Origin of the sequence: Paenibacillus salivarius (assembly GCF_051307165.1) — a bacterium.
Taxonomy (GTDB): Bacteria; Bacillota; Bacilli; order Paenibacillales; family Paenibacillaceae; genus Fontibacillus.
Genome location: NZ_CP195592.1, coordinates 4,997,672 through 5,055,342 on the forward strand (window position 1 = coordinate 4,997,672; position 57,671 = coordinate 5,055,342).

The window sequence follows — 57,671 nt, forward strand, 5'->3', positions numbered from 1 at the left end:
AATAATCGAAATATAGTAAAACGGCTGCAGAAACAGCTGCCCCACCGCTTCCATCACATTCCATAATCCTTCAAGCAACAGATCCAACAGAGTCCGCCCCCTCTAGCTTATTGTAATTCCTGTAATGAGTCCTTGATTTTACAGAGGCCCTCAAACAACTATCCTTAATAAATTTGCGGGAAAACCTCCCGCTAAATTCCCTAATACACCTCATAATTCAAAACTTACGGGAAAATCTCCGGCTATTTCACTCCACAATCATCCCAAACAGCGAATATCGTTAAAATAAAGGGAGAATTTCCTGCAATCTCTCGCTTATCATGCAAGTTATGCCAATTAGAGGGACAATTTCCCGCTATATCATGCAGCACTCCCCACATCCGCACAAAAAAAGAAAGAAGGCCGAAAATCAGCCTTCTTATTTGTTCGACGCCGGGGCCGCGATTTCCTTCCGGATTTCCTCGATGGCCCGTTTCATTTGGTTGTCATTTTTTGGATCGCGGATTTGCTCGACCAGGCTGGCTTCCAATGCTTCCGCGGTCTTGGCATCCAGCACGCCGTTTGCCGTAAGCTTCTTGTCGGCCTGGAATTTCTTCAGCGCATTCTCCGTAGACTTGCTGAAATACCCGTCCGTACGCCCAGGGTCATATCCCAATCCCTTCAGCATCGTTTGCGCGCTCTTGATATCATCGCCGAGCATATCGTACTTGAACGTTTTTTCCTTATTGATCGGCGCGACCGAGAAATAATCCGGCTGTGCCACCGCGATATCCGGCTCGATCCCTTTTTTATGGATCCATTCGCCGTCCGGCGTCAGCCATTTGGCGATCGTTACCTTCAGCAGGCTTCCGTCTCCGAATTCTCTTTCGAATGCCGTCTGCACCGTGCCCTTGCCGTACGTCGTTTCGCCGATCAGAAGGGCGTCCGCCGACTCCTGAAGCGCGCCGGCCAAAATTTCGGAGGCGCTGGCGCTTCCCTTATTGGTAATGACCGCAACCGGGTAATCCTTGCCCTTGCCTTGCGACAGCTGCTTCTCCCGCTGCTTGTTCTTGTCCTCGACCTGAACGATCGCCTTGCCCTTCGGCACAAACTGCTGGGAGATGTCGACCACTTTATCGAGCACGCCGCCCGGATTGTTCCGCACGTCAATGACCAGGCCCTTCATCCCTTGCTTCTCGAGATTGGCCAACTCCTGCTTAAACCGGTCAGCCGTGTTTTGGGAGAACTCGGTAATTTCAATGACGCCGACTTTCCCCTCCTCCATCCGTGCATAAATGGATTCCAAGGCAATATCGTCGCGGACGATCGTATACTCCAGCGTTGCAGCGGAGCCCGCGCGTTTCACCTTGATCTTGGCTTCGGTTCCTTTCGGCCCGCGGATTTTGGCGACCGCTTCGTTCAGGCTAAGTCCTTCGAACGACTCTCCGTTCACCGACAGCAAAATATCCTTCGGCTTGATCCCTGCCTTTTCCGCAGGCGATCCTTTGATCGGCGAGACGACGGTGACGTTGCCGTTCTCCATCGACACCTCGGCGCCGATCCCTGTAAACGACCCTTCAATTTGCTCCGAAAACTGTTGCGCCGTCTCCGGACCCATATACGAGGAGAACGGATCTCCCAAGGCATTCATCATCCCGTCGATCGCGCCGTCGACCAACTTCTGCTCATCCGCGCCCTCCACGTAATTTTCTTTGACCAGCTTCATCGCGGTTTCGATCTTCTTGATGCCTTCTTTGGAACTCGTTGATGCGGTATCGGCAAAAATCCCGCTCCTCAGCGGGCCCGTACCCGCAAAACTCCATTGGCCCGTCAAGGTCATGGTCAGCAAGCTGCTGACCAGCATGGCCGCTACGACAAGTAAAACCACATTGCTTTTCTTATTCATTCGAATGAATTCACCGCCTATGTTTGTCTTTTAAGTATATGTCCGGCTTGTACGGAATATTTATCTTTTTCAAACTCCGCATGAACGAAAAACGGATGCACCGTCATTTACGGACGGCGATCCGTTTCCATCGGTAACCTTATTTTATTATAAATATGGCATCGGGTCTACCGGACTGCCGTTAATCCGGACTTCAAAGTGGCAGTGCGGTCCGGTCGAGTTGCCCGTGCTTCCGACTTCGGCGATTTTCTCGCCTTTTTTGACCGTTTGCCCTTTTTCCACCTTGATCCCGCCGTTGCGGATATGACCGTACAGCGTCCAAACGTTGTCCCCGTGATCGATAATGACCGTGTTGCCGTAGCCGCTCCACCATTCCGCCACGATCACCACGCCGTCTTGGGCTGCGTGTATGTCCGTTCCTTGCGGAGCCGCGAAGTCGACGCCGGTATGCGTCTTGCGCTTACCCGTGATCGGGTGGATCCGGGAGCCGTAGCCCGAGGAAAGCCGAGCGCCGTCGACCGGAAGTCCCATCGATCCGCCGTTTCCTTTAAAGCCGCCGGAAGAAGATGACTTCCGCTTATACGTGTAAACCTGTGCCGCTTTCAGCTTGTTCTTTTCCTTTTCCAAAGCGGCGCGTTTTGTCGCAAGCTCGACGAGCAGCTGTTCCTGCTCCTCGCTGATATCGTCCGATTCTTCGATCTCGGCGTAATATTTCGAGATAAGCTGCTGCTTCTCTTCTTCTTTCTCTTCCAACACGCTTTTGCGGGATTCCGCATCGGCATAAAGCGTCTTCACCTTCGCATAATCCTGCTCCAGCTGCGCCTGCTGCTCCACGAGGAGCTGCTTGTCCTTTTTATGCTCTTCGAGCAGGACATGGTCCTGGTTCGCGATCGCTTGCAGGGAATCGGCACGCTCCAGGAAATCCGTAAAGCTCGTCGATGACAGGAGTACATCCAGGTAAGATACCGTTCCGTCGGTATACATCAGCCGGACGCGCGTATCCAGCAAACCGGAACGCTCCTCGATGCGGGCTTTCGTCTCATCCAGCTTGACCGCGGTATCCCGCAAGTTTTGCTCGGTGTTCTCGATATCGACCGCGATTCTGGCCAATTCATTGCTGACCGTTTCGATTTGCGCCAGGACTTGATTCAAATACTCTTTATTTTTGTTGACGTAATGCTGGGCCGTCTGTTTTTGATCGGCTGCTTTTTCCTGCTGCTTTTTGGCCTGCTTGGCCTGTTCCTGGAGCTGTTTCAACTCTTTGTCGATCTCGCTGATCGTTTTGGACTTGGCATATCCCTCAGTCGGCTGGAAGATCCCCACGGCTAAGGCAACAACGGCGACAACGGCTATCCATTTCTTCAACTTCGTTTCCCCATCCTTCATTTAAAGATAGATCGAAAGAAAAAGTCTTCCGTCAGCTACACTTTCAAAAACTTGCGTATGGACATGGTGCTGCCCCAGATTCCGATCAGAAGTCCGAGACCGATGAGCAGCCCCGCAAGCTGAAGGCCGATCTCTCCCATAGGGATCAGCTGAAAGGCCAGCGAGATGTCCGATTTTGCAGTAGCGACCAGTTCGTTGTATCCGAACAGTAAAATGCCGACCGTTATCGATGAACCGACCAACCCGATTACGGCGCCTTCAATAAAAAACGGCCACCGGATAAACCGGTTCGTTGCGCCGACCAATTTCATAATGCCGATTTCGCGGCGGCGGGCCAGAATCGTCACGCGGATCGTGTTCGAAATCAAGAACACCGCCATCAAAGCAAGTCCGGCGACAAAAGCAAATCCGATGTTGCGGACGAGCCGGGTGATTTTAAACAATTTCTCGGTCGTGCCTTGGCCGTATTTGACTTTATAGATCGGCTTCTGGTCGGTATATTTCTCGTTGAGCTCGGAAATTTTGCTAGCGACGTAAGGGACGGTCGTCGGCTCGATGACATCGACCTTGAGCGTGTCCGGAATCGGGTTCGTCGTTTCGTCATACCCCTCCAACAGCTCTTTGCCTTCCTCCCCCAGCTTTTCCTTGAAATCTTTCAAGCCTTCGGATTTCGGAATGAGCGTCACCTGGCTGACTTCTTCCATCGCGGCGATATCGGAGTGTAACTTTGTCCGCATCGCCTCATCGACGTTCGACTCAAGGTACACATTGATTTGGACCTGGCTGTCGGCATCGTCGGCAAAGGAATTGACATTCAGCACGAGCAAAATGAAAACCCCTAGAATAAACAGGGACACAATAATCGAAATAATGGATGCCACCGACATCCAGCCATTGCGGAAAACGCTTTTCGCGCCTTCGCGAAAATGTCTGAGAAGGGTGTTAAAAGTCATAACCATATTCCCCTCTCAGTTGGTCTCTCACAATGTTGCCATGCTCGATGGCGATAACGCGTTTGCGCATGGTGTTCACGATTTCTTTGTTGTGGGTAGCCATCACAATCGTCGTGCCGCGGAAATTAATTTCATCCAGCAGCTGCATAATGCCCCAGGACGTTTCCGGATCCAGATTCCCGGTAGGCTCGTCCGCAATGATGACCGACGGATTGTTCACGATCGCCCTGGCGATGGCGACACGCTGTTGTTCCCCCCCTGACAACTGGGAAGGGTCGCGGTTCGCTTTGTTTTTGAGGCCGACCAGTTCCAGCACTTCTAGCGTGCGTTTCTTGATCACCTTCTTGGGAGCCTCGATAACTTCCAGGGCGAAGGCTACATTTTCGTAGGCGGTGAGCTTGGGAAGCAGTCGGAAATCTTGAAAAATGACGCCGATATTCCGGCGCACATACGGAATTTTGCGAGGTTTGAGCTTGCCTATATTAAAACCGTTGACGGAAATTTGCCCCTTGGTAGGCACCTCCTCACGGTAGATCAGCTTCATAAAGGTCGATTTCCCCGCACCGGACGGGCCGACCAGGTATACGAATTCGTTGCGGTCGATTTTGACCGAGACGCCCTTCAAGGCGTGTGTTCCATTCGGGTAAGTCTTCCATATATCCTGCATTTCTATCACTTGATCACGTCCTAAACTTGATTCCTCACGCTGACTTTCAAAGACTTGCAGACTGTAGTAAACTATTCGACATGTTCCCGCCAAATCCTTTAAAACACGAGCAGATTCAGCAGTCCGATACTTATTGTAACAAATATGTTACCATTTGAGTACCGTAAAATCCCGAAAGTTTCCAAAAATTCTACATTTACATGCTTGCATGAGAGATTGGCAGGGCCATCGCCAAAGGAAGATCCCACGGTTTGACTGGCCTTCGTCCTACCAATTCCACCGTTTCTATCGGGCCCGGCAGGCCCACCAAACCTACCAAACCCACCAAGTCGGCCAAACCCATCAAACCCGCCGAATTCACCAAGTACATCAGTCCCACCAATCCCACCAATCCCACCAAACACATCAAACACATCAAACACATTAAACACATCAAACACATCAAACACATCAAACACATCAAACCCGCCGAATCCACCAAGTCCATCAAACTCATCAATCCCCATCAAGCTTGCCAAACCCATAAAAACCACCAAACCTCCCAAACCCAACAAACCCATCAAACCCGCCGAATTCACCAAGTCCGTCAAACTCATCAAACCTATCAAAACCCGTCAAACCCATCAAACCTATCAAAATCCGTCAAACCCAACAAACCCAACAAACCCGCCGAATTACCAAGTCCGTCAAACTCATCAATCCACATCAAGCTTGCCAAACCCATCAAAACCCGCCAAACACACCAAGCCCGCCAAGTCCATCAACCCCACCAAAAATAGCGACCAATTTAGTCCTTATTTCGATAAAATAAGGTGGGGTAAACAAAATAGAGACAAAAATGTCCCTTATTCTATCAAAATGGGGCGATACAGCAACAAAAATAGCTCTTCCCATTGAAATAAGGACCATAATGTCCTCTATTTTTTATGAAATGCTAGAAGATCCTAAAATAAGGCCTAAAAATGGTCTTATTCTGCCTACCCCTGCCTACCCCAAGCTACAAATCAAAATCCTTACCGTCCAGGTTCAACCGGTAGGCACGAATTCGCTTCTCACCGCTTTCCGGCAGCAGCCAACCTTTATCCGTCAAGCCGCGGAGCCACCTTCTTGCGGTTTTGGCCTCCACCTTCATCTCTTCACAAATGATTTTGGGCGTGACCGGACGACCTGATTTCATGATGATGCGGATGATCTCTTTTTCAGTCCAGGTTGCTTCCGACACTCGGCGCTCCTCCCCCAACCACCTGCCCATAAACTGATGCATTTTCTGCTGACAAAAACGCGGGGAGTCCTTAATGTCGTCATAGGTAAACCGCAGCACCTTCCATCCGTCGATGACCAGATCGTTCTGGCGCCGGTTATGATCGGTGAATTGGGAGCGGCTGATATTCCGCCAATGCGTCCCAAACCCGTCGATTTCAATAGCTAAACGAACATGCTTGCGAATATAGGCGAAGTCCAGGTACCTGTATCCGTCTTTGTAGTCACTCAACTCATATTCTGGATGAAGGTAATGAAAATTTCCGAACGCCGGCCACCATACCGCCTCCAGAAACAATTTTTCAGCATGCCCAAGTCCCGCTTCTTCAAGCCTCCTCCTGCTCTCCCCCTTTCTTGCAGCCATATGATCATTCAAAAAGAATGAATAAGCATCTTCGAATCTCAAATCACTCGGCACCTCCATAAAAAAATAAAAACGCCCCTGCCGACGAATCCGAAGATCCGGGCAAGAGGCGTGTACTTCACGTCTATAATATTGAGTTACCACAACAATTCTACCATATTACACCTATTTACGGAAACAAACCCCTCTGCAGATTGATAAACCCGACTTCCTATGATAAGGTAGAGCCGTCCTGAGTCAATACAGAACAACTTGGGCAACTTTTCCGGAAAGAAGAGGACACATTAGTTATGAAGGAAAAAGAAATCAAACATAAATCTGCCGTTGCGGTGGAGGATCATTTGGCGGTGGATGGTCAATTGGCGGTGGAGGATCATTTGGCGGTGGATGGTCAATTGGCGGTAGAGGATCACTTGACCGGGGATCGTTCGGCGGTGGAGAATCGTCCAGCGACTGAGGACTGTGCGCCGGAAGAACATTCGTCTGGCGATCTTTCGACTGGTGAACATTCGTCTGGCGATCATTCGTCTGGCGATCATTCGTCTGGCGATCATTCGTCTGGTGATCATTCGTCTGGTGATCATTCGTCTGGCGATCATTCGTCTGGTGATCATTCGCCCGGGGAACTTGCCTCACCTGCCATTCAACCGGCCCTTGGCGGATCAGCCCATGATATAGCGCAAGCTGAGCGGATTGCCGGCTTTCCGGCATCGGACCGTAAACCGGTCGGTAGGCCTAGCAAAAACGAAGCAGCCTCCCTCGCTCCCGATTCAAGCGGCAAGGCTATGATCTTGTTGATGATTGCGGTGCTGCTGACCGCTTCGACTTTACGTTCGCCGATCACCGGCGTCGGACCGCTGACCGGCGCGATTCAGGCCTCGACCGGACTGTCCCATACCATGGCGGGGATGCTGACTACGCTGCCCCTGATCGCTTTCGCGATCTTTGCTTTGACCGCTCCCAAGCTGGCGGGCAAATTCGGGTCGGACCGGACGTTATTTTACTGCATGGTCCTTATGACGGTCGGGATCGTCATCCGTTCCATGCCGGGCATCCCCGCACTGTTTGGGGGCATGGCGCTGATCGGCGTCGCCATCGCGATCGCCAACGTGCTTGTCCCGAGCCTGATTAAGCGGGACTTTTCGCTGAAACTTGGATTGATGACTTCATTATATGCATCCATGATGAATTTGTTTTCGGCGGTCGCCTCGGGCATCAGCCTGCCCCTTTCCCGCACCGGCCTCGGTTGGCGTGGGGCGCTCGGATGCTGGGTCATCTTGTCCGCCTGCGCCGCGGTCAATTGGTTCGCGGTGACCCGAGCCGGAAAACGCCGTGCCGGAACGGACCGTCCATCCGTTTCCGCGGCGGCCAAGCCAAAGGCGAAGAAGGTCGCCATCTGGCGCTCGCCGATCGCCTGGGCCGTAACCTTGTTCATGGCCTCCCAATCGATCATGTTCTATGTCGGCGTCGCCTGGCTTCCGGAAATCCTTAACGGAAAGGGGCTGAGTATGGATCAGGCCGGATGGATGTTATCCTTGATGCAGCTGGCCAGCATGACCGGATCCTTCCTCATGCCGCTGATCGCCTCCCGCAACGAATCGCAAAAATGGCTGGCTGCCGCCGCCTCGGCTCTGTTCCTGTTCGGGTTCGGAGGGATCTGGATCGGTCCCGCTTCGCTGGCTCTTCCGTCCATCCTGCTCATTGGGCTTGGTTGCGGTACGACCTTCAGCTTGGTCGTCCTTTTCTTCTCCTTGCGCACCCGGACGGCCGAACGTTCGGCGGAATTGTCGGGAATGGCACAATCCCTCGGCTACTTGCTCGCCGCTGCGGGACCGACAATGTTCGGCTTCATCCACGATCAAACCGGCGGTTGGTCCGTACCGCTTGCGGTCATCACCGCCTTATCCCTATTGACGATCGTCCTCGGCTACACGGCCGGACGCAAAGGGTACATTGGACCTGAACAACAGTAATTATATTGCCTACCGCATGCAAAAAGGCCTGCTTCGCTAAAAGATAGCCCCCGGCACTCATGCCGGGAGATACTATCGTTTACGCCAAGCAGGCCTTTTATTTTTTACCGCTACCTTACCGTCCGCTTCACGCTCTCCGTCACTTCCGAACGGTCATCTTGTTGATAATCCTTACTGTACTCCACCAACCGGATGCGGCAACCCGGCCCGATAAAGACCTCCCCGCCGCGAACGACATCCGCCGTCACGTTGTTCAGCCGGATCACATCGCCCTCGATGACCCCCGCCTCCAGCTCCGGAGTGCCGCTGCGCATCAACCATGGCACCCATTTGCCGGGTTTATGCGGTTCGATCTCGATATGCGATCCGGCGATTTCCCCGACGTTGCTCTTGCCGAGCATTCGCAGTTCCACCCGTTCCGCATTGAGCATCCCTTCCGTCTGTACGGCACCTTTTACTAAAAATCGTTCCGCCTGAATGCCGCCGTCGACCTTACATTCCCCGTAAATATGAATCTCTTCGCCGGCGACACTCTCCTTCACTTGAAGCTCTCCCGTCAAATTCATCTGCTTAACATTTAACCCGCCGGCAACCTTCATATTACCGGTCGTTTTCAAATCGTCGGCCCTGAGGCTTCCGTCCACCGTCACATTTCCGGTGCATTTGAAGGAACTGCAATCGACGCTTCCGTTGAATTCCGTATCTCCCGTCAATCTTACCTTCCCGAACGCCCCGCCGTTGGTCAAGCCGTCGCCGATCAGCCTCAAATCATGCCTTTCCGGCTCAGGATGATTGTGGTTCATTTTTTCGCCTCCCTAAAAATACCCCGTCTGTCTAAACTTGCGCCCAGCTGCCAACCGACGCATTGGGATCCACTTCATAGTGCTGCTTATATTCCACGCGCCCGATCTCGCATCCCGGGCCGATCCGGACCGAGTTCCCCCGCACGACACCGGCCTTGGTTTCCTCCAGCACGATATCGTCTCCCTCGATCACGTCCGCCGTCAAGCGAACAGCCAAAGAGGGCGAGAACAGAGCCAGCAGGTTGCGGGTACTCGGTATTCGGCGAACCCGAATCACTTCTCCACCGATTTCTTTAACCCGGCACGCCCCGGCCATGGCAATTTCCACCGTTCCCGCATTCAGCATGCCGCCAACCTGGAATCCGCCATGGACTTTAAAAGTCTCGAATTCCGCATTGCCTTCCAGCTTGATGCCTCCGTCCAGATCCATGCTCTCTCCGGATGCATTGCCGCCCAGCGTCAGCATTCCGTTTATATCGACCTGCTCGGCCCGCAAATTCCCTTCAATTTTCACCATACCGTCTACGCGAAGCTTTTCTCCGTCTAGGGACCCTTCTACCGCCCCTTTACCGTTCATTCGGAATTGTCCGCCTCGAATCGATCCTTTCATTTTCAACGTTCCGTTGGAGGTCAACGTATTGCAAACAATATCCCCGTTAAGCGTAGCGATCCCGTCCGTGCCGATTTTTCCGTAGGTACCGCCCGCAGCCTTCCCCATTCCGTTTATTCTTAAATCCCTGACCTGTTGTTCTGCCACTCAAGCCTCACTCCCGCCTATGAGTAATTTCATTTCTTCGGTGCACTGCGCCATGCTTAATTTCGCCACGGTCCGCACCTCGCTATCCAGAAAAACATCCCCGTCCCCGGGTACCAGGATGAACGCGGCGACGCCCATTTTTCTCGTCAATCTTACGCCGCATTCCCGCCCGGTATGCTCCGGAAAGTAATCCTCCAGCGTCCGGGTCAGCAGCCGGCCCTCCTCCAGCGAAATATCTCCGCTGCGCAGCAGTTTGTCGAGGACATAGATGATCAATATTTTTTCAAAACCGAAAACCGGCTTTTCCGGCAAACCAACCGTTTCAATATATAAATTCAACGAGATACTCGAAACAATATTCCGTTCCAGAATTTCGCCCGCGCTCAAGCTGATCTCACCCGGACTTGGGGAAAAGACATCGGCCAGCGCGTCCAGCGACAAATCGTCCTTCATATTGAGAATGCGGTCAATGCGCTGCAATATTTTCTCTCTCGGAAAAAAAGTTTCTTGTCCCGTAAAGGAAGACTTGCGGATAAACCAGGGTTCAGGAATCAAATTTTTTCTCTTCCAGCGGTACAACTGTCCATAGGAGATGCCCGTCATATCAAGCAGTTCTTTCTTTGAGATTAATTCCTCGTTCATTCACCTGCTCCTTTCTTGCATCGTTAATGTAACATAACATTGTTACGCTGTAAAGTCGACTCCATCATGAATGGAAAGATGCAGGCCAAAAACCGAATTATCGGACGGGAGTAAGAGCCCAACCACAAAAAAATATGCCGGCCGCGTACCCAAAGAAAGAATACGCAACCGGCATAGCCGTAAGTTATTCGGTTTTCTTATTCCGCATTACACTTTGAAATGTTCGATCTTTCCGTGCATATCCGTTGCCATGCGCGCCAATCCGTCCGAAGCTGAGGAGATTTCCTCCATGGATGCCAGTTGCTCCTGCGTCGCCGCGGTTACGCTTTGGAAGGAGTCGAGGCTCTGCGCGGAGGTTTCCGCGATTTGCGCTACCGATTCGGCGATTTCATCCGCGCTGGCCGACATTTGTTCCGTAATCGCCGACACCTCATGAATTTGTTCGGCAATTTGTTTTGTGGACGCTTCGATTTGCTTGAAGGCGTTCTGCGCTTCCTCCGTAACGGAAATGCCGCGCTCCACGCTCGCGGTGACGTCCCGGCTCATCACCGAGTAAGCTTTTTCCGTCAATTCGGCCATCTGCGCGATGCTCAGTTGAATATTTTCCGCCGTGACTCTCGACTGCTCGGCCAGTTTCCGGACCTCTCCGGCAACGACCGAGAAGCCCCGGCCTTCTTCGCCCGCTCTTGCCGCCTCGATTGCCGCATTGAGAGCCAGCAGGTTGGTCTGTACCGCGATATCCGTGATCGCGCTGCTCATTCCCGAAACCTGGGCGCTAAGATCATTCATTTGCTGCATCAGCCCCGCCGATTCCCGGGTAGAACGATGAATCTCCTCCATTTGCCGGCTTACAAGGCCCACCTTCTCGCTGCCGAATCTGACATCGCCGTCGGTTTGAACGGAAGACTCTACGATCGTTCCGGCGGCTTCGGCGATTTTGCGGATGCCTTGGGACATCTCTTCCATCGTCTTCGCGCTTTCCACGGATACGGCCGCCTGATTTTCCGCCCCGTTCTGGGCATCCTGCACCAATTCGACCACGTGCTCCACCGTCTTGGCGTTCTGTTCCGTTCCGGCTGTCAGCTCTTCGCTGGAAGCAGCCAACTGCCCGGAAATTTCCGAAATGCTTAGGACCATTTCCCGGATCGAGCCGACCATTTTATTGTAGCTATCCGTCAACTGCCCGATTTCATCGCTTCGCTTCGAGTCGATCTTTTCATTCAGGTAGCCTTCTCCCACCCGTTTTGCCGATTGGTTCAATTGTTCGATCGGACGGGTAATGCTGCGAATGACGAGGAACAGCAATACGCCAGCCACCACGATGGAAACGGCCAAGACGATCAATGCCGTCCAAAAGATAGGCATCGACGCTTCCGTAAATTCACTGTCAAGAATTACGCCAACGACCTTCAGGCCCGTTAATTCATTCGTCGTAAAATAAATGGTTTGAAGCTCCCCGGTCGTTGGATTCACATACTCCATCGAATCCGATTTCCGGTTCTGGATGTTCACCAGATGCTCCCCAACGGCCTCTTCGCCTACCGCCTGCGTCGGATGGGAGACAAATTTATTGGTTCTGTCGAGCAAATAAACGTATCCTTTTTCCCCAATATTAACCTGCTTGACCATTTCGTTGATACGACGCAAATCCAGCGATACCGAAATGGCACCCTTTCCGTCCGCAAGCGCCCGGCTGATATACAGATTAAAGTTGCCCGTCGTCGCGGATTTGAACGGATCCAGGATTACGGTTTGATCCGGACTGGCCAAAGATGCTTTATACCAGTCCCGTTCCCGCGGATCATAATCCTGATTGCCGGGATCGGGAGCCTTCATCCATGCTCCGTTTTCGTTACCCGCCACCATAATTTCCAGTTCGGGATGCTTCTCGACAAACAGATCCATAAGCTTGCGCGTCTCCGGAGACTTGGCGTCGATCTGCTTGGAGTCGATCTCCATAACCAACTGCTCCACGTTTCTGACCTCGGCCTCGACAATGTGGTCGAGTGTCTGGTTCAGCAATTCGACGCTTTCCCGGCTGCTTTGCAGCATTCTATCATGCAGCTGGCCGGACGCGCTCGTCAGGCTGGAATAGGCGATGCCCAGATTTGGAATGGCCAGCAATATAGTAAAAACCAACAGCAATCGGTTTCGCAACGTCCGAATCTCAAACACTTTTTGGATACGCCTCATTACTTCTTTCATGAACTCACTCTCCTTAACAATGATCTTAGAAAATTTATGTCGTTCTGGATGTACTTGTTGATTGTATGTAACTCCTCTCAACAATTTCTCGACAAAATCTGACGGTTTTTTTATACTTTTTCGAAAGTTTTACAAAATTAATTTTAAATTTTCAGAAAATATCAAAAATTACTCCTGTTTTCATCCTAAACTGGATATTCCTATTCCGCTCCACTAACGGCGGTTCAACGTATTATTTCAAATTTTTATTCAAATCGTAGAATCCATACTATATTTCGTTGTTTAACTCGATGTTCATATCATATGGATAAGATTTACAATAAGGTCGTTAGAAAGCGCTTACATATTAAGGAGGTTTATAATGAGCGTTATTAAAAGAAAGGTCCGATTGTTCGCTACTCTTGTTGCTTTGACAGTACTGACATTCTCCTTATGGCTGCCTCCAGACGACGAAGCTTCCGCAGCGCCCGCCTTCGCCAAAGGAGCGGACATCAGCTGGGTCCCCGGCATGGAACTTCAGGGATACACGTGGAAAGACAAAAACGGCGTGCAACGCGACATCCTCTCCATTCTCAAAAACGACTACCAGATCAACTCCGTACGGATCCGCGTTTGGGTCAATCCGAACATGAACGACTACGCGAACGGCTACATGAACGCCGAAAATGCGGCCAAACTGGCCCAACGCGCCAAAAACCTCGGCCTCAGCGTCATGCTGACCTTGCACTACAGCGATTCATGGGCGGACCCCGGGCAGCAGACGAAGCCTTACGCCTGGAGAAATTTCACCTTTCAACAGCTTATGGATGCCGTATGGGCCCACACCGTCTATGTCATGAACACGATGAAGAGCTACGGCGTTACGCCCGATTGGGTGCAGATCGGCAACGAAACCAATAACGGCATGCTCTGGGATGACGGCAAAGCTTCCGTCAACATGAAGAATTACGCCTGGCTCGTCAATACAGGACATAACGCCGTCAAATCGGTAAGCAGCGGAACGCAAACGATCGTCCATATCGCCAACTCGGCCGACTACGCCGTACTCGACTGGAACATCGGCGGATTGGTGAGCAACGGAGCCAACTTCGATATCATCGGGATGTCGCTGTATCCTTCCGCTTCGGATTGGTCGACGCAAGTCCCGCAGACGATTACGAATTCCAACAAGCTTATTTCCAAATACGGCAAAAAGATCATCATGTCCGAAATCGGGTTGGACTATAATCAGCCGTCGGCGGCAAAAAGTTTTATCGGCGATATCAAGACCAAAATCCGCAATCTCTCCGGGGGCAACGGTCTCGGCGTATTCTACTGGGAACCGCAGGCGACCCCGGGTTACAACGGAGGCTACAACAAGGGAGCTTGGCAGTCGAACGGATTGCCGACGATCGCATTGGAAGGTTTTCTGAATTGACCGGCTTCAATACACTTTTTTATAAATTCAAGGGGGCTTTAAGGAATATGCTGAGAAAAAGAGGGATGTTATTATTTACGGCCTTGCTCGCGATCGTTATGGTGCTTGGCGCATGCGGCGGCAACAACGCGAAAACAACCAATTCGGGTGCGGGCCCTGCCGGGGACACAAAAGCGGCAAACGGTCAAACGGATGGAGCAACGGCAACGGCCGGCGGCATCGACATCTCGGAAGAAGTTCGTCTGAAAATGGTCTTCGTCGGGCCAAAACCGACCGATTACAACCTGGTTTTCGATGAACTCAACAAAAAGCTGAAGGAAAAAATCAACGCCACCATTGAGGGAGAATTTCTGGACTGGTCGGATTGGGTGCAGAAATATCCGCTTTTATTCGCAGCCGACGAGGACTTCGACTTGATCTATTCGGCGAACTGGGCCATGTATAACGATCAAGCTCTAAGAGGCGGATTTCTGGAAATTACCGAGGACATGATCCAAAAGTATATGCCGAATACCTGGGAAGCGATGCCGCAAGTCAGCTGGGATCAAGCCAAGGTCAACGGCAAGCTTTTCATGATACCGCAAAACCGCGGGGAATCCGTCGAGAAGCTGATCATGTACCGCGAAGACTTACGCAAAAAATACAATCTTCCCGAAATCAACAGCCCGGAAACTTACGCGAACTATTTGAAGACGATTGCCCAAAATGAAAAGGGAATCACCCCGTTCACTCCGGAGACCGGCGACTGGAGATACCATAACCTGGACCGCGTCCTATTGAAACAAGAGAACGAATGGAATATGTTCGACCTGGATATGCCGTTCGCCTTCAAGCTGTCAGACCCGAAAGGACAAGTGTTTAACGTCTACGAAACGCAAGAATTCAAAGATCTGCTCGTGTATTACAAGGATCTTGCGGACCATAACGCCTGGTCGAAGAACGCGCTGAACAACAAGCTCGACCATCAGCAAGAATTCAAACAAGGCAAGACCGCATCGATCACGCACAACAACGGAACCCTCGGATCGCTGATGGCTCAAATGCGCCAAGAGAACTCCCCATATGAAATCGCGCTGGCCGACATCAATCCGGACAAAGCGAAGTCCGTGGCGATTTCCACGCAAAACGGCACATCGATCCACGCTACTTCCAAAAATGCGGAGCGTGCCCTGATGTTCATCGATTTGATGCAAAACGACAAAGAGTTTCACGACCTGATCATGTATGGCATCGAAGGCGTTCACTACGTACCTGTCGGCGACGACAAATACGAGACAACCGACAAGAATCCGAATTATACCGGCTTCTCCAACTGGAACTTCAACTCGCCGCTCAATCGCGATAATGCGGAGTTCCCTCAGGAGGCCTCCGATCTGGCAAAAGGCTGGGAGAGCAAAGTTTACCACTATCCGCTCGAAACGTTCGTCTTCGACAACAGTAAAGTGAAGGTCGAGCTAGCCAACGTCTCCAACGTCATGCTGCGCTATGCGGTTCCGCTGGAATACGGTGCGGTCAAAGACATCGACAAGGGCTTGGAGGAACTGAAGAAGCAATTGAAAGCCGCCGGCGTGGATACCATCCAAAAAGAGCTGCAATCCCAGATCGACGCTTTCCTGGCGAAACAATAAACGGCATTTTAAAAGGGGGCCTATTATAGGAAATGTATTGACGGTACGAATTGGGGACTTAATCACACAGGAGGCCAATATCGTTTTGTGTACGATATTTCATACACATTTTCCGGATTTTCCTCCAAACGCCGATTTGTGGTCGATATATCATACACATTTGCCCGATTGCCCGCCAAACGCCGATTTATGGTTGATATTTCATACACATTTGCCCGGTACCCATCGCTCTCAAATTTAGGGCACTGGGTGACCTTTAAACCGGGTAGCACTTTCTTCAAACCAAAAGGACTCCAGCCAGTTGGCCGGAGTCCTTGGTTCATCCGAATCGGTTCATTAACGTCAGTCACGGTCAAATAGTTTCCTACTTGCTTTTTTCGGTATACTCCTGTACCCACTTGCCTGTAGCCGCAAGTTTGGCTTCCGCTCTCTCGACCGCCGCGGCCACCTGTCCCGAGGCCGTGCCGCCGTATACATTCCGGGCGTTTACGACCGTTTCCGGCTGGAGTACCTGGTAGATGCTGTCGTCAAACAACGGAGAGAACTGTTTGAACTCATCCAGCGTCAGATCGAGCAGGAATTTGCCGTTCTGGATGCAATACAGCACAGTTTTGCCGATCACTTCATGCGCCTGGCGGAACGGCAAGCCCTTGTTTGCGAGGAAATCGGCGATATCGGTCGCATTGGAAAAATCTTTGTTCACCGCTTCGCGCATCCGCTCCTTGTTCACTTTCATCGTCGCGATCATCGGCCCGAACAGCTGGAGCGCTCCCCGTACCGTTTCGACCGTATCGAACATGCCTTCCTTGTCCTCTTGCATGTCCTTGTTATACGCGAGCGGCAGCGACTTGAGCACGGTAAGCAGGCCCATGAGGTTGCCGTATACCCGGCCGGTTTTGCCGCGGACGAGCTCCGGTACGTCGGGATTTTTCTTTTGCGGCATAATGCTGCTGCCCGTGCAGAAAGCGTCGTCCAGCTCCACGAACCGGAACTCGGTGCTGCTCCACATGACCAGCTCTTCGCTCAGCCGGGAGAGATGCATCATCAGAATCGAGGCGTCCGCCAAAAATTCGAGAATAAAATCGCGGTCGCTGACCGCATCCAGGCTATTTTCATAAACCGCGTCAAAATGAAGCTGCTCGGCCACGAAATGCCGGTCGATCGGGAACGTCGTTCCCGCCAGCGCCCCGGCGCCCAGCGGCAGCACATTGATACGCTTGTAGCTGTCCTGCAGGCGTTCGATGTCCCGCTGGAACATGGAGACGTAAGCCATCAAATGATGGGCGAACAGGATCGGCTGCGCCCGCTGCAAATGCGTGTAACCGGGAACGATCGTATCCTGGTTCGCTTTGGCCTGTCCGATCAGCGCTTCCTGAAGATCGTGCAGCAGACCGACAAATTCCACGACCCGTTTGCGCAGGTAAAGGTGCATGTCCGTAGCCACCTGATCGTTCCGGCTCCGGCCCGTATGAAGCTTGCCGCCCACGGATCCGATCTCCTCGATCAGGTTCTTCTCGATGTTCATATGGATGTCTTCATCGCTTACGGAGTATTCCAGCTCGCCCCGGCGGATCTTGTTCAGCACCGCATGCAAGCCTTCCTTGATTTTTTCGACATCTTCTTCGGGGAGAATGCCGCATTTGCCCAACATCGTCACGTGCGCAAGGCTGCCCTGCACATCCTCCTCCGCCAAAGCCTTATCAAAGCCGATCGAGGCCGTATACTGCTCCACCAACCGGTTGGTCTGCTTCGTAAAACGTCCGCCCCACAGTTTGCTCAACTCTTGTTCACTCCTCATCTTATCAAGCCGAGAGGCCGCTCCCCTTGCTAAAACTGCCTTCATCGGCAAACGGGGAAACGGCCAAACGGTCCGTATATATTCAGCTAGGATTTTCTTATGAAAAAAAACGGCGTCTTTCCTATTTGTTGCTTTGCTCTACGCCGGAACCGACCTTCAAACGAAGCGCGTTCAGGCGGATAAAGCCGGTTGCGTCCCCTTGATCATAAGCTTGCGTAGGATCGGCTTCCATCGTCGCGATATCCGGATTGTACAAGCTGACAGGACTTTTGACGCCGGCGGCGATGATATTGCCTTTGTACAGCTTCACGCGCACCGTGCCCGTGACGTTCTTTTGGCTTTCGGTAACGAGAGCCTGCAGGGCGAGGCGTTCCGGCGCAAACCAGAATCCGTTGTACACCAGAGTGCTGTAACGGGTGATCAGGCTGTCGCGCAGGTTCATCACTTCGCGGTCCATCGTCAGCGACTCCATTTTGCGGTGAGCCGTGAACAGGATCGTGCCGCCCGGTGTCTCATACACGCCCCGGCTCTTCATGCCGACGAAGCGGTTCTCGACCATGTCGACGCGTCCGATGCCGTGCTTGCCGCCCAGCTCGTTCAGCTTTTCCATTACGCGGAGCGGATCCAGCTTTTCGCCGTTCAGCGCTACGCAGTTGCCTTGTTCGAATTCCATCTCGAGGTATTCCGGTTGGTCCGGAGCATCCTCGGGAGCCGCGCTGAGCAGAAACATATCTTTATTTTCCGGAGCGGAAGGGTCGAACCACGGATCTTCCAACACGCCGCTCTCATAGCTGATATGCAGCAGGTTGCGGTCCATGGAGTACGGTTTCGCCGCGGAAGCGGTAACCGGAATGCCGTGTTCCTCCGCGTAAGCGATCATTTCGGCGCGGCCGGGGAAACGGTCGCGGAATTCGGTCAGCCGCCAAGGCGCGATCACGGCGATTTCCGGCGCAATTGCAGCCGCCGCCAGTTCAAAGCGCACCTGGTCGTTGCCTTTGCCGGTCGCGCCGTGAGCGATCGCCGTTGCGCCTTCCGCGCGGGCGATTTCGACCATGCGCTTCGCGATCAGCGGACGGGCAATGCTCGTGCCGAGCAAGTATTGTCCCTCGTACATCGCACCCGCCTGGAACATCGGGTAGATGAAATCTTTGGCGAACTCCTCGCGCAGATCGTCGATGTACACTTTGGAAGCTCCGGTTTGGAGCGCTTTTTCCTCCAGTCCGTCAAGCTCTTCCTTTTGCCCGATATCGGCCGTGAAGGCGATAATTTCGGCGTCATACGTTTCCTTCAGCCATTTCAGAATGACCGACGTATCGAGACCGCCCGAGTACGCCAGTACGATTTTTTCCTTTGCCATGATATGGTTCATCCTCTCAAAAGATTGTTACGGCAAGACTTTGGTTCGCGTAAGCACCTGCTGCGTAACGATGGTGATGCAGACTTTTCACGACTTACTGAGTTCGGAATAGCGGACAAATTGGTCTTTATTCAGCCTGCTTCGGCAATTTGAACAAAAATAGAGGCTAAATTGTACCTTATTTTCGGAAAACGGCCTTATTCCTGTGGAAAAACACCTCATTAAACATAAATAAGACCACAAATGTCCGCTATTTTTTCGATTCCCGTTCAGACCAGCCGTATAGAGGCAAATAATGTCCTTATTGACATCCATCCGTCTCCGTCGGACATTCGATCGCCCGCCATATCCGTTACCCGTTGCCGATGCCGCGTTCTATGCAATGCCGCCCTAGTTCACGGGCTCCGTAATGGTATTCATGTTACTACTCCCACGACGGTTTTACCAGCCAAGGTTAAGCTTTTTCTATCCCATCAAAGCCGCCATAAGCGCCTTTTGCGCATGGAGCCGGTTTTCGGCCTGGTCAAAAATAATCGAATGCTTCCCGTCGATCACGCCTTCGCTCACTTCCTCGCCGCGATGGGCGGGCAGGCAGTGCATGAACACATAGTCCGGCTTGGCATGTTTGGCCAGCTCTTCGTCGACTTGATACGCCGCAAACGCGATTTCGCGGGCTTTTTGCTCTTCCTCGAAGCCCATGCTCGCCCACACGTCCGTATAGATCGCGTCCGCATCTTTTACGGCCGCTTTCGGATCGCGCACCACTTCGATAACCGCGCCGGTGGCTTCCGCGATTTTTTGCGCGCTTGCGACCACTTGCGGATCCGGTTCATAGCCTTCCGGACTCGCCACGGATACGTGCACGCCGAGCTTCGCCCCGCCGATCATGAGCGAATGGGCCATGTTGTTGCCGTCGCCGATATAAGCCAGCTTCAGCCCTTTTAGCGTCCCCTTATGCTCGTAAATCGTCTGGTAATCCGCCAGCACCTGGCACGGATGCGCCAAATCGCTCAGCCCGTTGATCACCGGAACGGACGCGTAGCGCGCCAAATCGACGACTTTGTCGTGTCCGAACGTACGGATCATGATGCCGTCCAGATAACGCGACATCACGCCGGCCGTATCGGCGATCGTCTCGCCCCGGCCCAGCTGGATATCGTTCTTGCTCAGGAACAGCGCATGGCCGCCCAACTGATACATCCCCACTTCGAAGGAAACGCGGGTCCGGGTGGACGATTTTTCAAAAATAAGCCCGATCGTTTTTCCCTTCAGCGGCTGATAGACTTCGCCGTTTTTCTGCTTGGCCTTGATCTCGATCGCCAAATCGATCAAATACTGGATTTCCTCGGTCGTGTAATCGTCCAGCTCCAAAAGATCGCGTCCGCGAAGATCGAAGCTTTTGTCCGTAAGTTGCTGCGTAAGACTCATTTGGTTACTCCCCCTTTGCACCGGATGCTGCTGTTTGTGCGTTATATTCGACGATCAGGACTGCCAATGTATCCACGGCCTGATCGATTTCTTCCTTGGACACTTTCAAGTTCGGCAGCAGGCGAATGACATTCGGACCCGCGGTGACGAACAGCAATTTTTTGTTCTGTCCGGCCGTGACCAGATCCGCAACCGGTCCTTCGCATTCGATGCCGATCAACAGACCCAGCCCGCGAACCTCCTTCACGAACGGAACCTCCGCCAGCGATGAGCGCAACCGTTCGACCAGATAGTTCCCCATCTCCGCCGCGCGTTCCGGAATGTTTTCCTCCCGCATCGTTTCGATCGTCGCCACGACCGCGGATGCCGATACCGGGTTTCCTCCGAACGTTGAAGCATGGGTCCCCGGCGTAAAGGCTTCGCGGAGGTAATCCTTGGCCAGCATCGCCCCGGCAGGCAAGCCGCTGGCAATCCCTTTGGCCGCGGTGAAAATATCCGGCTCAATGCCGTATTGCTCATGCGCAAACCAAGTGCCGGTTCGGCCCATGCCGGTTTGCACCTCGTCGATGATCAGCAGCAGTCCCTCCTGCTTGCAGAGCGCCGCCAATTCTTGAACAAACCCGCGGTCCACCGGGTGAACGCCGCCTTCGGCCTGCACCATCTCCAGCATCACCGCCGCGGTGTTGGGACCGATCGCCGCTTTTAAGGCATCCATATCGTGCAGCGGCACGGTCACGAAGCCTGCGGGAAGCGGAAGGAAGCCATCCTTCACCTTCTGCTGGCCTGTAGCTGTCAACGTCGCCAGCGTCCGGCCGTGGAACGACTGTTCGAACGTGATAATCTCGAAACGGTCCGTTCCCTTGACCTTCTGATGATAGCGGCGGGCCAGCTTGATCGCGGCTTCATTTGCCTCCGCCCCGCTGTTGCAGAAAAATACCGCATCCGCGCAGCTCACCTCGGTCAGCAGCTTGGCCGCCTTTTCCTGCACCGGAATTTGGAACAGGTTGGACACATGCCAGAGGTCGTCGAGCTGGGCTTTGACCTTTTCTTTTACTTTTTCCGGCGCATGTCCCAGATTGACCACGGCCAGACCGCTCATGAAATCGAGGTACCGGTTCCCCTTATCGTCCCAAACCCAGCTTCCGTGGCCTTTTACCAAGTTGATCGGATAACGCGAATAGGTGGAAAAGAGTGCGCTTTGTGTCATATGGTTCAACTCCTTAATAAAGATATAAATTTTAGCCGCCTTGATTGGAAAAAGTACAATCATTTGCTCCGGAGCCGGGTCGTGCATGCAGGCTCATTGGAATATGTCCAATCAAATGAACCGTAGCTGCTGCATCTGACCCCAAAGACCTTGATTTCATTGGACTTTTTCCAATCAAGCTCGGATTCATGGTCTAGTTCTACATCCGTACGATTTTCGTGCCGATCGGCTCTCCGGCGAGTACTTTGCCCAAAATGCCCGGCTCGAAGCCGTCGACGATGACGACCTCGTTAACCTTGCCGTTAATGCAGGCAATCGCGGCCCGTACCTTTGGAATCATGCCACCGTAAATCTCGCCGGTTTGAATCATATCCTCGATTTCCTGAACGGTTACCGTTCGGAGCACTTTGCGCTCCCCGTTCACCGTCTTCATAATGCCGGGCACATCCGTGACCACGATCATTTGCTGAACGCCGAGAACCGACGCGACCGCCCCGGCCGCCGTATCGGCATTGATGTTGTAACGCTGTCCGTCCGAGCCGATCCCTACCGGTGCGATCACCGGTATATAGCCGAGCTTCACGACGCCTTCGATCAGAGCCGCATTGACACCGGTCACTTCGCCCACCAAGCCGACCTCCGCGGCATTCGCTACCGCTTTGGCTTGAAGCAGCTGTCCGTCCACGCCGGACAGGCCGACCGCTTTTCCGCCCGAACCGCTGATCCGGCGAACGATCGTCTTGTTGATGCTGCCCGCAAGCACCATCTCCACCACATCCAGCACTTCCTCCGAAGTATACCGGAGACCGTCCACAAATCGGCTCTCGATGCCGAGTTTACCCAAGTTGTCCGAAATGGCCGGCCCGCCTCCGTGAACGATCACGGGTTGCAGTCCGCTCCCTTGGAGTCCGGCCAGCTCCTTGAAAAAGTCAGCCGGCAGCTGCTCCAGCGTGCTTCCGCCGCATTTCATCACAAATGTGCGCTTGGCGCTAAGCCCCAGTCCCGCCGCGGACAACTGTCCGCCTTCCAATACGATTCTCATCTAAAACTAACGCTCCTCTCATCTGCCCGGACGGGCTTGTTTCTATTTATATATCAAGTACGGTACGCCGCATTGATTCTTACGTAGTCATAGGTCAAGTCGCAGCCCCAAGCGGTGGCGCTTCCGTTGCCGTTATGCAGGTCGACATGGATGACGACCGTGTCGCCTTGCAAATAGACGAGCGCTTCGTCCTCGTCGAAAGGAATCGGCCGGGAGCCGGACAGGACCACGATATCGCCAAGGCGTATATCGACGGTTTCGGGATTCACCGGCTCCCCGGCGCGGCCGACCGCCGCGATGATGCGGCCCCAGTTGGCGTCGGCCCCAAATACGGCCGACTTCACCAGGCTCGAGCCGATCACCGTCTTGGCGATCGCCCGGGCCGATTCGTCGGTGACGGCGCCCTGCACCGTCACCTCGACCAGGCGCGTGGCGCCTTCGCCGTCGCGGGCGATCGCCTGCGCGAGCGTCCGGCACACGTGCCCGAACGCGGCGGCGAACGCCTCCCAATCGGGATGGCCCGGCGCCAGCGGCCGGTTGTCGGCGAGGCCGCTGGCCATCGCGACCAGCATGTCGTTCGTGCTCGTATCGCCGTCGACCGTGATCATGTTGAACGTCAAGTCGGTCGTCTCACCGAGCAACTGCTGCAGCGCCTGCGGCTCCACCGCGGCGTCCGTGGTGACAAAGGCGAGCATCGTCGCCATGTTCGGGTGGATCATCCCGGAGCCCTTCGCGGCTCCGGCGATCACGACCTCGCGGCCGTCCACCGCGAGCGAGACGCACACCTCCTTCTTGACGAGGTCGGTGGTCAAAATCGCCTGGCAGAACTGCTCCGCACCGTCCGCCCCTGCGGACAAAGCCGCCGGCAAGCCCTTAATGCCGGCGTTCACGCGATCCATCGGCAACAATTCGCCGATGACGCCCGTGGAGGCGACGGCAACCGCGTGCTCGTCGACGCCCAGGGCCGCCGCCGTGGCGGCCCGCATTTCGTAGGCATCGGCTTCGCCCTGCTGCCCGGTGCAGGCGTTGGCGTTGCCGCTGTTAACGACGACGGCCCGCAGCCGCCGCCCGCCCGACGCGATCGATTCGCGCGTCACTTTCAGCGGGGCCGCCTGGAACACGTTCGTCGTATAGACCGCCGCCGCGACCGCCGGCACCTCGCACAAAATCGCGCCGAGATCGTTGCGATCCGTTTTTTTCAGGCCGCAATGCAGCCCTCCCGCCCGAAATCCTTTCGGGGAGGTGATGGAGCCTTCCGGCACCGTATGGAACAAACTAACCACTCCCATGATATACTCCTTCCAGAGGTCGTTCAAAAAGTCATCTTTTTAAAGTTCCTGACGTTTCGAACACTCACTTTCCTTTTAATATGAAAAGCAATGACGGTTTATTTTTCGATTATGGATAAATGGGACTCAGATGAAGCCCGGTGGTTTCGTCCCAGCCCATCATCAGATTCAAATTTTGGATCGCCTGGCCGGCGGCCCCCTTCACCACATTGTCGATAACCGAGATGATCGTGAGCCGGCCGGTCCGTTCATCGACCGCAAAGCCGATATCGCAATAGTTGGAACCGAACACTTCCTTGGTTGCGGGCCATTTCCCTTTCTCGCGGATGCGGACGAATGGCCGCCCCTTATAATACTCCCGATAAAGCCCGATGAGTTCCTCTTCCGTATGGGATCCTTTTAAACCGGCATACATCGTCGTCATGATCCCGCGCGTCATCGGCACAAGATGCGTCGTAAACGTAACGGTCACCGGCTTGCCCGCGATCAGCGACAGGCATTGCTCGATTTCCGGAATATGCTGGTGCTTGTTGACTTTATACGCTTTAAAGTTCTCATTGATTTCCGCATAATGGTTCGTGAGGCTAAGCCCTCTGCCCGCACCGGATACGCCCGATTTGGCGTCGATAATGATCGTGCCGGGATCGATCCAGCCCGCATGGATTGCCGGAATCAGCCCAAGCAGCGTGGCGGTCGGATAACAGCCGGGATTGGAAATAAAATCTTTGCCTTTCACATCGTCCCCGAAAATTTCAGCCAATCCGTAGGTAGCCTGATCCAGCAGCTTCGCATCCGGCGCTTCATGTTTATACCATGTTTCGTAAACGGCCCCGTCCTTGATCCGGAAATCCCCCGAGAGATCGATCACTTTCAATCCCTCGGCCAGAAGCTCGGGTACCAGCTTGCCGCTGACCCCGGAAGGCGTGGCCGTGAACACAACGTCCGCCTTCTCCGCGATTTCTTTCGGATCGACGCCGTCCAGATTTTGCGTAACGATCCCAGACAAATGCGGGAATCCTTCCGTAATCGGCGTTCCGGCGCTGGACGCGGATATGACCGATGTAATTTCAACCCCCGGATGTCCCAATAAAAAACGAATCAGCTCCACGCCTCCGTACCCCGTGGAACCGACGATAGCAGCTCTTAACTTTTCCCCCATTACCCGTTACCTCTCTTTCTCCTCCCAAGGCCCTTTTTTTGAATTATAGATTTTATAAGTCAGAAAGTGCTTCGATCGACGTTTTTAATAAGTATGTATTATTATACATTCATATTCATATATATACAACGCGAAATTTACGCGGACGGCGTTGTTTTTTGTCGATATACCATTTTTTTGAATTGACGGCCTTCTGTCCTAACTACTATGCTGTATAAAGGGAATGACATAATTTGGGGAGGATGGTTTACATATGATGATTTGCACACAGTGTGGTCAAATTTACGAGAGGGGAAAATTTTGCGAAAAATGCGGCGGCGCCTTAGCGGAACAGCAGCCTCAGAGCGCTCCGGTCCAGTCCGCGGCAACGATGGAGACACCTTCCGTCCCAGTGTCGGGTCAAGCTCCTGAAGCATATTCTGCACCGAAATCCGCCGAACCCCATCAGCCTTCGACTAGAGCGGACGAAATTCCGGCTCTGCCGTCCATGTCGAAAAGCTGGAACCAGGTCAAACAAAGCCAGGTCGTACAGCAAGGGACACAGATCAGCAAACAGTACGGAACATACTTCGTCAAAGCTCTGCTCTATCCTTACATGACATCCAAAAACGTCAGCAAAGCACATTTGACGAACGGTCTGATTACGATGGGTCTGATCGCACTGCTCTTTCCGCTGGTTTACTATATTCCTAGCCTTCAAAACGATCTCGGGCTGCCGTTCGGCAGAGGCTACCTCCGTCCGTTTCTGCTGATTGTGATCGCCCAGCTGCTCGCCAGCGCCGTCGCTTTCGGCGTGATTCGCCTAGGAAAAGTCGGCAGCGATTTTATGACGGTCACCGCCAAGCTGGGGACGCTGTTCGTTCCCGCATTGGCCGCTTTGGTACTCACGGTCCTCAGCACTGTGCTTAAACTCGGCGGAGATATCTTCGGGTTTTTGATGACGATTACGGTCCTCGCCCTCATCGGTGCGGTCACGGCCGTAGTGCTGAGTTACCGGAAGGAAAGCGTAAGCGGGCTTGACCCGCTGTATGGCGCAATTATAGCCGACCTCGTATTCGCGTATGTGCTATTCAAGTTCGCTCAAGTCGGTTTTAGCGCGGTGATCGGCAGCTTGTTCTTTTTTTAATGGTTAGTAAAAGAAAAGGAGAATGGTCATGAAGTTTTGTACTGAATGCGGTACGGCTTTAGAGGACGGCGTAAAGTTCTGCAATGAATGCGGAAAGCCAGTAAGCGCGCCAGCAGGATCGCCGACAGGGGCACCCGCAATCGCACCGGAAAATACGGTTGTTCATCCGCCAAGCCATACAACGGATCATACACCTGTGAATACTCCGACTCCTGCGCCTGCTCATACGCCTATTCATGTGCCTGATCATGCATCACCGGGTACGCCAGAAGGCCCTGCTGCCCATGGATCGCCCATACCGCCGCTATCCGCTCCGAATCCTTATCAAGCACCGGTGATGCTCCAGGCGGAACCTGCTCCCGAGGGAGACGTCAATATCGAATGGAAAAAGAACGGACGCACGATTCTCTCCTGGTTCAAACGCCATTTGTGGGTGCCGATCACCGCAGCCGCGCTAATCGTCGTTCTTGGAGCCCTGTATTTCACCGGTTCCTACATTACCGACGGCAGCCGCTTGGCCGCCAAGTTCGAAAAGGCGGTTAAAGCCGGAGATGCCGAAGCCGTTGCATCGATGCTGAAGCCCGGCGAAAAAGACTTTACCATTACGAAAGAAACCGTTAAACCTTTAATCGAACTCATGAAGGAAGACACCGCCAAACGAAACGAGATTCTCGATGATATCCGAGCCCAGGCGGCATTGTACAAAAAGAAAAACAGCAGCGTCGTCGCTAGCAGCTATGCGGATTCCCTGATCCAGATCAAAAAAAGCGGCAAGCAGTTCCTGTTCTTCAACGACTATGATCTGCAAATCAAACCGGTTTACGTAAACGTGTATACGAACTATAACGGAACGAAAATCTCCGTGAACGGAACGGAGTTCGCAACCTCCGACGCAGATTACTATGACGGAAAAATCGGGCCCCTGATGCCGGGCGAGAATACGATTACGGCCAAGTATGAAGGAGAGTATGCAACCCTGGAGTCGGAAAAGGTTCTTACCCTCGATGACCCGTTGGAATACTACTCCGCGGAGCTGGAATTGAAAGGGAAAGAGATTTATGTGACCTCCAACAACCGGGATGCGGCCATTTTCATTGAAGGCAAGGATACCGGCCTCACAACGAGCGATTTCAAGGGCATTGGACCGATTACCCTGGACGGCAGCATCAAAGTCCACCTCGAGAAGGAATTCCCTTGGGGACTCGTCAAGAGCGACGCCGTACCGATCGATTCCGAAGATATCAACATCGACCTCGTTCCGGCAAACGACGCATTCCGGGATTCGGTCCAGAGCGCGGTGCGCGTCTTCTACGAGGAATACGTTACGGCTCTGAATACGCTGGATATCTCGAAAGCCACCCATATGTCCAAAGAAGTCAAAGAAGCATTGAGCCCGATCATCGATTCTTTTAAAGAGGCCAATGTCGTATACAACGGGAAAATCAACAAGATTCTGTTCGACATGGACAGCGTGGAGTTTTTCGATTGGTCGGACGGATACGAGGCCAGCGTCAGCATCCAGGTTCACTTCAGCCAATCGGCCAGCCTGCTCGATGACCCGTCGTCCTCCACTTCCGAGGACGGGATATATAACGAAACGATCAAAATGACTTACGACAAAGACAAGTGGCTCGTCACGGATATTTATGAGGATTACTATTTCGACGAGGGTGGCAATACGGAGGAAGTATTGTTGTAGGAAGTTTAAAGGGGCGGGTTCCTGTATCGGAACTCGCCCCTTTTGTTTATATTCTAATGTATGCTGTGGATTAATGCGCTTCCGGATTAGGTACTGGAATCTCTTCGTTCTCTTCCGGCTCACCTGTGCCGCTATCGTATCCGTTGACTTCGAACGTTATAATTTTATCGTAGAAAACATAGTCTTTACGATTTTTAAACGGACCTTTATTGTTATCATGCTTATTGATGGCATACATCACCGTTCCGGTTCCGTTCGCCCGTCCCTCGTACCAGTTAATAAATGCATTAACTTCGGCCATGGACAAGTCGTATTCCTTTTCGATGCCATTGTTCAATGTAATACGAAGCAGTGCTCTTTCGCCGGTTTCATTTTCACCCGGCAACGGAGGATTAACGACGTCGGCTTTAGGTGTTGCAAAAGCCTCATTTGAATTGCCGCTTTCGCCTGCGGCTCCTACCGCAGAGACCACATAATAATATGTAGTCGCATTCAAGACGTTAGTGTCAGTGTAAGTGTACGTGTTACCTGTCACCGTATCGATAGTCGTATAAGGACCGCCCGCCACTAAAGCACGTTTCACGACAAAGCTCGTGACATTGCCGCCATTGCTTGTCCAATTCAAAACAACCTTCTTATTACCCGCAGTAGCCGTTAAATTCATCGGAGTTTCCGTAGGAAGTTCCCCGCCCTTGCCGAAGACGTTCCATTCGTAGACCCACATGCCTCCAGTGGCTCCCGTTTTCAATACGACAGTCGTAACATCTTTAACAGGGGTTGGAAGAGTTTGTAGTTCTCCAGTATTTGTAACGTCGTATTTCAGCAGCAAATTATTGTTTGAATCATAAAATTCAACAAATGAAGTCCCACTGCTTTTTAGAATTACCGCAGATACTTCAACCGGAGAAGCAAATGTGTACCATGACATTACACTAGTATTATTCAATAGTCCCCGTGTCGATTCGTTGTTATCCGTCAATTCGCGCACCGAACTTGTCGGGTTTGCAACCGAAGAGCCTATTTTCAATTCAAGCCCATCCAATAAGCCGCCAGTATACTTTGTCGCTTGAGGTTTCATACTCTTTTCCGGGGAATTACTGCTTTCTCCCGCTTCATTCACTGCACTGACCACATAATAGTAGGTCGTTCCATTTGTTACCGCTCTATCAACATAAGCAGTTCCCTTCACATTTGCAATTAATGCGTATGGGCCTAGCGATGAAGTTGAACGTTTAACATTATATGACGCAGCTCCTGTATTGACCCAATCAAATTTGACAATTTGATCGCCACCTTGAATCCAACTAATCGTTGTTGCCATTGGCGGTGCCGAAGAGGTCGCAAATACATTCCACTCGTAGACCCATATTCCACCTGATGTAGTCGTCTTCAAAACAACCGTCGAAACATCCTTAACAGGTGATGGAAGAGTTTGAATTCCGTCATTGCTTAGGAGGTCATACTTCAACAGCAGATTATTATTGGAATCATAAAATTCGACGTACGAAGCTCCACTGCTTTTCACAATAACCGAAGATATATCCGTGGGTGAAGCAAAGGTATGCCAAGTCATAACATTAGGATTATTCAAAAGTCCTCGTGTCGATTCGTTACTATCGGTCATTTCACGCACCGTACTTGTCGGGTTTGTAATCGATGAACCCACTTTCAGTGCAAGCCCATCTAGTAAGCCGCCGGTATACTTTGTCGCTTGAGGTTTCATACTCTTTTCCGGCGAATTGCTGCTTTCACCCGCTTCATTCACTGCACTGACTACATAATAATAGGTGGTTCCGTTTGTTACGGCCGTATCAATATAAGATGTCCCTTTGACATTTGCTATTGTAACATAAGGCCCTAACGAGGATGTTGAGCGTTTAACATTGTAGGATGCCGCTCCGGAGTGATTCCAATCAAATGTTACAATCTTATCCCCACCTTGGATCCAAGTAATCGTTGTTGCCGTTGGTGGTGCTGAAGGGGTTGTGAAAACGTTCCATTCGTAGACCCATATTCCGCCCGATGTTGTCGTTTTTAAAACAACCGTCGAAACACCCTTAACTGGAGCTGGAAGGGTTTGAATTCCGTCATTGCTTAGAAGATCATATTTCAACAGCAAATTATTATTTAAATCATAAAATTCTACGTATGAAGTTCCACTGCTCTTCACCACAACCGAAGATATATCCACGGGAGAAGTAAAGGTGTGCCAAGCCATAACATTTGGATTATTTAAAAGTCCACGTGTGGAAACATTCCCATCTGTCATCTCGGTTATACCGGTCGTAGTGGGCTGTCCAATCGTAGTTCCTACCTGCAGTTGAACTCCATCCATCAATCCCCCCGTAAACTGGGATGCTGCCTGTGTAGAAGTCGGATTAGTGAAAGACAAACCAATAAATCCAAAGATTAATAATAATGAATAGAATAATCGCTTCAAGTGACTGCCTCCTATGAGAAAGTTAACTCAGGCCTGATACTTTTAGGCTATCATTAGTAGTTCTTTATGTCTAAACATTAACTTCTATAAAAGGATAGGGAATACAAATTTTTACTATAAAGTTATATATTCGGAAACCAACGCAATGAAATAAAAAATGATCCATAAGAGTGTTAAGCAGAAAAGTGCTCATCACCACTTATGGATCACATATTATAGAGAACCTTACGTCCGCTTAAACCCTTCCCCCAGCACTTCGTGCGCGTTCGTGATAATGACGAACGCGGAAGGATCGAGCGTCTGTACGACCGTTTTAAGCCGGGTCACTTCGCTTTGGCCGACGACGACCATAAGGACAGTACGCTCGTCGCCGGTATAACCGCCCTTCGCGTTAAGCTTGGTCAGGCCGCGGTCAAGCTCCGACAGAACGGCCGCCGAGATCGCCTCGGTATTGTCCGCGATAATGTAAGCGACCTTCGTATAACCGAAGCCCAGCTCGATCGCGTCGATGATTTTGCCGGTAATGTACAGGCCGATCAAAGCATAGAGCGCTTTTTCCGGCGAGAGGATAAACCCTGCCAAGGTAATGACCAGTCCGTCCATCATCACCACGCAGACGGACAAGCTTAAGCCGCTATACTTTTGAATGATTTGCGCCAGCGTGGACAGGCCACCGGTAGAACCGCGTCCCCGGAAGACGATGCCCAGCCCGAGTCCGACTCCGATCCCGCCGTACAAAGAAGCCAAGAGCGGATCGGTTGTCGGCACCGGAAAGTCTTTGGTCAGAAAAACAAATAGCGGAAGCACGATCGTACCCAGGAGGGAACGAATCGCATAATCCCTGCCAAGCAGCAGGAATCCGGCGATAAACAGGGGAATGTTCAGCGCCCATTGCGTATAAGCCGGCTCGATGCCAAATAGCGACTGTGCGATAACGGACAAGCCGGACACGCCGCCCGAAGCGATATGGTTGGGAACGAGAAACAGATTAAAAGCCAGCGCGGTAATCAGCGAGCCCACGATGATCATCAGCGTATCCATCGTATGCCGGACCGGACCGGTTAAGGGAATATATTCGTTAAGTCTACGTTTGCGAGTTGTGGCTTGGGATGGCAATCTTGCCCCTCCTTCATGATCGTTGGACAAATTTAAAGCCCTAGCTATGTATCTATATTAATTTCACTCACGCCCCGGCTCAAAAAAATTCCTACACTCTCCCGAGTGTAGGAATTTCATTATGCCGTTATTACTGCCTTACTGCGTATCGGTCTTGATCTGGCTGCGCAGGTAACCGTCGATGAACGCATCGAGGTCGCCGTCCATTACGGCGCCGACGTTGCCGGTTTCCACCGAGGTGCGATGGTCCTTGACCATGCTGTACGGATGGAAGACGTAAGAACGGATTTGGCTGCCCCAAGCAATGTCGGATTGCTCACCGCGAATTTCGTCAAGCTCCTTCTGCTGCTCCTCGAGCTTACGCTCGTAGAGTTTCGAGCGGAGCATGGTCATGGCGCGCTCCCGGTTCTTGATTTGCGAGCGCTCGTTCTGGCATGTCACGACGATCCCCGTCGGGATGTGCGTAATCCGCACGGCCGAATCCGTCGTATTGATATGCTGACCGCCCGCGCCGCTGGCCCGGTACGTGTCGATCTTGAGGTCCTCGGTACGAATCTCAATTTCCACATCATCCGTAATTTCGGGAACGACGTCACAGGAGACGAATGAAGTATGGCGACGGCCGGAAGAGTCGAACGGCGAAATACGGACAAGCCGGTGAACGCCTTTTTCGGCTTTCAAGTAGCCGTATGCGTTATAACCCTTGATGAGCAAGGTAACGCTCTTGATGCCCGCTTCGTCACCCGGCAAATAGTCGAGCGTCTCGACCTTAAAGCCGCGCTTCTCGGCCCAGCGCGTGTACATGCGCAGCAGCATTTGTCCCCAGTCCTGGGACTCGGTGCCGCCCGCTCCCGGATGCAGCTCGAGAATCGCATTCATCTTGTCATACGGCTGGCTGAGCAGCAGCTGCAGCTCGAATTCCTCAAGCTTCTTCACCAAACCGGCGACCGATGCCGCAATTTCCGTGGCCAACGATTCGTCGCCTTCCTCTTCCGCGAGCTCGATCATCATTTCGGCGTCCTCATACTCCTGCTGAAGCGCCTTATATTGATCCACCGATGATTTAACCGCATTGAGTTCGGCAATGATGCTTTGCGCCTTGTCGTTATCGTCCCAGAAATCGGGTGCGGCCATTTTTTCCTCAAAGTTGGCGATCATTTCATTTTTGAGGTCTAAGTCAAAGAGACCCCCTAAGGTTGGTTAATTTCTTGGCTATTTCACGCATGTCGTGCTTGACGCTGGGATCAATCATGTCGTAAACCACCTTTCGCAAAGTTTAAAAAACGGGGATGCCGTCCGACCCGGACGGCCTTCCCCGCTGTTAACCGAACCAGAAGACGTTCGGCGAATTATGCGTTCTGTCCGTGGCAGTGTTTGTACTTCTTGCCGCTGCCGCATGGGCACAAATCGTTACGGCCGATTTCTTCGCCGCGCTTCACCGGGCGCTTCTCTGCCGGCTCGCCGCTGGTGGAGATTTTGTCCTCATCCACGACAGCCTGGCGCTCCTGGTTGGTCTCGATTTGAGCCTTCATAATATACATGGCCACTTCTTCCTGGATGCTGGCGATCATTTGGTTAAACATTTCGTAGCCCTCGAATTGATATTCGCGGAGCGGATCGGTACCGCCATATGCCCGAAGATGAATACCTTGACGCAGCTGATCCATCGCATCGATGTGGTCCATCCACTTGCTGTCGACCGAACGAAGCGCGATAACTTTCTCGAACTCCCGGACCATTTCCGGTCCAAGCGCTTCTTCGCGCGCATCATATTTTACCATAACGCGTTCGAAAATAGAATCCACCATCTCGCTCGGTTCCTTGCCCCATAGATCGTCCTTCGTAATGGCTCCTTCATCCAGCAGCTTGCTGTTCACATAATCGGCTACTTCCTGAAGCTCCCAGTTTTCCGGAATTTCATCCGCGGTATGCGCCTCGACGACACGCTCGATCACAGGTTTGATCATATCGATGATGATCTGTTTGATATTATCCGATTCGAGCAGCTCGCGGCGTTGTTTATAAATGATTTCCCGTTGTTGGTTCATCACGTCGTCATATTGAAGAACGACTTTACGCACGTCGAAGTTGTTGCCTTCCACCCGTTTTTGAGCGGATTCGATCGCGCGCGTGATCATTTTACTTTCGATCGGCTGATCTTCTTCAAAGCCCAGACGGTCCATCATGTTCAGTACGTTGTCCGCACCGAACCGTTTCATCAGTTCATCCCCGAGAGACAGGTAGAACTGAGTCGACCCCGGGTCGCCTTGGCGTCCCGCACGACCGCGCAGCTGGTTATCGATCCGGCGGGATTCATGCCGTTCCGTACCGATAATATGCAATCCGCCAAGTTCGGCCACGCCTTCGCCCAGCAAAATGTCGGTCCCGCGGCCCGCCATGTTCGTTGCAATCGTCACGGAGCCCGGTTCACCGGCACGCGAAATAATTTCCGCTTCTTCCGCATGGTATTTCGCGTTCAGCACTTTATGCTTAACGCCCTTGCGCTTCAGCATTTCCGACAAGAGCTCGGAGTTCTCGATCGAGACGGTACCGACCAGTACCGGCTGGTTCTCCTTGTGGCGCTTGACGATTTCTTCAACAACCGCTTTGAATTTGCCGCTTTCGCTCTTATATACGACGTCCGGCATATCTTCACGCTGGTTCGGACGGTTCGTCGGCACCTGCAACACTTCAAGGCCGTAAATTTTCTTGAATTCTTCTTCCTCCGTCTTCGCCGTACCGGTCATCCCGGCCAGCTTGCGGTACATCCGGAAGTAGTTCTGGAACGTAATCGTCGCCAAGGTCATGCTTTCGTTCTGAACCTCGATGCCTTCCTTCGCTTCGATCGCTTGATGCAGCCCGTCGCTGTAACGGCGTCCCTGCATGATCCGGCCCGTGAATTCGTCGACGATCAGGACCTCATCCTCGGTCACTACATAATCTACGTCACGGCGCATGATGACGTTCGCTTTAAGCGCCTGAACCACGTGGTGGTTCAGCGTAACATGTTTATGATCGTAAAGGTTGTCGATGCCGAACGCTTTCTCGGCTTTGGCCACCCCTTTTTCGGTCAGGGATACGGCTTTAACCTTAATATCCACCGTGTAATCTTCTTCCGCCTCCAGACGCTTCACAAAACGATCCGCCGCATAGTACAGTTCGGTCGATTTTTGAGCTTGTCCGGAGATAATCAGCGGGGTCCGCGCTTCGTCGATCAGAATGGAGTCCACTTCGTCAATGACGCAAAAATAGAGCGGGCGCTGAACCATTTGTTCTTTGTACAGCACCATATTGTCGCGAAGATAGTCAAACCCGAATTCGTTGTTCGTACCATATGTTATATCGCAAGCATAAGCCGCCTGTTTCTCATGATGTTCCATGCCGTTCAGGTTGACGCCGACCGTCATCCCCAGGAAGTTGTAGATTTGGCCCATTTCCGCGCTGTCACGCTGCGCCAGGTAGTCGTTGACGGTAACGACATGCACGCCTTGTCCCAAGAGCGCATTCAAATAAACCGGCAGGGTTCCGACCAGAGTTTTACCTTCACCGGTTTTCATTTCGGCAATGCGTCCTTCGTGCAGGGCCATGCCGCCTACAAGCTGAACGTTAAAGTGGCGTTTTCCCAGCGTTCTTTTGGAAGCTTCTCTCACTGTGGCAAAAGCCTCGGGCAGGAGCTCATCCAGCGTTTCGCCTTTCTCGATCCGTTCCCGGAACTCGGTCGTTTTCGCCTTCAGTTGCTCGTCCGAAAGAGCTTCAAATTGCGGTTCCAATGTATTAATATAATCTACCGTCTTCATAAGACGTTTGACATCACGCTCATTCGTGTCGCCAAAAATCTTCTTCACTAATCCTAGCATGGTTTACCCCTTTCATGCATAAACAGATGATTTGCCTAAATTGTAACAGTTTGTAAGGCATGCCGCAACAAAAGGCGTCACTGGCCCCCCAACGTTAAATCGGATTTATACGAATAAAGAGCCCTATCCGCATGCGGATAAAGGCTCGTTGCTTTAAGCTCCAGTGCAGAAATTACCAGGCTATGAAAAACTTACGCTTTTTCGATCAGCCCGTACTTTCCGTCATTTCGTTTGTAAACGACGCTAATTTCCTCAGTATCAATATTTGCAAAAACAAAGAAATTATGACCGACCAGATTCATTTGCAAAATCGCCTCTTCCACATCCATCGGTTTAAAATTAAACCGCTTCGTGCGGACCAGTTCCAGTTCCTCGTCCGTCTCCTGCAGCGTAGCTACGCTTCCGGGTTCTTCGACGAACAGGGACTTCAAGCTGCCTTCTTGGCGGAACTTGCGGTTGATCTTGGTCTTGTGCTTGCGGATCTGACGTTCCAGCTTGTCCGCAACCGCATCGATCGATGCGTACATGTCGGGGCTGCGGTCTTCCGCCCGAAGCACAACTCCGGTAAGAGGAATCGTTACCTCTACCACGTGCAAGCCTCGTACGACACTCAAGGTGACGTTCCCATCCGAGGTAGGGGGTGCATCAAAGTACTTGTCAAGCCGGCTGAGCTTCTTGTCTACGTATTCTCTCAAGGCCTCAGTCACTTCAATCTGCTGTCCACGAATACTATAATTCATAGGGCACTCCTCCTTTGCTTTGCACCTTCATTATACCATAGATGTTAGCCCAAAGTAAAAATTGTAAAGGGAAAGTTAAGGAGGTTTAACAACAAATAAAGACCCCGGAAAAAATCCAGGGTCTCTTGCTAGCGAATTCAATTGTTAACCATCGTACCGTTATATGTAGGTCGCGGCTGTGCCGGGATGATTATAATTTGATTACGTTAGCGGCTTGCGGTCCACGAGCGCCTTCGACGATTTCAAACTCGACGGATTGACCTTCTTCCAGAGTTTTGAATCCTTCAGATTGGATTGCGGAGAAGTGTACGAATACGTCGCCGCCTTCTTCAGTTTCGATGAAGCCATAACCTTTCTCTGCGTTGAACCATTTCACTTTACCTTGCATGCACTAACATTCCCTTCATTATCAAATAAGAGTGTGACCCTGTGACCAAGCCCACATTTCTGACTATACCACCCAAACTTAACCAGTGTCAATTACCAAAGAATAGGTTTTATTGTAAATTCGTGTAAACCTATGTCGAATGGATTGTCGGATTTTCAGGGAGTTAGCGAGCAGCGGTAGGTACAGGCTCCATCATTCATTTACCCGGCCTTGGATAGGGTGAAACATGGGAGCAAAAAGAAATTTTGCCCCCTGATTATTGCCTCTTGGTTTCGCGGCGTTTCTTGCTCCATCTTAACAGTAAAACCATCAACAAGGACCCGCATATCGCCCCTGCCGTATCAATAATCACATCCTGAACCAATGGGGTACGCCCGGGGGTCAAGCCTTGATGGAACTCATCCGAACAGGCATACAAGAAAGAGATCAGCACCGCCGGAAAAACGTTACGGAACGGCTTGTTGGCATTCCACGCGAAAACCAACAGCAGTCCCAACAAAGCGAATACGGAGAAATGGGCAGCTTTGCGGATAAAAAATTCAATAAAACCGGCCCCGCCTAAAGCGTCGACGCTGATCTCCTTTCCAGCATAGCTGAAGCTAATCCCATCCAGCCGATCGGCCAGCGAGTCGGAGACGAAGCTCCGCTCGAGCTCAGGACGCAGATCCTGCTGGCTGTACGGCTGGGCGGAAAACAGGAATATGATCAGCATGACGAGGATGGCGGGGAGCCAGCGGGTGAGTTTGGGCATAGTGAGAATTCACCTCGAATGAAGACAACTAAACCGTTGGAACAAAATGCAGTACTACTGCCTGGCTCTAATAGAGAGTAAAATAGAAACTTCTTTTCCGCAGCCATAACCAAGGCTCTTTTTAGTTTATCTTTTCTCTTATTTGCTGTTTTAATTCTAATACGCCTTCATCATGGGTATATACTTGGTCAAGAAAGCGAAGCGCTTCATCATTTAAGCCGAATCTTGATAATACGTACCCGATATTATATATTGTGTCTGAATCCGTAGGCGAATATCTTAATGCCATCTCGAGAAAAGGGATCACGAAATCATATTCCTCATTACTAAAGCATCCTATTCCAATTGTGTTCAAAACTTCTACTTTATATATAATATCATTTTCCACTACCCTACATATTTCTTCGATGGTTGTTCCATCATTTTTCAACAAATTAATGACTCCTAAAATAGAATGTTCCCGGTCTATGTTATTTTCAATTCTACGGATTAGAAAAGTTAGTTGGCGATTGATATTCATTATGAACGCTCCCCAATCCCCATATAATTATAAAGAAAACTCTGTCTATATTTCTCGTATGAATCCATGTTTGCGATCCCACAGTCGTGAATTACCCATGGCTTCTCTTGCTTAGGGACACCAACGTAGTAGCCTGTTCTAATAAACTCCATACATTGTGAAACGTCATAAAAATGCCAACCATCGAAAAGGTCCTCTCTCCATGGCAAGTCATACTGAGTAATCATAATTAGGCCATCAACTGCGGCTACAAGATTAATATCATTCAATACGTCCCCTACAGACAAAATTCTCATTTTGCTATTAAAGCTGTTTTCAATGACTTTTCCATACTGCTCCGTAGCTTCCCACCATATTCCAGTCTCGGGGATTTGCTTCGCCCCAATAACTCCCAACATCCCGATTTTCGGGTGCTTCTCAAACAAATTCAAGACATCCATTATTATCTGTTTATTTATGATAAACACGTCTTGGTGCAAGTATATTTTATATTTAGCATCGGTCAGCCTTAAGCCTCGATTATAACCTTCCGCCATGCTCCGTGCGTCAGTGATTGCTACAAACTCAAGTTCATAATTTTCAGGGACTTCCAGAGCCTTTATATACTTTAGTGATTCTTCATATAACTCTTCATCGTTTACACAACTTATAAAACATATTTTATGATTATTCATTGTCAGTTCTCCTAAAACTAGTTAGTTAAATCAATTAGCAATAGAATTAATTATTTCTAACAACTCGGTATGTGCCTCTTTATTTACTTCACTCAATCGTTCAATGAAATGCTTGGCACGCTCATTTTCACCGATATAGTTTAGGAAATATGAAATATTAAATAGTGTATCTGAATCACGTTCATTTAGGAAATATCCATTCTCAAAATAAGGGAGAACCTTATTAAGTTGTCCTTTTTCAAAATGGGCAACTCCAATGCAATTCAGTAATTCTGTTTTCTGTTCCAAGTCTGAGAAAGTAATTGCTTGAATCACTTCTGCATAAGAATAGTCATGAAGTTTGTTTACGATCTCTTCTTTCTCTTGTTGGTTATTCAAAATATAAGAGAAGGTGTCCCCTAAATCGTGCTTTGTTGCACTAACTATATACTGATAAGCATTAAACTGCTCCCGTAAATTGGGATCAATGTATGGAATGATTTTATGAACGAGTGAATTCTCATCAATATTATTCGTTACCGTTTTAATGGCTACATTAAGCCTAAAATAACCGGTTTGGAGCATCATTTTCTGAATTTCTTGCAAGGTAAAAAATCTTATATGGGTCCTGTCAAGCAATCCGGCATTTGTATAAGTCCAGGACCCTTTTAGTAAACTGTCAATAACACTGTAGTGCATTATATTTGGAATACTAGCTATAACCTTCCCTTCCGGTTTAAGATATCTCTTGATCCGAGTCAGTACCTTCCATGGATCATACAAATGTTCAAGAACATCGCCGAATATAATATAATCAAAAAAATTATCCGGGTATGACAATCCTTCTTTTTCAATATCTTCATTACGCACATCAGCAATGAGTCCTGCGATTGAAGCAGCAGCGTCATTTAGTTCGATTCCATATAAGTTACTGTTCTTGTAGGTGTTTTTGATATGAAGAAGGGTACCGCCACATGCACATCCTACTTCGAGTACATTAATGGGTTCTGAAGGATTACTATCTATCATGCTGCTTATGTCAAATCGAATACCCTGAGAATAATCGGGATTAAATCCCCATTTATCTTCAAATTTCTTTGCGTTCTCATTCAACAATTTCCGAAAAGTAGCTGCATTATTTCCAAAAGAAACACTGCCATAATGATGAATAAATGTATCCTTACACAGTATTAATTTATAGCCGGCCTTCCGAATTCTTATTGAAAAATCATCATCCTCGTAATTTCCAGGGGTAAATCTCTCGTCAAGCATTCCCACTTGATCGATTACAGCACGTTTTACTAAGAAGCAAAAACCCACCAGTTTTAATCGTTCTTCCCACTTAGTGGAATCTGACTGATTAAAGTTTTTAGAAAAATAGTGCATTTCATCGAGTCCAGTATAGGAAACAGGAACAGTCTGGGCATAGGAACAACTATTGGTTACGCAACTTACTGCTCCAATATTCTCATCGCTATAAAGGCAATGAGTAAGGTTATCGAGCCAGTTTTCCGTGACAATAGTATCATTATTCAACAACAGGATCGTATCCCCCGATGATATTTCTATGCCTTGGTTACATCCTTTAGGGAAGCCTAGATTACTTTCATTTAAAATGGAAGTTACATCCGCTTGATCTTTGAGCCATTGCTGGGTCCCGTCTGAGGAGCAGTTATCTACAACGATAAGCTCGTATGTGCCTTGTTTGGTATAACGACGGATACTTTCAATGCATTGAATTGTAAATTCTAGTTTATTGTAAGTTAAAATTACTATACTTGTTTTCATAAATATCCCCTATTCAAAAGTAAATTTATAATCCTTTCGCCCATTCCGAGACAGGAGTCAATTCCTTCATCATCCGTGAAACTTCCCGAGCTTCTATAAGATTATGGTTTCTTGACAGAAGCTCGTAACACTTCTCCAAAACATCGAAGCTGACGCTCCTCTTTAATGCCTCATCGAAGAATCTCAAGCTTTCATTATCATTTCCGTCTTTCATAAGACAATGAGCTATCCATACCAGGCCTTCTCTATCGACACGATCCAAATGGCCTTCCATAATCTGCATTGAAATTTCTTTAAAACCATAATTGTATAGATGTTGGGCAAAAGCAAATTGTACATCATAATTTCGTACTGAAGTAACAAAGTAATCAATTAAGTCAAATTCTTTTAAAATGATTAGCTTCTCAAAAAGGTTCGCTATTAATTTTGAAGCATCCTTAGATAATTTATGTTCTTTTATTTCCGACCGCTCTGAAATCCGTTGCAATATCTTTATATCTTTTTCTCTAATCGAGAAATTAGATTTATATTTTGAAATCAGTGTTTTTTCCTGGATGATTGCGCATAACAAAATGTCTTCCATTTGTTCATCATCGTATTCATAACTATCTCTATTCCAATAATCAGCAGCCTCTTGATATCTTCCACTGTATAAAAAGCCTATTGACTTAATATTATCATCCACATTGTGTTGATACATTTCACTAAATTTATATAAAAGCGGATTCCTTAATTTATATAAAACACCTATCATTTCTTTCAGATCATCTAATGTTTCTATTTTCCAAGTCTTCGTAATAAATTCAAAGGCATCTTCAACAGAAGACCCCTTCGTTAAATCTATCATTAGCTTAACGGCAGGCATGTAATGCTTGTTTATTCGAAGGGCCGAAATAATACTTTTTATTGCCTCCTGTATATTGCCCTTCTTATGATGTAATCCTGCCAATGAAGTTAATGCCATATAGCTCCCGACTCCATGAAAAGTCATCATTTCTGAGTCTTTTACTTCACCCAGTCTTAGGCACTTCTCAAAACTATTTGAAGCATCATTCCAATAATTTATAGAATCATATATTTGGCCCTTCAGATAATACAGGTCCGTATAATTCTCATACACCGAAATGGCTTCATTACAAATTATCAAAGCGCTATTATATTGCTCCAGTTCCATGTAACACTGAATAAGGCTAGTAATCAATTTGCTTATATAGCTATATTGGGTACTTAAGGGAAATGCCTTTTCAAGCATCGTGATTGCTTTTTCATACTCCCCCATCATTTTATACTGGATGCCCAAGTTAAATAGCCCGAATCCCGTCTCTTTCTCTTTTAAATCAGCAAGTAGGAGATCTAGATTCCGCTGCTCTTTCTTCTTTTCATTTATAACATCCCGTAAATATCCGTCATGATGGACCAAAACAGCTAAAGGGCTCTGGGTGTATCCCTCATCTATTGGAACAATGATTTGTTCATGTATCCGGCCAGTAAATCTAAATTCTGGACAATTTTTAAACAAGCGAATTGCTGAATGAATTGTGCTTACCCCTCCTTTTAAGACGCTCTTTATGCTCAAAAAATAGGCATCCTCCGAAAGGGGCTCTAGAAGCGGACCATGCTCTTTGTCAATGTACTCATCTGCATCTAATACCAAAATATATTCTCCGGTAGCATGGATTAATGATTCGTTTCTTGCTTTTGCAAAATCATTCTTCCATTCAAAATGAAATACCTTTGCCTCATAGGCTTTCGCAATATCAATCGTCCGATCCGTTGATCCGGTATCAACTATAATGATTTCATCGACGATCCCCTTTGTACTTAACAAGCATCGTTCTAGAAACCTTTCTTCATCTTTCACAATCATGCAGAGACTTATCGAATTTTTTCGCATAAAAATTCTCCCTATTTTTCCAATGATGTCAATCTGATAATAGCTGCTTTGTAGCCGTCTTTTGCCGAAAGTAAGTAATGCTTCTTTGCAGTATCTACGTGCCCAAGGATTTCCCAGTATATACCCAGATTATAGTGCGCCTTAAAACTTCCTACTCCCCTTGATGTTTCGTATTTTGTGGGATCCGCTTCACCTAAAACCAAACAATGATTGAAAACTGAAGGAATTAATTCTAGTGTGGAAGGATGATTCATTGATGTTAACATTAAACCATATATAAAATATAGATCGGTATAATCACTGAAATGATCAATACCTGACTCTATATATTTATTCAAAAGAGAATAATTTTTTAAGTAATAGAGACTATAGCAAATGGTTAACCAAGCATTTGGAGCGTATGGGATTTTAGCAACTTCTTTCTCAGGAATTAAATCGATCATTCTACTTAGGATCTCAAAGCTCTCTTGGTATTCTTTTGCAACATAGTAGGTTTTCCCTAATTGATATAAAATATACAAATCATTCTTTTCCTTGTTTGCAGCATTCATTAGAATTTGCAGATTTCTTTGGATTTTATTTTTGCTATCTATATACTCCGGTTTATATCCATAGTGAAGAAGAATAATATGAGTGTCTATACTTTGAGGCGTGCGACCCATATATCGAAGTTGTTCATGAATCTCTCCGGAATATCGGTAGTCCGGAGTATTAGGAAATATTCTCGTTGATTGACTATAGGAGTAATCCTCCTGTCCTACCAAGTTTTTTATGATGACTCGGCCAGGTAAAGAGTGGTCACTATCTATATAATTTTTAAGTTCCATTATTGAATCATGCGCTAATCTTTCATCAGCATCAATAGTAAGTATATGCGGCTGTGTCGCTAATCGTAAAACTCTGTTTCTGGCTTCAGCAAAATTCTCATTCCAACTTATTGATATCACTTTCGCTCCAAAACTTTGAGCTATTTGAACAGAGTTATCACTTGAACCCGTATCTGCAATTATAATTTCCGATGCGTAATCCACAACAGATTTAAGGCAATCTTCAAGAAAATACTCCTCGTCTTTTACAATCATGCATATGGATAATGGAAGACGGCTCATGTTAATCTCTGCCTCTCGTTAAAGATAATCAGGGTACCTTTCGGGTACCCTGATAGTGAATAATTATTGATATTGATAGTTTAAAGAATTACTTACTTTTCCATCAGGATTTGTAACAGTTACTGTCACTGAAGCTGGAGCAGTTACTGCTGGAGCCCTGAATCTGATAGTCCCCGAGTCCAATACAGTAGCGTCAAGCGTTGTTGTACCGATAGTAACTTTAGCCCCTGCCTGGAAATTGGTTCCATATAAATAAATTAAATTATTTCCACCTATCGGCCCGCTTGTCGGGCTAATTGAAGTTAGCGTTGGCACGATGACCGGTGGCGCATCATAAGTGTAAGTAGTTGTAACCGACTGATTATCAGAGTTCGTCAATTTAAGTTCCACTGGTCCTGATGTTGAACTAGCCGGTACTCGGAATCTAATTGTTCCTGCGTCAAGATAGGTGATTGCAAGCGGTGCTCCACCCCAAGTAGCAGTTATGCCGTCCCGGAAATTACTTCCATAAACATACACCAAGCCTCCACCTGCCAGTGGTCCATGATTTGGAGTAATCGAAGCAATTGTTGGTGCCGGCAATGCTGGAGGTGCCTCATAAGTAAAGGATGTGGCAGCTTGTGATCCACCTGCGCTTGTTAATTCTACCGGTACAGTCCCTGATGCAGAGGCAGCCGGAGTACGGAAGCGAATAGAACTGACGTCCAGGAATTCAAAACTTACAACTTGTCCGTTAATTCTAAGTGTCATATCAGATTTGAAGTTAGTCCCATAAACATAGACTAACTGTCCACCCGCAGTAGTACCCTTGGCTGGTGATATCCCCGTTATAGTAATTGGTGTTTCCTGATAGGTATATCCATTAGCCAGGGTAGCCAGTTGTCCGTCGGGGTTAACTACTTTAACATCAACGGATCCTAGGACGTTAGTTGAAGGGGCTAAAACGCGAATCTGCGTAGCATCAAGCAAAGAAACAGATTTGACCTCGGTATTTCCAAACCATACTTTAACACCCGGCTGGTAATTTTCACCTTTAATATACACGTAGTTATTACCGCTTGCAGATCCTGTATTTGGAGTAACGCTTGTAATAGTTGGGCCTAATGGTTTTGGCGGCTCAGTAAATGTAAAAGCTTGCAGTGCCACGGCTTCCTGTAAATCCGGATTGACAACCTTTACATCAACTATTTCTGCTTGAGGCCAAACAGGTGAACGGAATCGTAGCATATTATCAGCCAGCAAGGTAACCGGCACTTCAGTATTATTTAAATACAATTTGATACCAGCTTGATAGTCACTACCATTAATATAAATCAAAGTTCCTCCAGTAATTAAACTCGAATTCGGGCTTACGCTCGAAATCGTTGGCGGTTTAACGACTGGCGCTTCATACGCATACCCATCGATCAAAACAGCTTCTTCCCCATCTGGATTCACTACCTTAACATCAACAGATTCTGCCGTTGACCATACAGGTGTTCTAAATCTCAAATTAGTATCAGATACAAATGAAGCTGTCACTAACGTATTATCCAAATACACTTTCGCTCCCGCTACAAAATTAGTCCCATTTACGGTAACTAACTCTCCACCAGAAGTAAGACCTTTATTTGGAGTCACCCCTGTAATTGTTGGAGCCGGTGCCTTTGGCGGTTCTGTATAATTAAAACCATCTGTTATAACAACTTCTTGCAAATCTGGATTTACTACCTTAACATCAATTAATTCAGCCTTGGTCCATACCGGAGTTTTAACAGTTAATTCATTTTCTGAAATAAAGGATGCTGAAAGCTCTTTGCTATCAAAATATACTTTTGCCCCCGATACAAAACCGGTTCCTTTTATAGATACCAGGGTTCCCCCGCTAATCAATCCCTCTTTTGGAGTGATAGTTGTTATTGTAGGAGGAGGCGGAGCAAGATATTGATAACCATCTTCTAAAAGCCCTTCTTGAAGATCAGGGTTGACCACCTTTACATCAACAGATTCAACCGCGGCCCAAGCTGGAGTACGGAACCGCAATTGCTTATCCGAAACAAATGTGACACTTATATCCACATCATTAAAAAACAATTTGGCTCCAGGTTGAAATCCTTCTCCATTTAAAGTAACCAATTCGTTACCTTTCATTTGTCCACTATTGGGAGTTAGCCCGCTAATGACCGGAGGAGCAGCTTTTGGTGGCTCCAGGTAGGTATATCCGTCTGCAAGAATAAACTCTTCTTGACTTGGGTTAACAATTTTAACATTTACTTTCCCTGGAACAGACCATGCAGGAGCGCGGAACTTCGCTTCTGTAGAGGACACCAGAGTCATAGAAACTTCAGTTGAATTAAAGTACAACTTTGCGCCGGGTTCGATATTTGTTCCCTTCAAGACAATTAATTCCGACCCCTGCAACTGACCTTCATTCGGTGTAAGACTTTCGATAGTAGGCTTAAGTGGAGCTATATAAGTATAACCATCTGCAACAGTCACACTACGTTGATCCGGATTTTCAACTGTTACATCAACTGGCCCTTCACTCAAAGCTTTCGGTACAGTTACGTTTAGAGTATTAGCACTTCTGAAAATTACTTTTGGTGAAAATTGATCCCCAAATTTCACCTTGACTCCATCCAGGAAATACTGGCCTGATATGGACACGGTCTCTCCTCCAGCCATTGGCCCACTGGAAGGTGTTATGGCAGTAACTACCGGATCAGCAAAATAAGTATATTTTGCACCCGCTTGCTGTCTATCATCATTCATTACAACCAAATCTACTGTCCCTTGCCCGCCTGCTGGTGCCTGAACACGTATTTCTGTCGGGCTAATGTATTGAACGTTTGAAGCTTGGGTCGGCCCAAACTTAACAATTGGATTAGGTCTGAAATTGGTACCGGTTATCACAACTGTTTCGCCGCCTTGTACATAACCACTATCCGGCTCAACCTTTTCAATTGTAGGTTTAGGGTATGCGACCGTTAAATTAACCGCTGGAATTAATAATTTTCTTTGTGCTCCGGTATAATCTTTATAGATGATAGAGGAATCGACTGCGGATACTGGAAAAGTACCTGTTAATTGTCCCTCTTTGTGCCGAATTTTGTATGTAAACGTAAGGACATCTTTTTTCAGCTCCAGAAAGTCCCATCTGAGCGTGTTACCTTCTACAACTGGCTTCGGAATATTATTGTCGTAGGAACCGGGAACGATTTCAAACTCCGGTGATACGATATCCTTAACAATTACATCATATGCGCTCGCAAGTCCGATTTCTTGAACAATTGCTGCATAAATATCTGCGAGTCCTACCGAACCAAGAACGAAATGATGGTGGTGCGAAGTAGTCGCCATTTCTTTTAATAATAAATTCGGTCCACTCGTATTAGGATTAGCATTAGATAATAGCAAGGCAATCGTATAGAATACAATTCCTTCATCCTTGGCCTGTGCTGCATTTTCTAGGGCGTATTCATACGGATTTTTTGACGGCTGCGTAGCATCGCCATCAGTCATGAGTACAATTACCGGTTGTGCATCCGGACGGTGGTCGGCAAGCAATTGTCTGGCCATTTTAATTGCATCACCCGTAGCAGTAGAGCCACCCGCTCTCAAGCCATTAATGTAGTTTTTCACTGCTGTTTTATCTGTAGTTAACGGAAAGGAACTTATGCTTGTATCAGAGCTATAATCGACAACGCCGACTCTGTGTTTAGTTAAGTCCATTAAATCAACAAAGCCTTTTGCCGAATCAATCGCTGCTTGCATTTTGTTCTCGTCCGACATACTTCCCGATCTGTCAATAATCAAGACGACATCATTCGGGCGAATTACATTGACGGGTGGCGTACCTGTAATATTTAAAGTTACTAGCGCCTCTTCTTCTGTAGTTATTGAAGTTGGGCTTACTGTTTTACTGACAGTTACATAATTATCAGCCGCCTTAGCGCCTATTGGTGGAAACAACACAAATAGTAATGAAACAATTGTAAAAAGTGTTATGATTTTCTTCATTTTGTTCACTTACAGCCCTCCTTTTAAAAACTATCTTTTTTTATCAATAAAATAAGATTCATTCTGTCCCACCGAATACGAGTACTGTTCGAGTGCTGTTTTTTGTTTTTCATATGTCTTTCGTTCCTGTCTCAAACTCTCTCTCTCGGCGGTGATTCTTTTGATAAGAGTCTGATTAAGCTGATTTACCTCATACAATAACTCTCTAAAATTAGCATCAATTTTATACGATTGTAATTTCAAGTAAAGTTCGTTCAATTTCTTTTCTCTACTTAAATATAGCTCAACAACTTCGTCGCTCTCTAATACTTCATCATAGATCCGCTTTATGGCAAGCAACAATTCTTTAGGAGAATCACTCATATCGCATTGCCGCTCTTAACAATTTGTAGTGCTTGCTTCCAGGTTTCCAGCATTCCCTTAGCAAATTCGAGAACTTCATCCAGCAAATTAAGATCATGTTTGATAATTACTGTGGCTATGCACTGGGCGTAAAACCCATACAATTCATACAAGTCTTTAGACAACTCGTATTTCATATTCAGGGTAGACATCAACTCAAAAAGTATGGTTCTACTTTTATGAAGAGATTCCATACCAAGTTGCCACTCCCCTTGGATACCCGTCTGACGAGCTTTCAATAAACAACGAACCAGCTCCTGATAAACCAGCAGCGTTAATTCTCCAGGGGAAGCCGTCTCTACCTGAACTTTCAAATACTTATCCTGTATGTTTGTATGCATATTTCCTCACATTCCATTCTCTACTTTATTTTACATACTACAACGAGCTAAGTTGTGAAGTAAGCCACGATCCTTTATTATTTAAAGATTGGAGCGCCTGTTCCATTGCCGTAAACTTTTTGTAATACCGGTTTTCAATTAGTGTAAGCCGGTCTTGGAGACTTGAGGCTTTATTGTTAATCTGTTTCAACTGCTCCCCTAGGACACTATCATCCACTGATTCTAGTGATCCAAATCCGACCTTCTTATTAATTTTACTAATCTGATTGTTTATTGATTCATATATCCGTTCTGCAAAGCCCAACTCCGCAAACCTTTTTTGCTTATTTTCGGCAGTATCTGAAGGAATGCTGGATGTATGTGTAAAGATATTCTTGACCGTATCTAAATCCGTGCTTAAAGCATTTTTCAGCTTCTCTTCATCAATTTGCAATTTTCCGTTTTGCTTGGCATCCGTCATTACTGTAATCCCAATTTTGCTTAGAAGCACAAGATTATCATCTCCCAGCTTAACAGGATCTCGAAGTGCTTTTCGAAAGTCATCAAGAGCCCCTTTTAAAATAGAGTCGTTATAAAGGGTTCCTTGCCGGGCCTTCTCTTCCCACTTTTCAACCTGCTTATCAGTCATTGCTTCCTTTTCTTCATCCAGCAATGGTTGATAATCCCGGTCTGGTCTTGTCGTTGCAGCCGTGTAGAATTTGTCAATAATGGAATTATACTGATTTACAAATTCTTTAATATTGTTGAATGCAGTATCTGTGGATTTCGTTACTGTAATAGATACGGCTTCCAATGTAGGAGATTTTAAATTAAACGTTAGTCCGTTGAGTGTAAAATTATTTGTTGCACTTTCCAGAGCATTAGCACCTACAGCATCATTAAGTTCAAACTTTGCATTTTTCCCCTCACTGGAAAGCGTTGAGAAATTAAAAATGCTTGTAAAGGCACCGTCAGTATCATCTACGGTTATTGTAGATTGTGCACCCGTAACTTCTGTTGTAAGGAAGAGTCGCTTTGTATTAGAGTCAAAATTAGCCTTAACCCCTGTCGTTCCAGACTGAGCATTAATATCTGAAACAATGGATTCAATGGTCGACGTCCCTTGAGTAATGCTAATTTCTGTCGAGGTGCCATTCGGCCCTGTAATTTTAATTTTTCCACTTTGGTTAACAACATCGGTAGGTTGGGTTCCTGAAGGCAATGCATTCCCTGTTAACGAGGCTGATGTAGCCAGGTTCAGCACTTTGATCGAATTATAACCGGCCGCCGCACCGCTTGAACCTGTAACTTCCACCGCACCCGAGTTACTGGAAGTGACCTGTTTGCTTTCGAACGAACTGCTAAATCTAAGTTTTTCCACGGCGTTTCTAAATGCCGACAAAGCAGTATTCATCGTTCGGTAATCTTCCCGCTGCCAGATCAGGCTGGTCTTCTGCCGTGTTAGTTTTTGAAGGGGAACACGCTCAACATCCATTAATCCCTTTACAATACTATCAATATCCATTCCCGAACCTAAACCAGTGTATCTGATTGGGTTGTACAAAGAGCTGGTAATGCTGCTCATTATAGAACAACCTCCTTTCAGCGTTTTTCATCAACAAATATCCCAAGATTTTGACACAAATTGTATACGAGATCAAGCATTTTTTCAGGAGGAATCTCCTTTATCACCTCGTCAGTTTTTATATCCACGATTTTAACTACGATAGAACGCGTTTTTTCATGAATACTGACCTTCAGCGCAGTTCCATTCTCTTGTAACGTTTTGTTGTATTTTTCCACCAGCTGATTCAATTCCTGTTCTTTCACCGAGTCTAGCTCAACGGAATTTAGTTGAACGTTCGTATTTGCAACAGGAAAATCAAATTCCAAGCGTTTAAAAGAAGAACTGGAAGGCTGGGCCTGCTCCCCTGATATTCTCATATCATTTCCCTCCGATTATATGAAAAAACCGGCCGGAAAACCGGCCGGCCCATCCCAAATGATTTGATTAACGAAGCAATTGCAATACGCCTTGAGGTTGTTGGTTAGCTTGTGCCAACATCGCAGTTGCTGCTTGTTGAAGAATGTTGTTCTTCGTGAATTCGGACATTTCTTTAGCCATATCCACATCACGGATACGGGATTCAGCTGCTTGCAGGTTCTCAGCAGTTGTACCCAGGTTGTTGATAGTATGCTCCAAACGGTTTTGAACAGCACCAAGATCGGAACGGATTTGGGATACTGTATTGATTGCTGATTGTACAGCAGTCAGTTTAGTTGCCGCAGTAGCATTGGTAGGAGTAGCAGCAAGGGAACCCAACGCAGTGAAGTCTACGCCGAGAGTTGTTGCGTCAGCCTTTTGCAATGCAACAGTAATCGTTTCGCCGGCATTAGCACCAACTTGGAAAGTAAGGTTGCCAGTTACGTTAGCAGCAATCAGCTTCTTGCCGTTAAATTGCGTTTGAGTTGCGATGCTGTCAATTTGAGCAGACAATTGAGCAATTTCGGCGTCGATTTTTTCAGCATCGGAAGTGGTCAGAGTTTCGTTACCACCTTGTACATACAGCTCAGCCATACGTTGCAGCATCGAATGAGTTTCATTCAAGGCGCCTTCAGCCACTTGAATCAGGGAGATTCCGTCAAGGGCGTTACGATTTGCTTGCTCAAGGCCGCGAATTTGGTTACGCATTTTCTCGGAAATCGCCAAACCTGCAGCATCGTCCGCCGCACGGTTGATCCGGTAGCCAGAGGACAATTTCTCCAGGGATTTGCCTTGTTGAGTGTTGTTGAAAGTCAATTGACGCTGAGTGTTGTAAGAACTGATATTGTGGTTAATACGCATGATAAATTCCTCCTTGGATTGTACTGGTGCTTAGCATCCTTGCTTACACCCTTATTTGGTCAAATACATGGCTTGCGGCCGTCAACACCATGCCTTTCGTCCCATGATATATATATCGGACAAGTTTTGAGTTTGTTAATAGGTTTTTTGGATTTTTTTAAAATTATTTTTTGGAAGAAGGTATAATTTTCGAAAGAAAATCCCTAGCCTCCTCCGGAGAATCCACGGCCGAGTCTTTGTTTTGTTTCTGTATCAATTCATATATCTCTTCACGGTAGATGGTTACATTCCCTGGCGCCTCAATCCCTATTTTGACCTGATCCCCGGAAATATCCACCACAGAAATCACGATATCCTGATTGATCATAATTTTCTGGCCTTTATTTCTCGATAAAATCAGCATGTTGCTCCTCCCCTGCTTTGGGACTCATAATAGGATAACGGGGGCCATATTCCGATTGCTCCAATATAACCTGGGCAGCTATCAGCGTTTCGGCGTTTAAGATAATAGGAGCCCGTAAATTCATACTGATATCGGAAGGCGACCTGACGGTTACAATCGATCTGACAATGACCTGCTCCTCCCTCTCAATCTGCAGCAAATCCAGCCAACGTTTCTCTAAGGTAAAATCATACTCTGGACAAAAAAGGAACGGGTCCGTCAAAATGAAGGTTAAATGTTCATCATTCAGGGATTGTATGAATTCAAATCCTCCGTTTTCTTCTGCAATGGCAACAAACTGTTTGCTTTCATCGAATCCCAAAATAGGAGAGGCAAAGTTCCAAGTTTTGTTCGGCTCGACATTAATCTTACCGAATCTTGCTGTGTTAATTTCCATGGGATACCTCCATTTTGTTATCACAAAATAAGAAATAGCTATATGAAACATCCTGCGTTCATTATAGCTATTTGCGATTCACCTACACAACTTCGTCCAAATTTCGGCCGGTTGCTGTGATAAATATAAAGTTTTTCTGAATTAGATACGGATTGACTTTGCCGGGATAATAGTCAACCACAGGTTTTCGCAATTCCGGATCTGCTGTCACTCTCCCAGACATATAATTCATGGATAGTGAACCGGGTGTAAAAGTTACATCTACGTTATCATAGTTTGGCTCTCCCCGGGTCTCAATTGGGCGTTCCTTAAGCGCATTTTGCCGGGCAATTTCTGCAAAAGCATTCCCCTGTTTTTGAATTGCCATCATACGGTCACCAGCCTGGGCAATTTCCGCGATATTTTGCATCGAAGACTCTAAGGAACCCTGAGCAATCCGGTCGGTAAGTTCATCGAATTTAGCTCTGCCCAATGCCGACCAAGCCTTCCGAGGGTCAACCTCTAATTTTCCTTCTGTACGCTCAATACTAATCTTACCGTGTTCTTGGTGTAAGTTTAGAAGGGGCCTTGGCTGTTTGATATCCCACTGTCCTTTGGTCGTTTCCAATCCAAGTTTAGTGAACCCTTGTTGAATTTGAACTCGAGGTATTTGCAATTTAACCCCCCCTTACCTCAAGAAGTCCACCAAACTCGGCCGGATAATGCGTGCCATTGTATCAAGGGATGCTTGGTATATACTTTCTGCTGTTTTTAGTTCTGTAATTACGGACGGCATATCAGCATCCTCCGTCAAAGATTGAAGACTTACATAGTTTAAATTTAAATCTCCCAAACGGCTAGCTGTGAACTCTAGTCGATTCTGTTTACCGCCCACTTCCGCTTGGGCAGTAATGACATTTTCCAAACATCCCTGCAATCTTGGAATGATATTCTGAATTGCCGACGTTCCGGAAGCACTCGTATCCGCAAGAGCGGTTTTGAAGTCATCCAAAACCTTAAACAAGGAAGTGGCATCGCCATATTTCCCAAACACCTTATCTCCGACCAAATTCACTGACACATATATTCCTGCTCCGATTTGATATTTAACTTCGCCAGTATCCAACTCATACTTATTTGTTTGATCCGTCGTATTCCCTGGATCTGCAGTATAAGGTTGTTCATCCACACGTTCGCCGTTGAAAATATACTTGCCTTTGAATTGTGAATTCCCCAGTGAGACCAATTGCTTATATAACTGATCGACTTCTTGGGAAATATTATTTCTAGCATCTCCCGGTACTGTATCCGTCCCGCCTTGAACAGCCAACTCCGATAATCGTTGTATAATTGAAGTTGTTTCAGTAAGTACACTATCCGTAAAAGCCATCCAAGAATTTGCGTCCTCCACATTCTCCTCAAACTGAGTCGTAGAACTAATCTCCGCACGATAGTGCAACGCGCTCGAAACGCCGACCGGGTCGTCGGAAGGACGATTCAAACGGCGGTTGGTCATCATTTGTTCCTGGTACTTGTCGATTCGCTGAAAGTTTCTTTGCAAATTGCTCATCATGGCGCTGCTCATCATTGATTGAGTAATACGCATTAAATCATCATCCCCTATCTACCGACTACTCCGGTACCGTTTATCAATTTATCCAGCATTTCGTCAATCGTCGTGATGACGCGCGAAGAGGCGTTGTATGCTTGCTGGAATTTAATCATATCTGCCATTTCTTCATCTAGCGAAACGCTGCTGACGGCTTGACGCAAGTTATCGGCGTGATTGGAAAGGAGCGTACCGTTCTCTACCATCCTTGAAGCATCATCCGAATCGGTACCCAATTGGGCGATAACGGATTGCAAGTAACCGCCGAAGGTACCTTCATTGGTAAGCGCGCCGTTTTGCGTACTGAAGTCGAATTTCCCTTCGGACATAGAAGCGATAGCCAGGGCAAGGCTTCCGTTACCCTGTAGCACTTTTTCCTGGGCAACCCCGTTCACCAATACCGTCTCTGTCCGCATCGATGCAGCAATGTTAGCGAGATTATCGGTAATCGCCGTATTTACGCGGATGTTAGCCGCTGTAATCGGCCCGCCGCCATTGGATACGAAAAAGTCTCCGCCGGCAACCGCATTGCCGTTTTGGTTCTCTTGCAGGGTATAGCCGAGCTTATGCAATCCGTTTAATCCATCAACGGTATACTTCGTATCCGCGAGCAGCTTTCTCGGGTTCGTCGGATCTACCTGAGCCCCCGGGATATTGACTCCTTGAGGAAGGATGGATCCGGCCGGCAGCGTCACTTCAATTTTTCCTGTAGCCAAAGTATTGGCCATCACATTCACTTGGTTAATATAACCTTGGACGTAAACATCGCGAGATTCGATGTAACCCGCAATTTCGCCCTTTGTCAGGGCTGCTGCATTGGCTACTGTAAACTGGGCCGGCGGTTGTTCGATATTGTTCACGACCAGCAAATCGCCGAACGTCACTTGATAGGTGCCGTCAGCGGCTTCCGTAGCCGTTACGTTTCCGAGTGCGGAAAGCTGGTCGACCAGCAAATCCCGCTTGTCGCGCAAGTCGTTTGCGTTATCTCCAAGCCCTTCGACCCTGTTGATCATGACGGTCAAATCGGAAATTTGCTGGATCGCATTGTTCGCTTCCGTAATTTTAACATCGATTCTTTGCGTCAAGTTGTTGCTTAGCGTATCAAGCTGGGAAGCGATATGGTTGAACGTCTCGACGAGCGCAAGCGCCTTCTGCTGAACTACCGTTCTGGCCGAAAGGTCGGTGCTGCTCGGATTTTTGCTGAGCTGCTGCCAGGCATTCCAAAATTCCGAGATGCTTGTGGCGATGCTGTTTTCCGAAGGTTCGTTAAAAATTCCCTCGATGTTCGACAGCGTCTCCTCTTTCACCTTCCAAGTGGAAAGGTCCGAATTCTGGTTCCGGTATTCGATATCGAGCAAAAAGTCCCGAACGCGTCTGATGCTGCTAACCTCTACGCCCATGCCGAGCTGGTTCGGGTTGGTGGAGCGCGTCATTCCCGGGAATTCGATAGGTCTCGCCGCTTCCATCTTGGCGACCTGGCGCGAATAGCCCGGAGTATTTGCATTCGTTACGTTATGGCCTGTCGTGGCGAGCGCCGTATTTTGCGCTACAACCCCGCGTTTGCCAACCTCTAATGTATGAAAAGTTGATCTCATCGGTTTATCCTCGCTTCCTGTTATCCCTAGGCTCTTGTATCAAAAAAACTGCGCGGCTTATTTGCCGGCTGCTGTACCGTAGGGTTTCTGTACAGCATTTCGTCTTCCGGCTCGCTTGTAAGCAAGTTCAGACTGTAATCGATAAACGTAAGCGATTGATCCACCAGATCCTTGTTGATGGAGTTAACCCGTTTCAGTTCGTTCAATGTATCGGTAAGCTGCTTCTGGGCATCCAGAAGCTGTTGCTTTTCCTGAATATCGAACACGAGGCAGGTCATTTCCGTAATCGTTAAGTTGAGCTGCGAGCGAATTCCCTTTTCCTTCAAAAAAGCGGAAACCGCCTGTTCACGTTCCTCATCCAATTGCGCAGCCTGCTTGATCATTTTCGTCTCGGACGACATCACCTTCGTCAAGAAGGCCACATCGTTGTCCATGATCGCCTGAGTCTTATCCTTGCCGAGTTCGATCAGCGCACGGTACAACTCGTCCATTTTCCGGAGTACTCCGGCAACCAGTTCTGCACTCACTTCGTGTCACCCGATTCCAAGTGAGACTTAAAATAAGGAGCCAGCTTCTCGGCGATTTTGTTTGCATCGACATAATAGGTTCCGGTCGAGACCGCTTCCTTCAAATCCGCGATGCGTTTGACGCGTTCCGGGTCCTGTGCCCGGTTCTGTACCTCGAGCATGCCTTTTGCCTCGGCGGAAATCGAAACCTGGTCCACCTGCTTCTTTTTCTTATCCATAAATTGTTCCCGATTCTCTATATTCCGTTGATAGGGGTTAACGCCGCCAACCCGTCCTGTTTCGTTGATTTTCATGTTCGTTCACCTCACTCCAAATAAAAAAGCCGATAATCTTTACTAAGTTTATCGGCGTGTGTTGAATCATATTTTATAGCGAACTGTTGGATGTTTAAGAATATTATGCCAACATTCCTCGATTTTTAGCGATCGGGACCACGAAATTTGTCAACGACACCGTAGGCTCCGCCGGTTCGGTCGTCATTTCCCTGCCCGCGTTCCTGGCTCTCCTTGGCGGCCGCAGTCAAATCACGCGTCAGGCGTCCGCGGCAGGAATCGCACATGTTTCCTTCACGAATCAATGTGCCGCATACCTCACAGGGATACATCATATTCGGATTATTGGCGATGGAAATGCGCCCCTCGCGAATAAACTTCGTAATTTGCCGGATCGAAACACCCGTTGCGTCCGAAAGCTCATGTATGGTTGCCGTCTTTTCTTCACGTAAATAGTTAAGACACTTCTCATATTCCTGTTCGATATCTTTAATGCAAGCTGGACAGATGTCTCTGAAATTGTTGGCAAACAGCCGCCCGCAGCGCGGGCAATTTGCAAGATTCATAGCCATTCGCTGTTTCGTCCCTTCAAATACATATTCTGCTGTTAGATTACCTTATTTATCACGTTTCTGTCTATTGATTTTTGGATTTTCATTATGAACGAGCCCAGGTTAAACTATAGATTTCCGCCGGATGTCCAAGCGATACGCATAACTCCTGAAGAACGGCTGCGCAAGTGTCGATCGTGCTTCCCGTCGTGTAAACATCGTCGACCAGCAAAAGTTGAAGAGGAGCCGAATGAGTTGATTTGTGCGAATCCTGAAGGCTATGTAAAAATGTTCTGCGATCACGCCGGAGTAAAGCCGAAGTCAACATCTCGCCAGCATCCGAAGCAGGGCAAAAAACGCCCGAAAGGTCCCGAAGCCGCTGCCACCGGCTTTTAAAGCTTTGCTTTTCGGTATGCAGCGTTCTGTCAAGCAAGTCAAGGAGCGGAGCACCGCATACGGCGGCAGCCTCGGTCGCCAAAGTACGGGCCTGATTAAACCCGCGCTCGAGCATCCGCTCTCCGCTGATCGGAACATAAGTCACGGCATCAAAATGAAATTGCCCTTCTCCGGTGATCTCCTGGAGTTCTTTGACCAACCGGGTTGCGGCCCAGCCCGTCATTCTTGCCAGCACCTTGCCCAGCCTTTCGTTCCCTCTGAATTTATACTGAGCCAACCACTCCCTCATGGCCGCATTGTAAGCAACCGCACTTCGGTTTAACTGAAAATGCCGCTGGGTCCCCTCCTTACGGCTGCAATCGGGACATCCGACGGGACGGCCGCAAATCTCGCATTTCGGATGAACGATCCATGGAATTCTTGCGTAACAGGACGAGCAGATTTCCGGGTAACCTTTAACTTTGCCGGAGATCATTTTTCCGCAAGTCAGGCAAGGCAGTCCCGGAGACGACAACAGGTTATGCAGCGGCGATAAAACCGCTTCTTTGGCTGTGGTCCAGTCGATTCGGGAATAGGCGATGGTATTCGTTTCTTGAACGACCCAAATAGGGAGATTCGGACCGATTTGAGCCGAGTCAGCGTTTTCCTTATCGTAACCAACCCTTTTCCGGTATCGCATTCTTTCTCTGGTTTTCTTTTGAGTCGCATTGCAGCGGCAGGGAGTACCCATGATGTAACCTCCTTTTTATTGGGAATAAGATTTTAAAAAGCCCTTTTTATGGGCTATGGCGTTCATCCTGCGGATTTGCCTGATCGCTCCGCGCTGGGCACGCGTCCACTCGGGGGAAGCAAATATGATCATTCCCGCCGGGTCGTCTTTCGACCTGCCGGCACGACCGGCCATTTGGACCAATGAAGCCTCGTCGAAAAGCTCGCTATCGGCATCGAAGATATAAACATCGCTTCGCGGGACGGTTACTCCGCGTTCCAAAATGGTCGTAGTAACCAATATCCTGGTTTGCGCTGCGCGAAAACG

51 protein-coding genes (2 of these 51 running past the window's edge) are annotated in these 57,671 nt (G+C 48.6%); 5 read left to right on the forward strand and 46 right to left on the reverse strand.

Annotated features, from left to right (window positions below; all coding sequences use genetic code 11):
* The 7 genes from ACSFXJ_RS23265 to ACSFXJ_RS23295 form a co-directional block, all read right to left on the reverse strand.
* Positions 1 to 87, reverse strand: partial view of a PDZ domain-containing protein gene (locus ACSFXJ_RS23265; RefSeq protein ID WP_435922683.1) — the beginning only. Its footprint begins 1,242 nt before the window's first position; the window shows 87 of its 1,329 coding nt (coding positions 1–87); it begins with the start codon at positions 85 to 87; the stop codon falls past the left edge of the window.
* A 331-nt stretch (positions 88 to 418) separates the two neighbouring features.
* Positions 419 to 1,885 (reverse strand): S41 family peptidase, encoded by a 1,467-nt coding sequence (locus tag ACSFXJ_RS23270; RefSeq protein WP_435922684.1) that lies wholly within the window; start codon positions 1,883 to 1,885, stop codon positions 419 to 421.
* Between the two features lie 147 nt (positions 1,886 to 2,032).
* Positions 2,033 to 3,250 carry a murein hydrolase activator EnvC family protein gene (locus tag ACSFXJ_RS23275; RefSeq protein WP_435922685.1) on the reverse strand — a complete coding sequence of 406 codons (1,218 nt, stop codon included), beginning with the start codon at positions 3,248 to 3,250 and terminating at the stop codon, positions 2,033 to 2,035.
* A 56-nt stretch (positions 3,251 to 3,306) separates the two neighbouring features.
* Positions 3,307 to 4,224, reverse strand: a complete 918-nt coding sequence (gene ftsX, locus ACSFXJ_RS23280; RefSeq protein ID WP_435922686.1) for a permease-like cell division protein FtsX — start codon at positions 4,222 to 4,224, stop codon at positions 3,307 to 3,309.
* Complete coding sequence (gene ftsE / locus ACSFXJ_RS23285; protein ID WP_435922687.1) at positions 4,214 to 4,900, reverse strand: cell division ATP-binding protein FtsE; 687 nt, start codon at positions 4,898 to 4,900, stop codon at positions 4,214 to 4,216. Before ftsE ends, ftsX begins: the two co-directional genes overlap by 11 nt.
* Before the next feature lie 89 nt (positions 4,901 to 4,989).
* Complete coding sequence (locus ACSFXJ_RS23290) at positions 4,990 to 5,415, reverse strand: hypothetical protein (RefSeq protein WP_435922688.1); 426 nt, start codon at positions 5,413 to 5,415, stop codon at positions 4,990 to 4,992.
* Between the two features lie 473 nt (positions 5,416 to 5,888).
* Positions 5,889 to 6,557: a DNA-binding response regulator gene (locus ACSFXJ_RS23295; protein ID WP_435922689.1), complete on the reverse strand. Its 669-nt coding sequence runs from the start codon at positions 6,555 to 6,557 to the stop codon at positions 5,889 to 5,891.
* A 248-nt stretch (positions 6,558 to 6,805) separates the two neighbouring features.
* Here ACSFXJ_RS23295 and ACSFXJ_RS23300 point away from each other — a divergent pair, with 248 nt between their 5' ends.
* Positions 6,806 to 8,488 carry a CynX/NimT family MFS transporter gene (locus ACSFXJ_RS23300; protein ID WP_435922690.1) on the forward strand — a complete coding sequence of 561 codons (1,683 nt, stop codon included), beginning with the start codon at positions 6,806 to 6,808 and terminating at the stop codon, positions 8,486 to 8,488.
* 110 nt (positions 8,489 to 8,598) lie between these two features.
* Here the strand turns inward: ACSFXJ_RS23300 and ACSFXJ_RS23305 are convergent, their stop codons facing one another.
* From ACSFXJ_RS23305 to ACSFXJ_RS23320, 4 genes are all read right to left on the reverse strand, one after another.
* Positions 8,599 to 9,291, reverse strand: coding sequence for a hypothetical protein (locus ACSFXJ_RS23305; RefSeq protein ID WP_435922691.1), 693 nt, complete (start codon positions 9,289 to 9,291; stop codon positions 8,599 to 8,601).
* Between the two features lie 31 nt (positions 9,292 to 9,322).
* The gene (locus tag ACSFXJ_RS23310) at positions 9,323 to 10,048 is read right to left on the reverse strand and encodes a cytoplasmic protein (protein ID WP_435922692.1); all 726 of its coding nucleotides are present in this window, start codon (positions 10,046 to 10,048) and stop codon (positions 9,323 to 9,325) included.
* Positions 10,049 to 10,690 (reverse strand): YhbD family protein, encoded by a 642-nt coding sequence (locus ACSFXJ_RS23315; RefSeq protein ID WP_435922693.1) that lies wholly within the window; start codon positions 10,688 to 10,690, stop codon positions 10,049 to 10,051. It lies immediately after the preceding gene.
* A gap of 207 nt (positions 10,691 to 10,897) precedes the next feature.
* Entirely contained in the window at positions 10,898 to 12,895 is a 1,998-nt protein-coding gene (locus ACSFXJ_RS23320) for a methyl-accepting chemotaxis protein (protein WP_435922694.1), read from the reverse strand.
* 361 nt (positions 12,896 to 13,256) lie between these two features.
* On the opposite strand from ACSFXJ_RS23320, the gene ACSFXJ_RS23325 reads away from it, so the two are divergent.
* Together ACSFXJ_RS23325 and ACSFXJ_RS23330 are read left to right on the forward strand one after the other, a co-directional pair.
* A complete protein-coding gene (locus ACSFXJ_RS23325; protein WP_435922695.1) occupies positions 13,257 to 14,312 on the forward strand; it encodes a glycoside hydrolase family 53 protein in 1,056 nt (351 codons plus the stop codon).
* A 47-nt stretch (positions 14,313 to 14,359) separates the two neighbouring features.
* Positions 14,360 to 15,940 (forward strand): ABC transporter substrate-binding protein, encoded by a 1,581-nt coding sequence (locus tag ACSFXJ_RS23330; RefSeq protein ID WP_435922696.1) that lies wholly within the window; start codon positions 14,360 to 14,362, stop codon positions 15,938 to 15,940.
* Positions 15,941 to 16,304: 364 nt separating this feature from the next.
* On the opposite strand, the gene argH is transcribed toward ACSFXJ_RS23330, so the two are convergent.
* From argH to argC, 7 genes are all read right to left on the reverse strand, one after another.
* Positions 16,305 to 17,720: an argininosuccinate lyase gene (argH, locus tag ACSFXJ_RS23335; protein WP_435922697.1), complete on the reverse strand. Its 1,416-nt coding sequence runs from the start codon at positions 17,718 to 17,720 to the stop codon at positions 16,305 to 16,307.
* 139 nt (positions 17,721 to 17,859) lie between these two features.
* Positions 17,860 to 19,095 carry an argininosuccinate synthase gene (locus tag ACSFXJ_RS23340; RefSeq protein ID WP_435922698.1) on the reverse strand — a complete coding sequence of 412 codons (1,236 nt, stop codon included), beginning with the start codon at positions 19,093 to 19,095 and terminating at the stop codon, positions 17,860 to 17,862.
* 465 nt (positions 19,096 to 19,560) lie between these two features.
* Positions 19,561 to 20,523 (reverse strand): ornithine carbamoyltransferase, encoded by a 963-nt coding sequence (argF, locus tag ACSFXJ_RS23345; protein WP_435922699.1) that lies wholly within the window; start codon positions 20,521 to 20,523, stop codon positions 19,561 to 19,563.
* A gap of 4 nt (positions 20,524 to 20,527) precedes the next feature.
* Complete coding sequence (locus ACSFXJ_RS23350; RefSeq protein ID WP_435922700.1) at positions 20,528 to 21,730, reverse strand: acetylornithine transaminase; 1,203 nt, start codon at positions 21,728 to 21,730, stop codon at positions 20,528 to 20,530.
* A gap of 199 nt (positions 21,731 to 21,929) precedes the next feature.
* Positions 21,930 to 22,772 carry an acetylglutamate kinase gene (gene argB / locus ACSFXJ_RS23355; RefSeq protein ID WP_435922701.1) on the reverse strand — a complete coding sequence of 281 codons (843 nt, stop codon included), beginning with the start codon at positions 22,770 to 22,772 and terminating at the stop codon, positions 21,930 to 21,932.
* Between the two features lie 53 nt (positions 22,773 to 22,825).
* Positions 22,826 to 24,061, reverse strand: coding sequence for a bifunctional glutamate N-acetyltransferase/amino-acid acetyltransferase ArgJ (gene argJ, locus ACSFXJ_RS23360; RefSeq protein WP_435922702.1), 1,236 nt, complete (start codon positions 24,059 to 24,061; stop codon positions 22,826 to 22,828).
* Between the two features lie 109 nt (positions 24,062 to 24,170).
* Positions 24,171 to 25,220, reverse strand: coding sequence for an N-acetyl-gamma-glutamyl-phosphate reductase (gene argC / locus ACSFXJ_RS23365; protein ID WP_435922703.1), 1,050 nt, complete (start codon positions 25,218 to 25,220; stop codon positions 24,171 to 24,173).
* 253 nt (positions 25,221 to 25,473) lie between these two features.
* Between argC and ACSFXJ_RS23370 the strand changes: the two genes are divergently transcribed.
* Both ACSFXJ_RS23370 and ACSFXJ_RS23375 read left to right on the forward strand, forming a co-directional pair.
* Positions 25,474 to 26,346: a hypothetical protein gene (locus tag ACSFXJ_RS23370; protein WP_435922704.1), complete on the forward strand. Its 873-nt coding sequence runs from the start codon at positions 25,474 to 25,476 to the stop codon at positions 26,344 to 26,346.
* A 28-nt stretch (positions 26,347 to 26,374) separates the two neighbouring features.
* Complete coding sequence (locus tag ACSFXJ_RS23375) at positions 26,375 to 28,045, forward strand: TcaA 3rd/4th domain-containing protein (protein ID WP_435922705.1); 1,671 nt, start codon at positions 26,375 to 26,377, stop codon at positions 28,043 to 28,045.
* Positions 28,046 to 28,115: 70 nt separating this feature from the next.
* On the opposite strand, the gene ACSFXJ_RS23380 is transcribed toward ACSFXJ_RS23375, so the two are convergent.
* From ACSFXJ_RS23380 to ACSFXJ_RS23515, 28 genes are all read right to left on the reverse strand, one after another.
* Positions 28,116 to 30,485 carry a hypothetical protein gene (locus ACSFXJ_RS23380; RefSeq protein ID WP_435922706.1) on the reverse strand — a complete coding sequence of 790 codons (2,370 nt, stop codon included), beginning with the start codon at positions 30,483 to 30,485 and terminating at the stop codon, positions 28,116 to 28,118.
* Positions 30,486 to 30,710: 225 nt separating this feature from the next.
* Positions 30,711 to 31,601: a YitT family protein gene (locus ACSFXJ_RS23385; RefSeq protein ID WP_435922707.1), complete on the reverse strand. Its 891-nt coding sequence runs from the start codon at positions 31,599 to 31,601 to the stop codon at positions 30,711 to 30,713.
* A 138-nt stretch (positions 31,602 to 31,739) separates the two neighbouring features.
* Positions 31,740 to 32,853, reverse strand: a protein-coding gene (gene prfB, locus ACSFXJ_RS23390; protein ID WP_435922708.1) for a peptide chain release factor 2 whose coding sequence is annotated in 2 segments (ribosomal slippage) — positions 31,740 to 32,780 and positions 32,782 to 32,853 — 1,113 coding nt in all. Because the reading frame shifts where the segments join, the coding sequence is not laid out codon by codon here.
* A gap of 97 nt (positions 32,854 to 32,950) precedes the next feature.
* Positions 32,951 to 35,458, reverse strand: a complete 2,508-nt coding sequence (secA, locus tag ACSFXJ_RS23395; RefSeq protein ID WP_435922709.1) for a preprotein translocase subunit SecA — start codon at positions 35,456 to 35,458, stop codon at positions 32,951 to 32,953.
* Positions 35,459 to 35,649: 191 nt separating this feature from the next.
* Entirely contained in the window at positions 35,650 to 36,198 is a 549-nt protein-coding gene (gene hpf, locus ACSFXJ_RS23400; RefSeq protein ID WP_435922710.1) for a ribosome hibernation-promoting factor, HPF/YfiA family, read from the reverse strand.
* Between the two features lie 190 nt (positions 36,199 to 36,388).
* Entirely contained in the window at positions 36,389 to 36,586 is a 198-nt protein-coding gene (locus ACSFXJ_RS23405) for a cold-shock protein (RefSeq protein WP_007132290.1), read from the reverse strand.
* 256 nt (positions 36,587 to 36,842) lie between these two features.
* Positions 36,843 to 37,337, reverse strand: coding sequence for a VanZ family protein (locus ACSFXJ_RS23410; protein WP_435922711.1), 495 nt, complete (start codon positions 37,335 to 37,337; stop codon positions 36,843 to 36,845).
* Positions 37,338 to 37,458: 121 nt separating this feature from the next.
* Complete coding sequence (locus tag ACSFXJ_RS23415; protein ID WP_435922712.1) at positions 37,459 to 37,857, reverse strand: hypothetical protein; 399 nt, start codon at positions 37,855 to 37,857, stop codon at positions 37,459 to 37,461.
* The gene (locus ACSFXJ_RS23420; RefSeq protein WP_435922713.1) at positions 37,857 to 38,531 is read right to left on the reverse strand and encodes a glycosyltransferase family protein; all 675 of its coding nucleotides are present in this window, start codon (positions 38,529 to 38,531) and stop codon (positions 37,857 to 37,859) included. Before ACSFXJ_RS23420 ends, ACSFXJ_RS23415 begins: the two co-directional genes overlap by 1 nt.
* 30 nt (positions 38,532 to 38,561) lie before the next feature.
* Complete coding sequence (locus ACSFXJ_RS23425) at positions 38,562 to 40,298, reverse strand: glycosyltransferase (RefSeq protein WP_435922714.1); 1,737 nt, start codon at positions 40,296 to 40,298, stop codon at positions 38,562 to 38,564.
* A 25-nt stretch (positions 40,299 to 40,323) separates the two neighbouring features.
* On the reverse strand, positions 40,324 to 42,192 hold the full coding sequence (locus ACSFXJ_RS23430) for a glycosyltransferase (protein WP_435922715.1): 1,869 nt from the start codon (positions 42,190 to 42,192) through the stop codon (positions 40,324 to 40,326).
* 11 nt (positions 42,193 to 42,203) lie between these two features.
* On the reverse strand, positions 42,204 to 43,301 hold the full coding sequence (locus tag ACSFXJ_RS23435; RefSeq protein ID WP_435922716.1) for a glycosyltransferase: 1,098 nt from the start codon (positions 43,299 to 43,301) through the stop codon (positions 42,204 to 42,206).
* Between the two features lie 63 nt (positions 43,302 to 43,364).
* Entirely contained in the window at positions 43,365 to 47,300 is a 3,936-nt protein-coding gene (locus tag ACSFXJ_RS23440; RefSeq protein WP_435925839.1) for an IPT/TIG domain-containing protein, read from the reverse strand.
* Between the two features lie 30 nt (positions 47,301 to 47,330).
* Positions 47,331 to 47,663 (reverse strand): hypothetical protein, encoded by a 333-nt coding sequence (locus ACSFXJ_RS23445; RefSeq protein WP_435922717.1) that lies wholly within the window; start codon positions 47,661 to 47,663, stop codon positions 47,331 to 47,333.
* Positions 47,660 to 48,016, reverse strand: coding sequence for a flagellar export chaperone FliS (fliS, locus tag ACSFXJ_RS23450; protein ID WP_435922718.1), 357 nt, complete (start codon positions 48,014 to 48,016; stop codon positions 47,660 to 47,662). Before fliS ends, ACSFXJ_RS23445 begins: the two co-directional genes overlap by 4 nt.
* Positions 48,017 to 48,080: 64 nt before the next feature.
* A complete protein-coding gene (gene fliD, locus ACSFXJ_RS23455; RefSeq protein ID WP_435922719.1) occupies positions 48,081 to 49,607 on the reverse strand; it encodes a flagellar filament capping protein FliD in 1,527 nt (508 codons plus the stop codon).
* A 17-nt stretch (positions 49,608 to 49,624) separates the two neighbouring features.
* On the reverse strand, positions 49,625 to 49,966 hold the full coding sequence (locus tag ACSFXJ_RS23460) for a flagellar protein FlaG (protein WP_435922720.1): 342 nt from the start codon (positions 49,964 to 49,966) through the stop codon (positions 49,625 to 49,627).
* A 67-nt stretch (positions 49,967 to 50,033) separates the two neighbouring features.
* Positions 50,034 to 50,867: a flagellin gene (locus ACSFXJ_RS23465; protein ID WP_435922721.1), complete on the reverse strand. Its 834-nt coding sequence runs from the start codon at positions 50,865 to 50,867 to the stop codon at positions 50,034 to 50,036.
* A gap of 163 nt (positions 50,868 to 51,030) precedes the next feature.
* Positions 51,031 to 51,270 carry a carbon storage regulator CsrA gene (csrA, locus tag ACSFXJ_RS23470; RefSeq protein ID WP_435922722.1) on the reverse strand — a complete coding sequence of 80 codons (240 nt, stop codon included), beginning with the start codon at positions 51,268 to 51,270 and terminating at the stop codon, positions 51,031 to 51,033.
* Positions 51,248 to 51,706 carry a flagellar assembly protein FliW gene (gene fliW, locus ACSFXJ_RS23475; protein WP_435922723.1) on the reverse strand — a complete coding sequence of 153 codons (459 nt, stop codon included), beginning with the start codon at positions 51,704 to 51,706 and terminating at the stop codon, positions 51,248 to 51,250. The genes csrA and fliW overlap by 23 nt, the downstream gene beginning before the upstream one ends.
* An 82-nt stretch (positions 51,707 to 51,788) precedes the next feature.
* Positions 51,789 to 52,361, reverse strand: a complete 573-nt coding sequence (locus tag ACSFXJ_RS23480; protein WP_435922724.1) for a DUF6470 family protein — start codon at positions 52,359 to 52,361, stop codon at positions 51,789 to 51,791.
* Positions 52,362 to 52,373: 12 nt separating this feature from the next.
* Positions 52,374 to 53,291, reverse strand: a complete 918-nt coding sequence (gene flgL / locus ACSFXJ_RS23485) for a flagellar hook-associated protein FlgL (RefSeq protein ID WP_435922725.1) — start codon at positions 53,289 to 53,291, stop codon at positions 52,374 to 52,376.
* Between the two features lie 14 nt (positions 53,292 to 53,305).
* The gene (flgK, locus tag ACSFXJ_RS23490) at positions 53,306 to 54,889 is read right to left on the reverse strand and encodes a flagellar hook-associated protein FlgK (protein ID WP_435922726.1); all 1,584 of its coding nucleotides are present in this window, start codon (positions 54,887 to 54,889) and stop codon (positions 53,306 to 53,308) included.
* Positions 54,890 to 54,915: 26 nt separating this feature from the next.
* Entirely contained in the window at positions 54,916 to 55,416 is a 501-nt protein-coding gene (locus ACSFXJ_RS23495; RefSeq protein WP_435922727.1) for a flagellar protein FlgN, read from the reverse strand.
* The gene (gene flgM / locus ACSFXJ_RS23500) at positions 55,413 to 55,709 is read right to left on the reverse strand and encodes a flagellar biosynthesis anti-sigma factor FlgM (protein WP_435922728.1); all 297 of its coding nucleotides are present in this window, start codon (positions 55,707 to 55,709) and stop codon (positions 55,413 to 55,415) included. The genes ACSFXJ_RS23495 and flgM overlap by 4 nt, the downstream gene beginning before the upstream one ends.
* Positions 55,710 to 55,834: 125 nt before the next feature.
* Positions 55,835 to 56,254, reverse strand: coding sequence for a TIGR03826 family flagellar region protein (locus tag ACSFXJ_RS23505; protein ID WP_435925840.1), 420 nt, complete (start codon positions 56,252 to 56,254; stop codon positions 55,835 to 55,837).
* A 91-nt stretch (positions 56,255 to 56,345) separates the two neighbouring features.
* A complete protein-coding gene (locus ACSFXJ_RS23510) occupies positions 56,346 to 57,365 on the reverse strand; it encodes a ComF family protein (RefSeq protein ID WP_435922729.1) in 1,020 nt (339 codons plus the stop codon).
* A gap of 15 nt (positions 57,366 to 57,380) precedes the next feature.
* Positions 57,381 to 57,671 carry the end of a DEAD/DEAH box helicase gene (locus tag ACSFXJ_RS23515; RefSeq protein WP_435922730.1) on the reverse strand. The gene runs 1,716 nt beyond the window's last position, so the window shows 291 of its 2,007 coding nt (coding positions 1,717–2,007); its start codon lies beyond the right edge, outside the window; the stop codon is at positions 57,381 to 57,383.

Bases quoted from the DNA above. Each gene is read 5' to 3' on its own strand.
- ACSFXJ_RS23270 (WP_435922684.1), bottom strand. From the start codon at position 1,885: ATGAATAAGAAAAGCAATGTGGTTTTACTTGTCGTAGCGGCCATGCTG.
- ftsX (WP_435922686.1), bottom strand. From the start codon at position 4,224: ATGACTTTTAACACCCTTCTCAGACATTTTCGCGAAGGCGCGAAAAGC.
- ACSFXJ_RS23290 (WP_435922688.1), bottom strand. From the start codon at position 5,415: ATGGGTTTGGCAAGCTTGATGGGGATTGATGAGTTTGATGGACTTGGT.
- ACSFXJ_RS23300 (WP_435922690.1), top strand. From the start codon at position 6,806: ATGAAGGAAAAAGAAATCAAACATAAATCTGCCGTTGCGGTGGAGGAT.
- ACSFXJ_RS23305 (WP_435922691.1), bottom strand. From the start codon at position 9,291: ATGAACCACAATCATCCTGAGCCGGAAAGGCATGATTTGAGGCTGATC.
- ACSFXJ_RS23315 (WP_435922693.1), bottom strand. From the start codon at position 10,690: ATGAACGAGGAATTAATCTCAAAGAAAGAACTGCTTGATATGACGGGC.
- ACSFXJ_RS23320 (WP_435922694.1), bottom strand. From the start codon at position 12,895: ATGAAAGAAGTAATGAGGCGTATCCAAAAAGTGTTTGAGATTCGGACG.
- ACSFXJ_RS23325 (WP_435922695.1), top strand. From the start codon at position 13,257: ATGAGCGTTATTAAAAGAAAGGTCCGATTGTTCGCTACTCTTGTTGCT.
- ACSFXJ_RS23330 (WP_435922696.1), top strand. From the start codon at position 14,360: ATGCTGAGAAAAAGAGGGATGTTATTATTTACGGCCTTGCTCGCGATC.
- ACSFXJ_RS23340 (WP_435922698.1), bottom strand. From the start codon at position 19,095: ATGGCAAAGGAAAAAATCGTACTGGCGTACTCGGGCGGTCTCGATACG.
- argF (WP_435922699.1), bottom strand. From the start codon at position 20,523: ATGAGTCTTACGCAGCAACTTACGGACAAAAGCTTCGATCTTCGCGGA.
- ACSFXJ_RS23350 (WP_435922700.1), bottom strand. From the start codon at position 21,730: ATGACACAAAGCGCACTCTTTTCCACCTATTCGCGTTATCCGATCAAC.
- argB (WP_435922701.1), bottom strand. From the start codon at position 22,772: ATGAGAATCGTATTGGAAGGCGGACAGTTGTCCGCGGCGGGACTGGGG.
- argJ (WP_435922702.1), bottom strand. From the start codon at position 24,061: ATGGGAGTGGTTAGTTTGTTCCATACGGTGCCGGAAGGCTCCATCACC.
- argC (WP_435922703.1), bottom strand. From the start codon at position 25,220: ATGGGGGAAAAGTTAAGAGCTGCTATCGTCGGTTCCACGGGGTACGGA.
- ACSFXJ_RS23370 (WP_435922704.1), top strand. From the start codon at position 25,474: ATGATGATTTGCACACAGTGTGGTCAAATTTACGAGAGGGGAAAATTT.
- ACSFXJ_RS23375 (WP_435922705.1), top strand. From the start codon at position 26,375: ATGAAGTTTTGTACTGAATGCGGTACGGCTTTAGAGGACGGCGTAAAG.
- secA (WP_435922709.1), bottom strand. From the start codon at position 35,458: ATGCTAGGATTAGTGAAGAAGATTTTTGGCGACACGAATGAGCGTGAT.
- hpf (WP_435922710.1), bottom strand. From the start codon at position 36,198: ATGAATTATAGTATTCGTGGACAGCAGATTGAAGTGACTGAGGCCTTG.
- ACSFXJ_RS23405 (WP_007132290.1), bottom strand. From the start codon at position 36,586: ATGCAAGGTAAAGTGAAATGGTTCAACGCAGAGAAAGGTTATGGCTTC.
- ACSFXJ_RS23410 (WP_435922711.1), bottom strand. From the start codon at position 37,337: ATGCCCAAACTCACCCGCTGGCTCCCCGCCATCCTCGTCATGCTGATC.
- ACSFXJ_RS23415 (WP_435922712.1), bottom strand. From the start codon at position 37,857: ATGAATATCAATCGCCAACTAACTTTTCTAATCCGTAGAATTGAAAAT.
- ACSFXJ_RS23420 (WP_435922713.1), bottom strand. From the start codon at position 38,531: ATGAATAATCATAAAATATGTTTTATAAGTTGTGTAAACGATGAAGAG.
- ACSFXJ_RS23425 (WP_435922714.1), bottom strand. From the start codon at position 40,298: ATGAAAACAAGTATAGTAATTTTAACTTACAATAAACTAGAATTTACA.
- ACSFXJ_RS23430 (WP_435922715.1), bottom strand. From the start codon at position 42,192: ATGCGAAAAAATTCGATAAGTCTCTGCATGATTGTGAAAGATGAAGAA.
- ACSFXJ_RS23435 (WP_435922716.1), bottom strand. From the start codon at position 43,301: ATGAGCCGTCTTCCATTATCCATATGCATGATTGTAAAAGACGAGGAG.
- ACSFXJ_RS23440 (WP_435925839.1), bottom strand. From the start codon at position 47,300: ATGAAGAAAATCATAACACTTTTTACAATTGTTTCATTACTATTTGTG.
- ACSFXJ_RS23445 (WP_435922717.1), bottom strand. From the start codon at position 47,663: ATGAGTGATTCTCCTAAAGAATTGTTGCTTGCCATAAAGCGGATCTAT.
- fliD (WP_435922719.1), bottom strand. From the start codon at position 49,607: ATGAGCAGCATTACCAGCTCTTTGTACAACCCAATCAGATACACTGGT.
- ACSFXJ_RS23460 (WP_435922720.1), bottom strand. From the start codon at position 49,966: ATGAGAATATCAGGGGAGCAGGCCCAGCCTTCCAGTTCTTCTTTTAAA.
- ACSFXJ_RS23465 (WP_435922721.1), bottom strand. From the start codon at position 50,867: ATGCGTATTAACCACAATATCAGTTCTTACAACACTCAGCGTCAATTG.
- csrA (WP_435922722.1), bottom strand. From the start codon at position 51,270: ATGCTGATTTTATCGAGAAATAAAGGCCAGAAAATTATGATCAATCAG.
- fliW (WP_435922723.1), bottom strand. From the start codon at position 51,706: ATGGAAATTAACACAGCAAGATTCGGTAAGATTAATGTCGAGCCGAAC.
- flgL (WP_435922725.1), bottom strand. From the start codon at position 53,291: ATGCGTATTACTCAATCAATGATGAGCAGCGCCATGATGAGCAATTTG.
- flgK (WP_435922726.1), bottom strand. From the start codon at position 54,889: ATGAGATCAACTTTTCATACATTAGAGGTTGGCAAACGCGGGGTTGTA.
- flgM (WP_435922728.1), bottom strand. From the start codon at position 55,709: ATGAAAATCAACGAAACAGGACGGGTTGGCGGCGTTAACCCCTATCAA.
- ACSFXJ_RS23505 (WP_435925840.1), bottom strand. From the start codon at position 56,254: ATGAATCTTGCAAATTGCCCGCGCTGCGGGCGGCTGTTTGCCAACAAT.
- ACSFXJ_RS23510 (WP_435922729.1), bottom strand. From the start codon at position 57,365: ATGGGTACTCCCTGCCGCTGCAATGCGACTCAAAAGAAAACCAGAGAA.